Origin of the sequence: Kitasatospora sp. NPDC058046 (assembly GCF_042885595.1) — a bacterium.
Classification (GTDB): Bacteria; Actinomycetota; Actinomycetes; order Streptomycetales; family Streptomycetaceae; genus Kitasatospora.
Window position 1 is genome coordinate 112745 of sequence record NZ_JBHVRS010000016.1, and the last position, 48809, is coordinate 161553.

Genomic DNA, 48809 nt, shown 5'->3' on the forward strand with positions numbered 1-48809 from the left:
CGCGGGAGATCAGCGGGTTCCCGCCCGGCGTCGTACCGGCCGGGACGTGCGGGCTGCGGTGGACGGGGTAGCCGCCCGGCGGCGGGCCCCCGAAGGGGATCAGCGGACCGTCCACGTCGAGGAAGAGCAACGGGCGATCGGTATCGATCATGACGGCACCTTAGCGGGCGGCGCGGGCGGTGTGGCGCGCCGATCGGCCACCCGGCCTGGAACGGGCGAGCCGGGATCTCGTAGGGTGGCGCGCACGGAGTGTGGTGGCAGGCACCACGCAGTCGAGGGCATCAGACGCCGCGGGAGCGGCGGGGCGGGGCGGTGACCAGGAGATGGCGGAGACGACAGCGGTTTCCGGAGGTCCCGACCCGGCCGGGGGCTCGGGTCCCTGGGACGCCGTACCGCCGCCCCCGCGCCTCCCGGCCGAGGAGCACCCGCCCGGCCCCGCCGCGCTGTACGAGCCGCCGCCGGCGCCCCCGGCCGCACCACCGGCCGCACCACCGGTCGCGCCGCCCGTCCCGCCCACCGGATGGACCCTCACCGGGCTGCCCGCCGCCGGGGCGGCGTCCACGGCGACCCCGCCGCCGTTCCCGGTCCAGAGCGCGGCGCCGAGCGCCGCCGCCGTCGGCGCGGGCGGGCTCGGTGCCGCGCCGCGCGGACGGATCCTGGTCATCGAGGGCGGGTACGGAACGTCCGGCCGCCGCACCTGGGGCCGCGGCGGACCGACCCAGGCACCCGTGCTCTCGGCGATGCTCGCCGCCGTCTCGCCGCAGGTGCTGCTCGCCGCGGACGCGGTGGACGCCGTCCACCTCCCCGGCGCCGGGGACCCGCACACCGTCCTCGCCCACCTGCGCGCCGCCTCCCGGCACCCCGGACCGCTGCTGATCCACCTGGGCGGCCACGTCGTCGCCGACAAGCGCGGCGGGCAGCTCCAGCTGACCCTGCGCGACGCCAAGCAGGACGGCCTCCCCTGGCAGGCCGTCGCCGCCGAGCTGAGCCACCGTCCGGCCGAGTGGCAGACCCTCGTCATCGCCGACCTGAGCGCCGACCAGAACGCCTGGCCGTACCTCCAGGGCACCGTCTCGCCGCTCAGCGAGGGGATCCCGCTCTGGGCGGTGGTCAGCCCGGACCCGGAACAGATCGGCACCTTCACCCGCGCCCTGATCGAGGCGCTGCACGGCGGGCGGCCCGGCGCGGGCGAGGTGCTCGCGCCGGAGCAGCTGCGTCAGCAGGTGTACTCGGTGCTGCGGCCGGATGTGGTCATCCTGGCCACGCACGCCCCGGACCGGCCGTTCTTCCGCAACACCGCCCGTCGCGGCGAGGGCCTGCCGGCCGAGGTGGCACCGCTGCCGACCGCCGGTACGGCGCCCTCCGACGCGCCGCCGCCCCCGGTGGCGCCGACGGCGCCGCTGCCGCGTCCGGCGGAGCCCCGGGACGCCGCCCCCGAGTGGCCGGTAGCGGCCCCGGCCGGGGCGCCCGCGTCGTCGGCGTCGTCGGCGGGGGCGGTCGGGTCCGCTGCGTTCGCCGGGTCTCCGGTGGCCGCGGGCGGTCCGGTCAGCCTGGTCAAGCCGGGCGTACCGCCCACCCCGCCCCGGCCGGCCCGCCCGGTCAGCCTGCAGAAGGCGGGCGGGAGCGTCGAGGCACCGGGCGTGACCCTGCGCAAGCCCGCCCCGGCCGACACCGTGCCCGAGGACAGCGCGCACCCGGCGGGCGTCACGCTCCTGAAGTCCCGGCCGGAGCCGGTGGACGGTGCCGTCGCCGAGCCCGAACTCCCGCAGGAGGAAGCCGCGGTGGCCGCCGAAGCCGCGGCGGAGGCGGTCGGGACCGTGGTCGAGCCGGTGGCCGAGGAGGCAGCGGAGGAAACGGCGGAGGAGACGAGCGAGGAGGCAGCCGAGGGCGCTGCCGGGGAGGTCGTCGAGGAGGCACCTGAGGCCGCGGAGGAGCCCAGGGACGCCGTCCCGGTGGAGTCCGTGCCGACGGACGAGGCGCCCGGCGAGGAGGAGTCCGCCGAGCAGGCTCCCGCCGACGTCGTTCCGGTGGACGGGACACCTTCTGACGAGGTGCCGGCCGACGCCGTGCCGCAGGACGAAGCGCCGGCCGAGGACGCTCCCGCCGACGCGCCGCCCGCCCCGAGTGACGTCCCTGCCGACGCACCGGCCGACGAAGCCGATGAGGCAGCGGCGGCCGCTACGCCCCGCGCGGACTACCGCGAGGTCATCGGACGGATCGTCCGTAGCGCCGAGGCCGGGGACCACGCCGCCGCCACCGACCTGGCCTTCGCCCTCGAACTGGAGGCGATCGCCGAACACGGTGCCGTCTCCGAGCCGGTGCTGCAGGTCCGGCAGGTCCGGGCGCACGTCTGCCGGCTCGCGGGCCGGTCGGCCGAGGCCGCGGACATCTACCGTGAGGTGGCGCTGACGCTGCTCCGTTCGCAGGGCCCGGACCACGTGGAGACCCAGCGGGCGGCCACCAACGCCGAGGCCTGCTGGCGCGCGATCGCCGACCGTGCGGAGGCCATCCGGATCGCCCCGGAGATCATCGAACTGCGCGCCTACCTCCCGGGCCCCGACGGCCGCAAGCTCCGCGCCGCCGAGCGCTACCTCGCCCAGTTGGCCGCGACCGGCTGACAACCGGCGGTCGGCGGGCGACAGCTGACGGATAACAGCAGACGGAAAACAGCGAACAGCGGACAGATTTCAAAATCTGTCCGCTGTCGTCTGTTATCTGTTACTTGTCACCCGTCACCCGGTGACCCGCCGGTTCACCGACCGGCGACCGCGTGCACGAACTTCGCGCCGTCGATGGTGCCCAGGCCGCTGGCGAGGTCGTAGCCCTCGGTCGCGTTGTAGCCGGTGACGCCGTTCCAGCCGTTGTCGCCCTGCTTCACGTCCACGATGCCGCTCCACTTGCTCGGCAGCAGGTTCATGCCGTACAGGCGCCAGTTGAGCTGGCCGAGGCGGTGGCCGGCGAGCTGGTCGGCGAGCGCGACGACGCCCGAGAACAGCGGGGTGGCCTCGCTGGTGCCGCCGGTGAGGTGCCAGCCGACCGAGGTCGGGTCGTAGGACTCGTAGGTCCAGGCGGCGCCGTCCACGGCCGCGCTCATGCTGATGTCCGGGGTGCCGCGGTGGTTGCCGGTGACGTTGGCGACGCCGGCCTGGTACCACGGACGCTCGAAGATGCCCGAGACGCCACCGCCGCCGGCGCCGGACTTGTCGTGCCACACCTTGTCGGGCGCGGTGCGGTTGCCCTTGTCGTCCAGGGTGAGCTGGGTGCCGCCGATGGAGGTGACCAGCGGGTCCGAGGACGGCCAGGAGTTGACCTTGTACGGGTACAGGTCGGTGCCGTTCTCCTGGGCGTCGGTGGCGCCGTTGTCGCCGGAGGCGGCGAGCACCGTCACGTTGTGGTCGGCCGCGGCCTGGAAGGCGTAGCGCAGGTCGGTGAGCGACTTGAAGTCGCCCTTGTCGTACCCCGGGAAGGTGTTCTCGGTGGCGCCGAAGCTCTGCGAGATGACGTCGGCGCGGCCGGCCTTGATGAGGGCCTTCTCGGCGTCCATCATCTCGGGCAGGCCGGTGGTGCCCTCGGTCTCGGCGACGCCGGTCTCGACCAGGATGATGTGCGCGTCGGGGGCGATCGCGTGGGCGTACTCGACGTCCAGGGTGGTCTCGCCGGCCCAGCCGGTGTGGTCGGGGTTCTTCGGGTCCCAGGTGGGGACGTTGCCCCACTTGACCACCTCGACGTTGGTGTCCGGGATGCCCCACTGCTTGTCGAAGACCTCCAGGTCGTGCTGGATGGTCGGCGAGCCGAAGGAGTCGACGATGACGATGGTGCGGCCCTTGCCGGTGATGCCCTCCTGGTACAGCGGGTCCAGGTTGTAGGCGGTCCGGTACTGCAGCGGCGAGTAGCAGTGGATACCGACCTGGCTGACGCACTGGGTGGTGCTCAGCGGGGCGGGGCGGCCCTGGGCGTTGTGGTGCCCGAAGGAGGCGGGGCGGACGTGGACGCCCGTGAGATCGTGCGCGGGGGCGGCGATCGCGGTGCCGGCGGCCGGTACGGCGACGGTACCGGCCGTGAGGGCGGTGGCCCCCACGGCGAGCAGGGCCAGGGCGCGGCGGAGGGTGGCGGGGCTGCCCATGGGACTCCTTGGGGCGCAGGGCCCGACCTGGTTCGGTCGGGTCGGTGCGGCCATCCCATCGAGAGCTGCATGATCATGCCATAGTCATTTGGTGGGGCCATGTGATCAAGGACATGGTCATACTCGGCCACGCGAAAAGGTAAAGGCCGTCCCAGGGGAAAGTAACCTCCCACCCGGGACGGCGACATGACGACACGTCAGACGACCGCCTAGCGTGCTCCGCCGTTGACGTACAGCGTCTGCCCGCTGACGTACGAGGCCTCCTCGCTGGCCAGGAAGGCGACGACCGAGGCGACCTCCTCCGGCTGCCCGACCCGGCGCAGCGGCGTCCGGGCGGCGACCTCGGTCTGGTGCTCCTCGGCGCTGCTGCCGACCCGCTCGGCGGTGGCCGCGGTCATCGCGGTGGCGATGTACCCGGGCGCGACGGCGTTGACGTTGACGTTGAACGGCCCGAGCTCGATCGCCAGGGTCGCGGTGAGGCCCTGGATGCCGGCCTTGGCGGCCGCGTAGTTGGCCTGGCCCCGGTTGCCGAGGGCGGAGCGCGAGCTGAGCGAGACGATCTTCCCGTACTTCTGCGCCACCATGTACTTCTGCGCGACGTGGCTGCAGTTGTACGCGCTGGTCAGGTTGACCGTCAGTACCGCGTCCCAGTCGGCCTTCGGCATCTTGAAGAACAGGTTGTCCCGGGTGATCCCGGCGTTGTTGACCAGGATATGCACCCCGCCGAGGTCCGCCGCGACCTGTGCGAACACCGCCTCCACGGCGTCGTAGTCGGCCACGTCGCAGCCGTACGCCCGGGCGGTGCCGCCCTTGGCGGTGATCTCGGCGACCGTCCCGGCCGCCCGCTCGGCGGTGAGGTCGACGACGGCGACCGCCGCGCCCTCCTCCGCCAGCAGACGGGCGGTGGCCGCCCCGATGCCCTGGGCCGCGCCGGTCACCACGGCGACCTTCCCCGCGAACCGCGTCATGTGAACTCCTCGGAAGTCTGGAGGTTGAAGGTCGGTTCGGGCCCTGGAGGCTCGGACCGACGGAGGTGTGGATCAACAGAGGTGTGGACCAACAGAGTTGTGGATCGACAGAGGTGTGGATCGACGGACGGGGAGCGCCGGTCGTCAGACGTTCTCGACGAGCACGGCCGTACCCTGCCCCACGCCCACGCACATGGTGGCCAGACCGCGCCGGGCACCGGTACGGCGCATCCGGTGCAGCAGGGTGGTGAGGATGCGGGCGCCGGAGCCGCCCAGGGGGTGGCCGAGCGCGATCGCGCCGCCGCTGGGGTTGACCACCTCCTCGGCCCGCTCCGGGCTGAACCCGATGCCGTCGGCGGAGGCGAGCGCCTGGGCCGCGAAGGCCTCGTTCAGCTCGGCGGTGTCCAGGTCGGCGAGCGACCAGCCGGCCCGCGCGAGCACCTTCGCCGTGGCCGGGACCGGGCCGATGCCCATGACGTCCGGGTGCACCCCGGCCGAGGCGCCGGCCACGTACCGGCCGAGCGGCCGCAGCCCGAGGTCGTGCAGCGCCTCCTCGCCGACCAGGAGCAGCCCGGCCGCGCCGTCGTTCATCGGTGAGGCGTTCCCGGCGGTGACCGTGCCCCCGGGTCGGAACACCGGCTTGAGGCCGGCGAGCTTCGCCAGGCTGGTGTCCTCGCGGATGCCCTCGTCGCGGCCCACCGTCACCCCGTCCGGCCGTTCGACCGGGACGAGTTCCGCGTCGAAGTGCCCGTCCTCGCGGGCGGCGCCGGCCCGCTGGTGGCTGCGCAGCGCGAAGGCGTCCTGGCGCTCCCGGCCGATGCCGTACCGGGCGGCCACCTCCTCGGCGGTCTCGCCCATGCTGAGCACGCCGTGCAGTTCGGCCATCCGCGGGTTGGTGAGCCGCCAGCCGAGCCGGGTGTCGAAGGTCTCCATCCGGTGCGGCAGCGCCTCGTCGGGACGGGGGAGGACGAAGGGGGCGCGGGTCATCGACTCGCAGCCGCCGGCCAGCACCACGTCCGCCTCGCCGGAGCCGATGGCCCGGGCGGCGAGGGTGACGGCCTCCAGGCCGGAGGCGCAGAGCCGGTTGACGGTGGCTCCGGGGACGGTCTCCGGCAGGCCGGCCAGCAGCACGGCCATCCGGGCGGCGTTGCGGTTGTCCTCGCCGGCCTGGTTGGCGGCGCCCCAGTAGACGTCGTCGATCCGGGCCGGGTCGAGTGCGGGGACGTCGGCGAGCAGGGCGCGCAGCACGGTGGCCGAGAGGTCGTCCGGGCGGACCGTGGCGAGCGCGCCGCGCAGTCGGCCGATGGGTGTGCGGCGGGCGGCGGCGAAGTAGACGGGACGCACGTCGTCGGGCTCCTTCTCGGGAAACGGGTGGCGGGGCAGGCGGCGGGGCAGGGCGGCTTGGCGGGCCGGCGTCAGAAGGCGTTGACGCCGGTCAGGGCGCGTCCGATGAGCAACTGGTGGATCTGGCTGGTGCCCTCGTAGAGCGTCATCACCCGCGCGTCGCGCAGGTACTTGCCGACGGGGTACTCGTCGATGAACCCGTAGCCGCCGAAGACCTGGAGCGCGTTGTTGGCGGCCCGGACGGCGGCCTCGCTGGCGTACAGCTTGGCGACGGAGGACTCGGTGGCGAACGGCAGGCCGCGGTCGATGTGGTCGGCGACCTTCCAGGTGAGCAGCCGGGCCGCCTCGACGTCGACGGCGATGCCGGCCAGCAGCTCCTGGACGAGCTGGTGCGAGGCGATCGGCTTGCCGAACTGTTCGCGCTCGCCCGCGTAGCGGACGGCGGCCTCCAGGCAGGCCCGGGCGATGCCGACGCAGCCGGCCGCCACCGACATCCGGCCCTTGGCCAGCGCGGCCATCGCCACCGTGAACCCCTTGCCGACCTCGCCGAGCCGGGCGCTGTCCGGCACCCGGACGTCCTCGAAGGAGAGGCCGGCGGTGGCCTGGCCGCGCAGGCCGAGCTTGCCGTGGATCTCGGTGCGGGTGAAGCCGGGCAGGTCGGTGGGGACCAGGAAGGCGGTGATGCCCCGGTGGCCCCGCTGCTCGGGCGCGTCCCCGCCGGTGCGGGCGAAGACCAGGGCGACGTCGGCCCAGGTGCCGTTGGTGATGAAGGTCTTGGCGCCGCTGATCAGCCAGTCCCCGCCGTCCCGGACGGCGCGGGTGGTGAGGCTGGCGGCGTCCGATCCGGTGCCCGGCTCGGTGAGCGCGAAGCAGGCGAGCGCCTCGCCCGAGGTGAGCCGGGGCAGCCAGTGCCGCTTCTGCTCCTCGGTGCCGAAGGCGTTGACCGACTTGCCGACCAGGCCGAGCGAGACCGAGACGATCCCGCGCACGGCCGAGTCGCCGCGCCCGAGTTCCTCCAGGACGAGGCAGTACGCCAGGTGGTCGCCGCCGCTGCCGCCGTACTCCTCCGGGATGGTCAGCCCGAGGAAGCCGACCTTCGCCAGCTTGCCGATGATCGCGCGGTCGACGGACTCGGCGCGGTCCCACTCGGCGGCGTGCGGCACGACCTCGCGGTCGGTGAAGGAGGCGGCGAGGTCACGGACGGCGCTCTGCTCCTCGGACAACTCCAGGTTCACGGCGGCTCCCGAATCCGGTGTCCAGGGCCCCGACCCCAGGGCCGGACCCATTAAACTAGCGCTGCAAGTTTTATGGGGGGACTGTAGCCCCGCCCCGCCCGCGCTGGGAAGGGGCACCTGCCAGAATCGGTCCCCAGCACACCCGACCGGAGGAACCGGAGGCACCCGCCGCGATGGCCCGTCCACGCACCCCGCTGCTCAGCCGCGAGCGCATCGTCGCCGCCGCCCTGCGGCTGATCGACGAGGAGGGGCTGGACGCCCTCTCCACCCGCCGGCTCGCCAGCGAGCTGTCGGTCAGCGGGCCCTCGCTCTACAACCACTTCGCCACCAAGGACGAGCTGCTGGACGCGGTGGTGGACAGCGTCATCGGCGAGGTCGACCTGTCGATGTTCGGCACCGCCGGGGCTGCCGGGGCCGGTGGGGGTTCCTGGCCGGAGGCGCTGCGCGACTGGGCCCGCTCCTACCGTGCCGCGCTCGCCGCCCACCCCAACATCGTCCCGGTGCTCGCCCAGGGCCCCGGGCGCCGGCCGAACGCCCTGCGGCTGGCCGACGCCGTCTTCGGCCACCTGGTCGAGTCCGGGTGGCCGCGCGGTCAGGCGACCAGGATCGGCGCGTTGATGCGCTACTTCGTCACCGGCTCGGCGCTCGCCTCCTTCGCGGCCGGCTTCCCCGCCGACGCCGAGGTCTACGACGCGGCCGACTACCCGCACCTCGGCGAGGCGCACCGGCTGGCCGGGCACCGCGGGACGGTGGACGAGGGAGCCTTCGAGACCGGGCTGGAGGCGCTGCTCGACGGGCTCGCCCTGCGCTACGCCCGGCTCGCCGAGCGGCCCTGAGACGAGGCTGGAGGGGCCCGGTCGAGCGGAAACGATTCGGCCCCCGCACCCCGCGCTGATCGCGCCGGGGGTACGGGGGCCGAGAGGTCGGCGGGCCGACGGGCGGATCAGCCCATGTCCTCCAGCCGGACGCCCTTGGTCTCCTTCATGAACTTCGCCACAAAGAGGATGGAGAGCGCCGCGAAGGCGGCGTAGATCAGGTAGGTCGCCGACAGGTTCCAGCGCGACATGGACGGGAACGAGACGGTGATCACCCAGTTCGCGATCCACTGCGCGGAGGCGGCGACGGAGAGCGCGGCGGCGCGGATCCGGTTCGGGAACATCTCGCCGAGCATCACCCAGACGACGACGCCCCAGGACATCGCGAAGAACAGCACGAAGGCGTTGGCGGCGACCAGCGCGACGGTGCCCTGGAGGTCGGGCAGGGTGAGGTTGTCCCCGCTGCCGGTGGCCGAGGAGAAGGCCCAGCCGGCGGTGCCGAGCGCGACCGCCATGCCGGCCGAGCCGATCAGGGCGAGCGGCTTGCGGCCGACCCGGTCGACCAGCACGATCGCGATCACGGTGCCGAGGATGTTGATCACCGAGCCGACGAAGCTGATCAGCAGCGAGTTGCCCTGGTCGATGCCGACCGACTGCCACAGGATCGACGAGTAGTAGAAGATCACGTTGATGCCGACCAGCTGCTGGAAGACCGACAGGCCGATGCCGACCCAGACGATCGGGAGCAGGCCGAAGCGGCCGCCGAGCAGGTCGCGGAAGCGCGGGCGGTGGTCGGAGGCGATCAGCGCCTGGACCTCGGCGATCCGGGCGTCGGTGTCCACGCCCTCGCCCTCGACCTCGGCGAGCACCTTGCGGGCGTCGTCCAGGCGCTCGGCCTGGATCAGGTAGCGCGGGGACTCGGGGATCACCGAGGCGAGCACGAAGTAGACCGCGGCCGGGACGACGCAGATGCCGAGCATCCACTGCCAGGCCTCCAGGCCGAGCAGCCGGCCGCGGGTGTCGCCGCCGGCCGCCTGCGCCAGCACCCAGTTGACCAGCTGGGATATCGCGATGCCGAGCACGATCGCGGCCTGCTGGAAGGAGGCCAGCCGGCCCCGGTACTTGGTCGGCGCGACCTCGGCGATGTAGGTCGGGGCGATCACCGAGGCGATGCCGATGGCCGCGCCGCCGAGGACGCGCCAGAGGGCGAGGTCCCAGGCGGAGAACGGCAGCATCGAGCCGACCGCGCTGATCGCGAACAGCAGGGCGCCCGCCTTCATGACCTTGATGCGGCCGTACCGGTCGGCGAACCGTCCGGCGATCGCGGCGCCGACCGCCGAGCCCAGCAGGGCTGAGGAGACGATCAGACCGGTCACGCCGCTGCCGACGCCGAACTTCTCCTGGATGCCGGAGACGGCGCCGTTGATCACGGAGCTGTCGTAGCCGAACAGGAAGCCGCCGAGGGCCGCTGCCGCGGTGATGAAGACGACGAAGCCGAGGCGGCCGGGCGCGGGGGCCTCGACCGCCCCGGAGGGCTTCTGGGTGACGCTCACGATCTGACTCCTGGTACTCAACGCTGAGCTCGGTAGCCGAGATCGTAACCCCTATTCGTTTAAGTCTTGTACACCGGGAACCTCAAGTTTCGCTCTGAGAATTCGTAAGGTGAACAAGCAAATTGGGCCGTCCGGGAGTGGCGGTCAGGCCGGCGAGGCGAGCGAGAGCCCGAACCGGCCCTCCGGGTCGGTCCACCAGTGGCTCAGCCGCAGCCCGGCCGCCGCCAGTTCCCCGGCCACCCGCTCCCGGCGGAACTTCGCCGACACCTCGGTGCGCAGCTCCTCGCCCCGGGCGAAGTGCACCGGCAGGTCCAGGGCCGGGATCTTCACGGACTGCGCGCGCAGCGAGCGCAGCCGCATCTCGATCCACTCCTGCTCGGCGTCCCAGAGCGCGACGTGCTCGAAGGCGTCCGGGTCGAAGTCGGCGCCCAGCTCGCGGTTGAGCACGTTCAGCACGTTCCGGTTGAACTCGGCGGTCACCCCGGCGGAGTCGTCGTAGGCGGCGACCAGCACCGCCGGGTCCTTGACCAGGTCGGTGCCGAGCAGCAGGAAGTCGCCCGGGTCGAGGGCGGTGCGCAGGCCGTGCAGGAAGGCCGCGCGCTCAAGGGGCAGCAGGTTGCCGAGGGTGCCGCCGAGGAAGGCGACCAGGCGCGGGCCGCCCTCCGGGGGCAGGCCGAGCCCGGCGGTGAAGTCGGCGAGCACGCCGTGCACCGCGAGCCCGGGGTACTCGGCGGAGATGGCGGCGCCGGCCGCGGTCAGCGCGCTCTCGCTGACGTCCACCGGGACGTACGTCTCCAGGGTGCCGAGCGCGCGCAGGGCGTCCAGCAGCAGCCGGGTCTTCTCGGAGGAGCCGGAGCCCAGCTCCACCAGGGTGCGGGCCCCGGTGGCGGCGGCGATCTCGCCGGCCCGGGCGGTCAGGATGGCCCGCTCCGCCCGGGTCGGGTAGTACTCGGGCAGCCGGGTGATCTCCTCGAACAGCTCGCTGCCCCGCGCGTCGTAGAACCACTTCGGCGGCAGCCACTTGGGCCGCGCGGTCAGTCCGTGCTGCACGTCGTGGCGCAGCGCGGTGCTGAAGTGGTCGGCGGGCAGCAGTCGGGTGAGTTCGAAGGTGTCCATGACAGGGTGGTTCCTCTGTTCAGAAGGTGAAGGAAGAGTGGGGATCAGTCGCGGCCGGGGAGGCGGCGTACGGTGACGCCGCGCGAGTCCGCCAGCAGCAGCGAACCGTCGGGGACGGACGTCCAGCCCGGCGCGTCGTCGTACGGTTCGGAGGCCACCACCGTGCCGAGGCCCGGCAGGGTGCGGTGGTACAGGGTGTCGCCCCAGGTGGTCGCGGCGATCGAGGCGCCGTCGGTGAGCAGCAGGTTGAGCCGCCCGGTGGTGTGCGCGGTGACGTCCGCGACGGTGCCCGCCAGGGCCTCGCCCGGCCCGGCGCCATCCCGCAGCCGGTGCAGGGTGAGCGCCCACAGCAGCGCCGAGTCGGTGCGCGCCTCCAGGTCCAGGAGCTCGGCCGGGGGCAGCAGGGCGGCCAGCGCGTCCAGCTTGCCGGGCCAGCCGGCCACCGCGCCGTTGTGGCTGAACAGCCAGCGCTCGGCGGCGAACGGCGCGGCCGCGCCCTCGCCCGGCGCGCAGCCCTCGGTGGCGGACCGGACGGCGGCCAGCAGCGCCCGGGTGCGGACCACCCGGGCGAGGTCGGCGAAGGCCTCGTCCGCCCAGATCGGCCCGGTCCGGCGGTAGCGGGCGGGCACCTCGTCGCCGTCCGCGTACCAGCCGAGGCCGAAGCCGTCCGCGTTGACCGTGCCGTACTGCTGGACCCGGGGCGCCCAGGACTGCTGGTACAGCCCGTACGGCGGGTGCACCAGCAGCTCCCGGGGTGCCACCGGCTCGCCCAGGTAGGCGATGTGACGGCACATCAGTCCGCCTCCAGGTCGCGGGCGGTGCGGAACCCGGCGAAGATCTGCCGCCGGACCGGGTAGTCCCAGTTGCGGAAGGTGCCCCGGCAGGCGACCGGCGCCACCGCGAAGCAGCCACCGCGCAGCACCTTGTGCTCGGGGCCGAAGAACACCTCCGAGTACTCCCGGTACGGCCAGGCCCGGAAGCCCGGGTAGGGGCGGAAGTCGCTGGCCGTCCACTCCCACACGTCGCCGATCAACTGGCCCACCCCGTACGGGGACCGGCCCTTCGGGTAGCTGCCCGCCCCGGCCGGGCGTAGGTGGCGCTGGCCGAGGTTGGCGTGCTCGGGGCCGGGCGGGCCGTCGCCCCAGGGGTAGCGGCGGGAGCGGCCGGTGGCCGGGTCGTGCCGGGCCGCCTTCTCCCACTCGGCCTCGGTCGGCAGCCGCCGGCCGGCCCACCGGGCGTACGCGTCCGCCTCGTACCAACTGACGTGCAGGACGGGCTCGTCCGGCTCGACCGGCGCCACCGTGCCAAAGCGCCGGCGGAGCCACTGGCCGTCCTGGTGGCGCCAGAACAGCGGGGCGGTCAGGTCGGCGCGGCGGCGGTGCTCCCAGCCCTCCGGCGTCCACCAGCGCGGGTCGTCGTAGCCGCCGTCCGCGATGAACCGCTGGTAGGCGGCGTTGGTGACCGGGGTGGTGTCCAGCAGGAAGGCCGGCAGGTCGACGGTGTGCGCCGGGCGCTCGTTGTCCAGCGCCCACGGCTCGGTGTCCGTCCCCATGGTGAACGGGCCCGCGGGGATCAGGACTTCGGCGGGCAGGGCGGCCGCGTCGGCGGGCGCGGGCGGTGGCGGTGGGGCGGCCAGGGCCGGCTCGCCCTGGCGGAGCTGGTGGGTGATCAGCATCGTCTCGTCGTGCTGCTGCTCGTGCTGGGCGATCATCCCGAACGCGAACCCGGCGTCCAGCAGCGGCGCGCCCTCCAGCGGGCTCGCCGCCAGCAGGTCCAGCACCCGGCCGCGCACCTCGTGGGCGTAGGCGCGGGCCTCGGCGGGCGGCAGCAGCGGCAGGCTGGGGCGCTCGGCGCGGGGGTGCTGGAAGGCGTCGTAGAGCGGATCGATCTCGGGGTGCATCGGGTCGCGGCCGCCGACGTTGCGCAGCAGCCAGAGTTCCTCCTGGTTGCCGATGTGCGCGAGGTCCCAGACCAGCGGGGACATCAGCGGGGAGTGCTGGGCGGTGAGGTCGCCGTCCCCGACGCAGTCGGTCAGCGCGGCGGTGCGGGCGCGGGCGGCCAGCAGCTCGGTGGCGATGCTCTCGCGCAGCGCCTCGGTGCCGGTGGCGGCGGCGTCAGGGGTGGCGGTGGCGGCGGTCGGGCCGGTGCTGCGGTCCGGGCCGGCCGCCTCGGTGCCCCCGTGGGGTCGGACGTCGGTCATGGTGCGGCCTCCTCCGGGGGAGCGGGTCGGGTGCCGGAGCGCAGGGCGTCCAGCTGGTCGTCGGCCGGGCAGCGGCCGCGCGCGGGGTAGCGCTCGGCGAACTCGGCGACGACGGTGCGCAGTTGACCGGCGCCGGGCAGGCGGCCCAGTGCGGCGTCGGCGGCGGCGAAGCAGGTGAGGGTGGCCCGGCGCAGCTCCGGGTCGGCCATGGCCAGGGTGGCGGCCCGGCGCCAGACCTCGCTGCGCGGCGGGCGCGGACCGTCGGTGCGTTCCAGCGGCTCCAGCGCGGCCAGCGCGGCATCGGCGGCCACCGGGTCGTCCAGCAGGGCGGTGACCAGTGCGGCGACCACCACCCAGCCGTCCCCGGGCTGGGCGTCGATCATCCGCAGCTCCAGGTGGCCGCGCGGGCGCACCGGCGGGAAGAGGGTGGTGCGGTGGTAGTCCAAGTCGTCGAGCGTGGGCGGGCGTTCGCCCGCGCCGCGGATCCAGTCGCGGAAGGTCAGCCCGGTCGGGGCCGTCCAGGGCAGGCCCTCGGGCCTTCGTACGCACAGGACTTGGGCATCCAGCACGTACTGTGCCCAGGCCTCGCGCGGGTCGCCGTGGTCCGGCTCCGGGGCGAGCGTGCGGGTCGGGTCCATCCGGGACCACACGGCCTGCCGGGTGGACCGATGGCCGGTCGAACTACCGTCCAGTGTAGGGGAGTTGGCGAATGCGGCGACCAGCACCGGGCCCAGCCGGTGGGCCAGTCGCCAGCGGCGCTCCACCGCGTGCGGCCCGTCCGCCTCGCCGGCGTCCAGGCAGACCTGCACCGACGCGGTGCCGGTCATCATGATGCGGCCCCAGGGCCCGGCGGAGTCGAAGAAGCGCTCCATCGCGAGGTAGCGGGGGTGGTCCAGCACCATCCGTCGGGGGCGGGCGTACGGGTCCGTCCCGGTGCCGGTGAGTCGCAGGCCCTGTGCCGCGAAGGCGGCCCGCAGGGCGGTCAGATCGCGTCGGGTGTCCTCGACGCAGGCCAGGAGGCCGGTGGCGGGCGGGGAGCTGAGCTCGACCTGTCCGCCGGGTTCGAGCGTGAGGCGCGAACCGGAGGGGAGGGAGACGCCGTCCGGTCCGCCGAGTGGCAGCGACTCCAGTGCGGCGTGGAGCAGTTCCGGCCGTACGGGGCGGGACGGACATCGATCGTCATGGACGAACCATTCGACCTCCACCCCCACCAGACGGGGCGGTCCGATCTTGAAGCAGACGCCCGACACGTGGCTGCGCGCCCCCGATTCGGTCAACGGGGTCACCCCCGGCGGGGGTGTTGGCGTGCTCTGCCGGTCGGGCGGAGTGGTGCGGGATACCGGTATCACCGGACTCACCATCCTCGGGATCACGATTGCGGCCCGGTCTACCTTGCCCAGTCTGCTACGGAGCATGCGGGGATGCCCCGCAAAAATCGTGTGAACGTTCTTTTTCGCAGGTCAGGGCTGTGGCGAACGGGTGAGTTCGGGGCTGTCAGGCCGATCGGCGGGCAGGGAGCGGCCCGCACCCGGTCGGGGCACGTGCCGGGGTCACAGGCGCTCCAGCCGCTCCAGGACTGTCGCCAGCACCGGCCCCGGCAGGGCGTAGTTCAGGCGCAGCGAACCCCGGCCGCCGGGCCCGAAGTCGGCGCCGTCGGAGGCCTCCAGACCGCAGCGCTCCAGCAGCGCCCGGCGGGCGTCGGCGGGCGGCAGGCCGAGCGCGGCGGCGTCCAGCCAGAGCAGGTAGGAGGCCCGCGGGGTGGCGCGGACGGCGGGTCCGAGCCGGTCGGTCAGCCGGGTGCGGGCGGCGGCCAGGTGGGCGAGCAGCGCGTCCAGCCAGGGCCCGCCCTCGCGCAGCGCCGCCTGCTGCACGGTCTGCTCCAGCAGGCCGCCCTCCCAGAGGCCGTAGCCGGCCAGCGCCTCGGTGAACCGGGCGCGCAGCCCGGGGCCGGGGACGAGGGCGAAACTGCTGGGGATGCCGGAGCAGTTGAAGGTCTTGCCGACGGAGTTGAGGGTGACGACGAGGGGCCGGTGCGCCGGGTCGGCGGTGGTGACGGCGACGGGGTGGGCACGGCCGGGGTGGGTGAGGTCGCCGTGCACCTCGTCCGAGACCAGCAGCGCACCGCTCTCGGTCGCCCGGGCGGCGAGCGCGCGCACGGCGTCGGCCGGCCACACCGTGCCGGAGGGGTTGTGCGGGTTGCTCAGCAGTACGGCGCCGACGGGGCAGGGGAGCGGGCCCGACGGGAGCCGGTAGCCGCTCGGGCCCGGGTGCGGTACTTGCGGCGGGTGCGCCGGGTGCAGCGGCAGTTCGCGGTACGGGAGGCCGGCCGCGCGGCAGAGCTGGGCGAAGCCGCCCCACTCGGGGGTGGGGAAGAGGACGGGGGCCTGCGGCCGTACGGTCTCCAGGAGGAGGCGCAGCGCGGTGCGCGGCCCACAGGGCAGCAGCAGGACCCAGTCCGGGTCGACCGCGGCGCCGTGCCGGGTGCGGTACCAGTCGGCCACCAGCGCGCGGCCGGCCGGGTCGCAGACCGTGTAGCCGTACGCGCGGTGCCGGGCGCGTCGCTCCAGTGCCTCGGCGACGGCGGGCGGGCCGGGCAGGTCCATGTCGGCGAGGCCCATCGCGATCGTCCCCGGGGCGTCCGCGCGGGCCCACTTGCTGCTGCCGGTGCCGGTGCGGTCGAAGGGGGCGTCGAAGCCGAAGTCGGGGGCGGGGACGTCGGTGGGCGCGGGGCCGGGGGTGTCGCGAACAGATGACAGATTTCGAAAGCTGTCATCTGTTCGCTGAAAGTTGTCGTCTGTCATCTGTTCGCCGCCATCCGTCCTCCGACGCCCGTCACGCCGCTCGACGCCTGTCACCCCGCCGCCGCCCCCGCCAGGTACGCCGCGAGCCCCCGCCGCCCCCGGCGCATCATCACCGCGTGGTTGGCCCGGAACAGCGGGTGCAGCGGCAGGGCGAGCCGGCGCAGCAGGGGCTTGCCGGGCCGGGTCTCCTCCTCGAACAGCACCCGGCTGCCCGGACCGCCCGGCCCGCGGGCCTCGTGCGGTCCGCCGGCCCCGCCCGCCAGGTCCGGCGTCACCGTGAACCGCGACCACCCGGCCAGGTCGCCCCGCATGGCCACCTCCAGCACCCCGGCGGCCGGGTCGCGCCGCTTCGCCGCCAGCCCGATCACCAACCGGTACGGCAGCAGCGCTCGCACCACCACGTCCCCGGAGTCCTCGCCGGTCGGTCGGACCTCGCGGATCTCCGGCCACCACAGCGGATAGCTCCGTATGTCCTCGAGGGCCGCGTACACGGCGGTCGCCGGAGCCGCGAGCCGCCAGACGCCCCGGAATCGGTAGTGGTTGGGGTCCACGGCCCCACCCTAGTCCGGGCCGGTCGCTCCGAGGGGTGAACGCCGTTGGACCGTTGCCGAGTTGGTCCGTGGCACGGCCGGCAACCGGAGGTGAATCTTCCGGAAGTGCCCGTCCGGGAGGAAGGAAGCGCTCCGCTTGCACCCGTTCGGGGTGCGGGGGAGGATCTTCTGTGCTTGTAGTCTCATCAGTCACGGCAGCATCCCCTGGGCGCTGCGACCCCAGAAACCGGAGTGAAGGAGTCACAGGCATGCGGCGACCGAGCTGGGTACCGGAGGGCACGGACCTGGACAAACCGAACGCCGCGCGGGTCTACGACTACTACCTGGGGGGCTCGCACAACTTCGAGGTCGACCGGGAGATGGCCCGCAAGGCGATCGCCATGTGGCCGGAGCTGCCGCAGATCATGCGCTCCAACCGCGCCTTCCTGCGCCGCGCCGTGACCTTCCTCGCCGAGCAGGGCGTCACCCGCTTCCTGGACATCGGCTCCGGCATCCCGACCTTCGGCGCCGTGCACGAGATCGCCCGGGCGATCCGCCCCGAGGCCAAGGTCGTCTACGTGGACCGCGACCCGGTCGCCGTCGCGCACAGCCGCCTGCTGCTGGAGGACGACCACGACTGCGCCGTCGCCCAGGCCGACCTGCGCGACGTCGACGACCTGCTGGCCCGCCCCGAGGTCACCGAGCTGCTGGCGGCCGGCGAGCCCGTGGCCGTGCTGCTGGTCGCCGTCGCGCACTTCGTCGGCGACGAGGACGACCCGTGGCGGCTGATCGGAACGGTCCGCGACGCCCTCCCGCCCGGCAGCGCGCTGGTGCTCTCGCACGCCGCCCTGGAGAGCCGCCCCGACCAGGCCGAGGACCACCAGAAGCTCTACCAGCGGACGCCGACCCCGCTGACCATGCGCACCCACGAGCAGATCACCGCGATGTTCTCCGGCTTCGAGCTGGTCGAGCCGGGCGTGGTGCACCTGCCGCTGTGGCGTCCGGACCAGCCGGGTACGGTCGGTGAGCACCCCGAGCGGATCGCCGGGGTGGCGGGCGTGGGGATCCGCCCTTGAGCGGACGCGACGGACGAGGCACCGACGGCCGCACGCCCCGCGCGGCGGCCGTCGCGAGGCCTGCCCGGCCCGCTCGGCCCGCAAGGCCTGCCGGGCCCGCCGGAACCGGCGCGTACACCAGAGGAACCAGGTTCAGCAGATGAGTACCACCCCGGTGCGCGGCAACGCGGAGCGGTTCCACGAGGAGTGGGCCCGGCTGCTCTCCGCCGACCACGGCACCGCCGTCCACCCCGGCCTGCTCGGCCGGCTGGTCGCGCGCACCGCCGCGCTGCTGCACCGCGCCCAGGAGGACGAGCCGTTCGAGCCGCGGCTGGCCGCGCAGGCCGGCGCCGACCTGGTCGACGCGCACTTCACGGACCCGGTGCTGCTGGCCCGGGCGGTCGAGCTGCTCCAGGCGCAGCCCGTCCAGGACGACCGCGGCCCGGCCCTGACCGGCGCCTTCGCGGCCGGCTGGGCGGCCGCCCTGCGCGAGCGCACACTGACCGAGCAGGAGGCGATCCGCACCGCCGCCGACAGCGCCCGCAAGGAGGCCGAGCGGGCGCTGCGCGCCTCCGAGGCCCGGTTCCGGGCGCTGTTCGAGAGCGCCGCCATCGGCATCGGCATCGGTGACACCGACGGCAACATCATGGCGGTCAACAAGGCCCTCCAGGAGCTGTTCGGCGCGGGCCCCGAGGACATGATCGGCCGCCGGGTCGGCGACCTGGTGCACCCCGAGGACACCCCCGGCGTGTGGGAGGCGTACGAGGAGCTGATCAGCGGCAAGCGGGACTACTTCCAGTTCGACAAGCCGTACTACCGCCAGGACGGCGAGGTGATCTGGACCCACCTGACCGTCTCGCTGATCCGCGACGACGACGGCATCCCGCAGTACCAGGTCGCGATGCTGGAGGACGTCACCGACCGCTACCGGCTCCAGGAGCGGCTGCGCCACCAGGCCACCCACGACCCGCTGACCGGCCTGCCCAACCGCGCGGCCTTCTTCGAGCGGCTGGAGAAGCTGTTCGAGGAGCCCGAGCCGGGCGCCCGCTTCGGCCTCTGCTACGTCGACCTCGACGGTTTCAAGGTGGTCAACGACAGCCTCGGCCACGACATGGGCGACCAGCTGCTGGCCGCCGTCGCCGCCCGGCTGAAGGCCGCCCTCACCCCGCTCGGCCACCTGGTGGCCCGGCTCGGCGGCGACGAGTTCGTCGTCCTGCTGGAGAAGTGCCGGGGCGAGCAGGAGGCGGTGGCCGCCGCGAAGACCGTGCTCAGGGCGCTGGCCGGGCCGGTGCTGATCGGCGACCACAAGCTCGCCGTCGGCGCCAGCGTCGGCGTGCTGGAGCGGCGGGTGTCCACCACCACCCCGGGCGCCGCCGTCCGGGCCGCCGACCTCACCCTGTACCGCGCCAAGGAGGCCGGCCGCGGCCGCTGGACGCTCTTCGACCCCAAGGAGAACGCCCGCGCGGTCAGCCGCTACGCGGTGTCGGTGCGGATGCCGGCGGCCCTCGACCGCGGCGAGTTCTTCATCGACTACCAGCCGCTCTACCGCCTCGCGGACGGCCGGCTGGCCGCCGTGGAGGCGCTGGTGCGCTGGCGCCACCCGCAGCTCGGCGTGCTCGGCCCGGACGAGTTCGTCACCACCGCCGAGGAGACCGGGCTGATCATGCCGCTCGGCCGCTGGGTGCTGGAGCAGGCCTGCGGCCAGGCCGCGGACTGGATCAAGCGGTACGGCGACGCCGCCCCGCAGCTCAACGTCAACCTGGCGGTCCGGCAGGCCCGCAGCGCCGCCCTGGTCACCGACCTCGCCCGGATCCTCGACAGCACCGGCCTGGACCCGGCCCGGTTGCAGCTGGAGATCACCGAGTCGACCGTGGTCGGGCCCGAGGACGAGGCGCTGCGCACCCTGCACGGGCTGGTCGACCTCGGGGTGTCGCTGGCCGTGGACGACTTCGGCACCGGCTGGTCCAACCTCGCCTACCTGCGCGACCTGCCGGTCTCCGGGCTGAAGATCGCCGGCTCCTTCGTCGGCGACCTGCACGAACCGGGGAAGGACGAGTCCACCGGGTGGCGGATCGTCAGCGGACTGGTGTCGATGGCGCACGCGCTCGGGCTGAACGTCACCGCCGAGGGCGTGGAGACCCACCGGGACGCCGAACGGCTGCGGACCATGGGCTGCGACTGGGCGCAGGGCTGGCACTTCGGACGCCCGGTGCGGCCCGAGGAGATCGCCCGGCGGATCGTGGAGGAACCGCTGGGGCGCCCGGTCGAGGAGCGCTGAGGCGGGCCGGCTGGACGCCGACTCGAGTTCCGCTCGGGGGCCGGTCCGTTCCCGCCCGGTCCTGCTCCGCTTCGGCGGTCGCGGTCCCGGCCCGACCGCCGTACGGGCAGTGCCGGCCGAGGCGTCGACGGCGGCCGGTTCCCCGTCGGGGATCGCGCTTGCGTACCGGTCCTGCGATGGGTCGGTCCTGATCCGCGGAAGCGGCCGACACCCGCGCCCGCCATGAGGGATGATGACGCGTCACAATCCACCCCGGAACCGGTGCGCCCATGGTCACGGCCCCGCGCCGGTCCGGGCTGCGGGGGAGGGGAGCGTCGCATGGGCACGACGGAGGACGCGGACCCGGCCGAGGGCGGTCGGCGCGGGCCGAGGCCCCGGTCGGCCGCCGGAGCCGAGCCGGGGAATCCGCCGGGGAGCAGGGTGGAGCGGTGGTCGCGGGGGCGCTGGCGTGCTTCCGAGGACGCCCCGGACCGGTCGTCCCGGCTCGGCGCGACCCCGCGGGCCCGGGTGGACCCGCAGGCCGCGACCCGTCGGGTGCCCGCCGCCCCGCCGCGCTTCGATCCGGAGGCCGCGACGCGTCGGGTGTCCGGCAACGAGCCGCGGTACGACCCGGAGGCGGCCACCCGCCGCAGGCCGGACACCGGGCCGAGGTTCGACCCGCACGCCCCGACCGAGCTCCGGCCGAACCGGCCGGGGGGCTCGGGCAGTTCGGGGGGCTCGGGGCACTCGGGACGTTCGCCGGGTACCGATTCGGAGGCGGTGACCGAGGTCGTCCGGCCCCGGTCGGGCTCGGGGGCCGGCTCGTCCTCCTGGCAGGACGGCATCGGGCCCGGCGGCCCCGCCCCGGCCGGGGGAGGCGGCGGCGGGAGTGCGGGCGGGAGCCCGGCCGGCCCCGAGGACGGGTTCGGCGGGGCCCCGGACACCGGCGGTCCGTTCGAGGGCGTCTTCCCGGACGCCCTGCGGAGCCGCTTCATCCCGCTGGGTCGGGCCGGAGCCGGTTCCGAGGGCACCGTCTGGTACGTCCGGCGCACCGACAGCGGCGGTGACGCGGCCGTCAAGGTGGCCGTCGCGGGCCAGCCGATGGACCACGACCTGCTCTCCCACCTGGGCCACGACGGCTTCCGCCGGCACGTCCCGCAGCTGATCGACTTCGGCCGGGTCCGCCACCACGGCGCCCAGGTCGACTGGGTGGCCATGGAGTACCTGCCGGTCACCCTCGCCGCCCACGTCGCCGGGCTGTGGCGGTCGGGCGGGCAGGGCGACCGGCGGACCACCGAGCAGATCGTCTACGAGCTGGTCGCCCTGCTCGACTTCTGGCAGCAGCGGATCCAGCGCAACCCGCTGGACTTCAAGCCCGCCAACATCCTGGTGCGCCCCGGCAGCGGGTCCGGGGAGTTCGTGATCGCCGACTTCGGCGGCGTCGACCGGCTCACCGACAGCCGCCGGTTCACCTCCGCGATGATGGTCACCGTCGCCTACATGGCCCCCGAGCAGCTGGCCGGCAAGAACCACCAGGCCGGGCCCTGGTGGGGGCTCGGCAACGTGCTGTACGAACTGTTCGTCGGCCGCCCCCGCTTCGTCGGCGCGGACGGCGAGCGCCCGGACGACCAGGAGCTGGAGCTGGAACTGGTCATGGGCGAGGAGGTCGACCTCAGCGCCGTCCGCGACCCGCGCCAACTGCTGCTCCTCCAGGGGCTGTTCACGAAGATGCCGGAGGACCGCTGGACCGCCCCGCAGGTCCGCAGCTGGCTGGCCGGCGGCACCCCCGAGGTGATCCGCCGCCGACCGCAGGCGCAGGCCAGGGCCCACCGGCCGGTCACCTTCCTCGGCAACCCGTTCACCGACCCGGTCCGGCTCACCGAGGCGCTGCTCAAGAACTCCGGCGCGGCGGCCCGCTGGCTGGCCACCGGGGGAGCGGAACGGGTGCGCGACTGGCTGCGGGACGAGGTCGAGGACACCGTCTTCGACCTGCACTACCTCTCCGACGTGGCCAAGGCGCCCGGCTCCCGGCGCGAGTCCGTGGCCGCGGTGGCGGTGCTCGCCCTGGGTGCCGCCTTCGTCCCGGACGCCGTCCCGCACTACCGCGACCGGCCGATCGACACCACCGGGCTGGAACGCGTCGTCACCGCACCGGACGGCGCCGAGCTGATCGACGAACTCGTCCGGGGCGGGGTGCCGGCCGTGGTCGCCCGCTACGACTGCTTCCACCCCGAGTGCGCCGGCGAGCACTGCTCGCGGCTGCTAGCGCTGGCCGCACTGCCGGAGGTGCTGGCCGAGGTGGACCGGCTGGCCCGCACCGTCGGCGGCGGCCGGCGCGGCGGCGACGGGCTCAGCCCGGAGGAACGCGAGGAGGCGCACCGGCAGGCGGTCTGGCTGAGCATCCGGCCCGAGGAACGCGCGCGGCTGCTCGGCCGGCTCTCGCCGCTGCCCGCCGCACTGCACCGACTGCCGCTGCCCGGGCGGGTCTCGGAGCTCGCCGCCGCGGTGGCCGCCTCAGTGGTGGACGGCGCGCTGGCCGTGGGCGCGGGCGCCCGCACCGCCGTACGGACCGTGGCCCGCAAGCCGGCGCCCGACCCGGCGGCGGCCACTCCCCGGGACGTGGTGCGGCGCCACTGGTCCGCGCTGCGCCGTCGGGCGGTGAGCGCCGACCCGGCGCAGCCGGCCGGACGGGCGGCCCTGGTCGCGGCGGAGGCACTGCGGCGGCGCGGCCGGGGACGGCCCGAGCGGCCCGAACCGGAGGCCGGGGTGCGACAGGAGGGACGGGTGGCCCGGCTCTGGCTCAACCGGCGCCGCCGGCCGCCGACGGGCTGGGAGGAGCGGCGGGAGCAGCTGGCGGCCTGGTGGCCGCACGCCCGCACCGCGTTGCCGCGCCGGGCCGGGGCGGTCCTGCTGCTGCTCCTCGCCTTCGGGCTGCTGCTGTGGGCGGGGGCGGTGCTCCGCTACCCGGTCGAGGCGGGGGAGAAGCTCGACCTCTCGCCCGCCGGCGTGTTCGGCGGCCCCCTGCGGAACGCCGGCGAACACGCGGCCCGGCAGGTGGCCGGACAGCTCGGCGCGGGGCTCGTCGCAGCCGCCGTGATCGCCTTCTTCCCCGCCCGGGTGGGCATCGGCACGGCGCTGCTGACCGGCGCCGGAGCCCTCGCCATCGGCTACCTGCGGCTCGGACCGCCGATGACGGTGCTGGAGACGCCGCCGTCGGTGGCCGACCGGGTCGTGGTGTTCGAGGGCGGGATGGGGAGTTGGGCCGGCATCGCGGCGGTGGTGGCGACCGTCGTCTCGCTCGTCCTGATCGAGCGGGCCGCCAACCGGCTGCTGAAGCCGGCTCAGGAGGCCCGAAGGCAGGCCCGGGAGGCCTGGCGGGAGCGGGGCGTGCGGGGTGTGCGGGGCGCGGGGCCGTCCGGGGCCGGCACCGCCGAGAGGGCGGGGAGCGCGCCGTCCGGGCGGTGGCGGACGGGCGGCGCCGGTGCGCGCGACCGGCTGCGGTTCGCGCTCGGGACGACGGCGGTGCTGGTGCTGCTGCTGTGGGCGGCGGTCGAGGTCCGGCTGGCGGCCACCGGGGCGCACCCGACGCCCGACTCCTGGGGGACGGGGCAGGGCGGTGCGGACTACCAGGCCGGGTTCGTCCTGCTGCTGGCGGTGGTGTCGCTGGTCAGCACCCTCGGGACGCCGGCCACCGCCAAGGGGCTGTTCGTGCTCTGGGTCCCGGCCACGCTGTTCCTGGGCGCCTGGCCGGGGCCGCTGGGCCCGGTCGAGGCGCTGCGGATCCCGGTGTTCGAGGGGCTGTTCCGGGCGATCGCCGGGCTGTGGGGGCACGGGGCCTTCTGGGCCGCGCTGCTGGTGGCGCTGCCGCTGGCGGCGTACGGGGTGCTGCGGACGGTTCGGGGGCGCGCGGGGCGCGGGTGACAGCGAACGGCTGACAGCTGACAGATCACCGCGAACAGATGACAGCAAACAGATAACAGATGACGGCTGACAGATTTTGAAATCTGTCAGCTGTCATCTGTCACCAGCCGCCCGTGCGGCAGTTCAGCCGACCAGCCGGGACAGCTCGATCGAGTGCCCCGTCCGCTCCACCTTCGCCCGCAGGTAGCGGACGTTGCTGGCCGACAGGTGCACCCCCGTCGGCACCCGGTGCCGCACGACGATCCCCAGGTCGGCCAGCTGCGCCGCCTTGTCCGGGTTGTTGCTCAGCAGGTCGATGCCCGTGGCGTCGAGCGCGGCGAGCATCTGGGCGGCCGCGGTGTAGTCGCGGCCGTCCTCGGGCAGGCCGAGCGCGGTGTTGGCGTCGTACGTGTCCAGGCCGGAGTCCTGGAGGGCGTAGGCGTCCAGCTTGTTGTAGAGCCCGATGCCGCGGCCCTCCTGCCGCAGGTAGAGCAGGTACCCGCCGGCCTCGCTGATCCGCTCCACCGACTCGCGCAGCTGCGGCCCGCAGTCGCAGCGGTCCGAGCCGAAGACGTCGCCGGTCAGGCACTCGGAGTGCAGTCGCACCAGGGGCGTGCCGCCTTCGGGGACCGTGCCGAGCGCGAGCGCCAGGTGCTCGGCGCCGTCGGTGAGGCCGTGGAAGGTGGAGACCTCCGCGTCGGCGCGGTAGCCGTCGGGGAAGGTCAGCGGGATGCGCACACGCGAGCGCACCGTGGCGGCGCCGGGCTGCGGCATGGGTGGGCCTCCGTGGATCGGGGGTGGGCCGGGCCGGTTCGGCGCGGACCGGGGTGGACGCGGTCGGACCCGGACGGGTCGTGGTGCGTCGGAGGTCGACCGTACTAGGTAGTTCCAATTTGAACAACTAGCGGCCGCCGGGGCCCGGCTCGACCACCGGGGCGCACAACACCCCATCAGCCCCGGCTGTTCCCACCAGGGCTTCCAGCATGTGGATGGTGCGGGACCCGCGGTGTGGACACTGCGAGACTGGCGCCGTTTCCTGGGCACGTCCCTCAGGCCCGTCGGGACACTGCGCACGCCCATCGACGACCACGGAAGGGTCCTGAAGATGTCGACGACCCCTGCCACCCCCCACGCCTCCGCTCCCGGCTCCTTCGAAGCCGAGCAGCGCGCGATAGAGGCGCTCTACGCGGACGTGGTCCGCCGCAACCGGGGCGAGGACGAGTTCCACCAGGCCGTCCACGAGGTGCTGGAGACCCTGGCGCCGGTGCTCGCCCACCGCCCCGAACTCCTCGACGCCCGGATCATCGAGCGGATCTGCGAGCCCGAGCGGCAGCTCATGTTCCGGGTGCCGTGGACGGACGACTCCGGTGACATCCACGTCAACCGCGGTTTCCGGGTGGAGTTCAGCAGCGCCCTCGGCCCGTACAAGGGCGGGCTGCGCTTCCACCCCTCGGTGAACCTCGGGATCGTCAAGTTCCTCGGTTTCGAGCAGATCTTCAAGAACGCGCTCACCGGCCTGCCCATCGGCGGCGGCAAGGGCGGCTCCGACTTCGACCCCAAGGGCCGTTCGGACGCCGAGATCATGCGGTTCTGTCAGTCCTTCATGACCGAGCTGTACCGCCACCTCGGCGAGTACACGGACGTGCCGGCCGGGGACATCGGCGTCGGCGGCCGGGAGATCGGCTACCTCTTCGGCCAGTACAAGCGGATCACCAACCGGTACGAGAGCGGCGTGCTCACCGGGAAGGGCCTCGGCTGGGGCGGCGCGCAGGTCCGCACCGAGGCCACCGGCTACGGCTGCGTCATGTTCACCTCCGAGATGCTGCACAGCCGCGGCGAGAGCCTGGACGGGCGCCGGGTGGTCGTCTCCGGGTCCGGCAACGTCGCCGTCTACGCCATCGAGAAGGCGCAGCAGCTCGGCGCGACCGTGCTCACCTGCTCCGACTCCTCCGGCTACGTGGTGGACGAGAAGGGCATCGACCTCGACCTGCTCAAGGAGGTCAAGGAGGTCCGGCGCGGCCGGGTCTCCGACTACGCCCGACTGCGCGGCGGCCACGTCCGGTTCGTCGAGGGCCCGGGCGTGTGGGGCGTGCCCTGTGACGTCGCGCTGCCCTGCGCCACCCAGAACGAGCTGGCCGAGGCCGACGCGCTGGCGCTGGTGCGCAACGGGGTGCTGGCCGTCGCCGAGGGCGCGAACATGCCCACCACCCCGGAGGCGGTGCGGGTGTTCCAGGAGGCCGGGGTGGCCTTCGGTCCGGGCAAGGCGGCGAACGCGGGCGGCGTCGCGACCAGCGCCCTGGAGATGCAGCAGAACGCCTCGCGCGACTCCTGGACCTTCGAGCACACCGAGGAGCGGCTGGCCGGGATCATGAAGCACGTCCACGACTCCTGCTTCACCACCGCCGAGCGCTACGGCCACCCGGGCAACTACGTGGTCGGCGCGAACATCGCCGGCTTCGAGCTGGTCGCGGACGCGATGCTGGCCCAGGGCCTGATCTGAGCCGCTGACGGCCGTCACCCGGCGATCGGTCAGGCACCAGGCACCCGGCGATCGGAGCCCGGCACCCGACCGGAGCGGGCACCGATTGTCGGGTGCGGCAGGGTGGGTCCTTCCTACGGTGAAGGTCAGCAAGGGAAGGACGGGGTTGGCGTGCTGGAGCACCTGAACCGGGCGATGGACCGGATCGAACACGACCTGGACCGCGAGGTCGACGTGGCCGCGCTGGCGCGGATCGCGATGACGTCGGAGTACCACTTCCGGCGGTTGTTCTCGATGCTCGCCGGGATGCCGCTGTCGGAGTACGTCCGGCGTCGGCGGCTCACCGTCGCCGGGGCCGAAGTCCTGGACGGCGAGCGGACGTTGCTCGACATCGCGGTCCGGTACGGGTACTCCTCGGGGGAGGCGTTCGCCCGGGCGTTCCGGGCCATGCACGGAGTCGGGCCGGGCGAGGCCCGGCGCGACGGCGCGGTGCTCGTCTCCCAGCCCCGGATGTCCTTCCGACTCATCGTGGAGGGAAGCAGCAGTATGGAATACCGGATCGTCGAGAAGCCGGACTTCCGGATCGTCGGCAGGAAGGCCCGGGTCACCCTGATCTACCTGGGGATCAACCCGGGGATCGCCGAGTTCATCAAGGGCCTCGGCAAGGAGACGGTCGAACGGATCGCGGAGCTGTCCGGGGACGACCCGGCCGGGATCCTGTCGGTGAGCGACGACTTCTCGCCGAACCGCGAGGAGGGCTCCGAACTCGACTACTGGCACGCGGTGGTGGCGCGCGAGGGGGCCGCCGTCCCGGCGGACCTGGATGTGCTCGACGTCCCGGCCGGCACCTGGGCGGTGTTCACCAATGCAGGGCCGTTCCCGCAGGCCCTGCAGGAGATGTGGGCGGACGTGGCCGGCCAGTGGTTCCCGTCCAACCCGTACGAGGCCCGGCCGGGTCCGGAGATCCTGCGGGTCAGCCCGGTTCCGGGCACGGCCGACGCCGAGGCGGAGCTGTGGATCCCGGTGGCGAGGGCCGTGCGCGGCTGACGGGCGGAGGTTGACAGCCGACAGCTAACGGATAACAGCGAACAGATAACAGATGACAGCTGACAGATTTCGAAATCTGTCAGCTGTCATCTGTCATGTGTTCGTCCGCCCGCCTCGCCGCCCGTTCGGCCCACCCCGCCCGCCAAGCTCCGCCCCGCCCCGCATGCTGGGCCTGGAGGTGCGGGGGCCGAGGCGCCGAAAACCCGGGAGTTCCCGAGCAAGCTGCGAGGACAGACGCCATGAAGCAGACCTCCGTGACCACCAACGCCCCCTGCTGGACCGAGTTGGGCACCTCCGATCCGGCCGCCGCCCGGGCCTTCTACACCGAGCTCTTCGGCTGGCAGGCGGACGACACGGCCCGCCCCGGGGAGGGCGACTACACCCAGATGCTGGTCCGGGGCGTCCCGGCCGCCGCCATCACTCCGCGCTACGCCCCGCAGCAGCCGATCGCCTGGACGGTCTGCATCGCGGTCGCCGACGCCGACGCCACCGCCGCGAGGATCAAGGAGTGCGGCGGTCTGATCCGGAAGGACCCCGGCGACGTCTTCGACTTCGGCCGGTTCTCGGTGGCCGCCGACCCGTCCGGCGCGGTGTTCATCCTCTGGCAGGCCCGCGCCTTCCGGGGCGCCGGGGTGTTCAACGAGCCCGGCGCGCTCGGCTGGGTGGAACTGCTCACCCGCGACCCGTCCGGCGCGCTCGCCTTCTACCCGGAGGTCTTCGGCTGGTCCGTCGCCCCGTCCGAGCACTACCCCCAGTGGGGCCTGGACGGACGGGACTTCGGCGGCATGCTGACGATGGACGACCGCTTCCCGCCCGAGGCGCCGCCACACTGGCTGCCGTACTTCGCGGCCGCCGACGTGGACGGCACCGTCGGCCGGGCGGTGGCGCTCGGCGGGGACGTGCTGACGCCCGCCACCGGCATGCCGGGCGGCCGGCGGATCGCCGTGCTGCGCGACCCCCAGGGCGCCGCGTTCGGCGTCTACACCGCCGGCACCGAGGGCTGACCGGCACGCCGCAGGGCGCGCGAGCGCCGCCACCCGGCGACGCCCGCGCCCGCCGCCCCCGCCGTGACCAGCAGCGCCCCCAGCGGCACCACGTCGCCGATCCGGTCGTACCAGGTCAGCGTCCCGGGCGCGGTGAGCGGCAGTCGGACGGTCAGCACGCCGGTGCCGTCGGTGCCGAGCCGGGCGAGCTCCCGGCCCTGGGCGTCGAAGGCGGCCGAGACCCCGGTCAGCGAGGCCTGGACGGCCGGCCGGCCGGTCTCGGCGGCCCGGATCGCGGCCAGCGAGACGTGCTGCTCGGGCGCCCAGGTGCGCTGGAAGGTCGAGGTCGAGGACTGGTAGACCAGCACCCGGGCGCCGTCCCGGGCGGCGGTGCGGGCCATGTCGGGGAAGGCCGACTCGAAGCAGATCAGCGCCCCGACCGGCAGCGGCGCGCCCGCCCGGTCGGTGGCGGGCAGGACGTGGAAGGACGTTCCGGGCGCCCGATTCTCGCCCGCGGCCCGGCTGACCCCGGCGATCCAGCCGAGCACCGGCCGCAGCGGGATGTACTCGCCGAACGGCACCAGCCGGATCTTGCGGTAGCGGTCCACCACGCCGGCGGGGGAGACCAGCACCGCGTCCTTGGAGATCCGCCCGTCCGCCTTGCGCGCGTCCTCCCCGGCGACGACCTCGGCGCCGCTGGTCGCGGCGAGCCGGCGCAGGGTGTCCAGCGCGGCCGGGTCGCGGTCCAGGTCGGCGGTGGTACTGCTCTCGCCCCACACGACCAGGTCCACCGGCTGTCCGACCAGTCCGGCCGTGATCCGCGCGCTCGCCTCGAAGCGGGCCTGGGGGTCCTCCACGATGCCGGGCTGGACCAGTGCCACGGTCACGGCCCCGTCCGCGGCGGGTGCCTCGCGCAGCGCGAACAGCAGCGGACCGGAGGCCAGGACCAGCACGACGGTCCCGGCCGCGACGGCCCGCGGCCGCCGGTGTACCGCGGTCAGCGCGATCAGCGCCCCGGTGTTCACCGCCGCCACCGCCGCGCTGACCAGCCAGATCCCGCCGGCCGAGGCCAGCCCGAGGACCGCCGGGTGCTGCCACTGGGTGGCGCCGAGCAGCGCCCACGGCCCGCCGAGCGCGGGCCAGGACCGCGCGTACTCGGTCGTCACCCAGACGGCCGGTACGACCAGCAGTGCGAGCAGGGCCCGACGGGCGGTCAGCCGGGGGTGCAGCAGCCGGTGCACGGTGTACCCGACGGCGCTCTGGAGCGCCCCGAACAGCACCGCGATCACCGGCAGCCCCGGCCCGACGGACGGGACCAGCCAGTACATCGCGGTCAGGATGAACCCCGCGCCGAACCACCAGCCGCGCACCGCCGCCTCCCGGCCCGACGGCGCCCGCTGCATCAGCAGCAGTCCGGGGACGAGCGCGACCCAGGCCAGCCAGGCCTGCCCGGGCGCGGGGAAGGCGAGCACCGGAACCGCTCCGGCCGCCAGCGCACCGGTCCGCGCGCGGTACCGGTGCGGCGCGTGCGGCTCCCGTTCCTCGGCGGCGGTCGTGCGCAGGGTCGGGCTGGCGGGAGCGGGGCGACGCGACATGACCCGTATTGTCCGCTTGACGGGCGTACACCACCAGTACGCCGTTCAGCCGAACGGGTGACAAGAGCCCCATGTTCGGAACCAGTGGTCCCGGCCGTACCGGTGGCCTTGCCAGAACGGGCGATCGGAGGGGTGGCCCCAAGGAAGTGCGGCCCCGAGGAGGGCTGCCCCGAGGAAGTGCGGCCCCGAGGGGGCCCGCCCCTCCGATCACCGTGCGCGGTCCTACTCCTCGCCGCCCTCCAGGTCCCCCTCGGTCTCCAGGAACGCGGCCTGCAGCTGCTCGATCAGCTCCGGGTCCGGCTGCTCCCACAGCCCGCGGCTCGCCGCCTCCAGCAGCCGCTCGCTGATCCCGTGCAGCGCCCACGGGTTGGCGCCCGCGAGGAACTCCCGGTTGACCGGGTCGAGGACGTACTCCTGGGTCAGCTTCTCGTACATCCAGTCCGCGACCACGCCCGTGGTGGCGTCGTAGCCGAACAGGTAGTCCACCGTCGCGGCCATCTCGAAGGCGCCCTTGTAGCCGTGGCGGCGCATCGCCTCGATCCAGCGCGGGTTGACCACCCGGGCGCGGAAGACCCGGGCGGCCTCCTCGGTCAGGGTGCGGGTGCGGACCGTCTCCGGTCGGGTCGAGTCGCCGATGTAGGCGGTCGGCGCCTTGCCGGTGAGGGCCCGTACGGTGGCCACCATGCCGCCGTGGTACTGGAAGTAGTCGTCCGAGTCGGCGATGTCGTGCTCGCGGGTGTCGGTGTTCTTCGCGGCGACGGTGATCCGCTTGTACGCGGTCTCCATCTCCTCGCGGGCCGGGCGGCCGTCCAGCCCGCGGCCGTACGCGTAGCCGCCCCAGACCGTGTACACCTCGGCCAGGTCGGCGTCGGTGCGCCAGTCCCGGCTGTCGATCAGCTGGAGCAGGCCCGCGCCGTAGGTGCCCGGGCGGGAGCCGAAGACGCGGACGGTGGCCTTGCGCTCGTCGCCGTGCACGGCGAGGTCGGCCTGGACGTGGGCGCGCACGTAGTTCGACTCCGGGGCCTCCTCCTGGGCGGCGGCCAGGCGCACCGCGTCGTCCAGCAGGGCGACCACGTGCGGGAAGGCGTCCCGGAAGAAGCCGGAGATGCGCAGCGTGACGTCGATGCGCGGGCGGCCCAGCTCGTCCAGCGGGATCGGCTCCAGGCCGGTGACCCGGCGCGAGGCGTCGTCCCAGACCGGGCGGACGCCGAGCAGGGCGAAGGCCTCGGCGATGTCGTCGCCGGCGGTGCGCATCGCGCTGGTACCCCAGAGCGAGAGCCCGACCGAGGGCGGGTACGCGCCGTCGTTGTCCGAGCGGTAGCGCTCGACCAGGGAGGAGGCGAGTGCCTGGCCGGTCTCCCAGGCGAGCTTGCTGGGGACGGCCTTCGGGTCGACGGAGTAGAAGTTGCGGCCGGTGGGCAGCACGTTGACCAGGCCGCGCAGCGGCGAGCCGGACGGGCCGGCCGGGACGAAGCCGCCCTGGAGCGCGTGCAGCACGGCGTCCAGCTCGTCGGTGGTGGCCGCGAGCCGCGGCACCACCTGGGCGGCGGCGAAGTCCAGCACCGCGCGGACGGCCTCCTGGACGGCCTCCGGCAGTTCGGCGGTCACCTTCTCGACCGCCTCGGGCGCCCAGTCCTCCGCCTCCATCGCCTCGACCAGGGCGCGGGCCCGGGCCTCGGCCGCGTCGGTGGCGCCCAGGGTCAGCGCCGCCTCGTCCAGGCCGAGCGCCTCGCGCAGGCCGGGCAGGGCGCTGACGCCGCCCCAGATCTGCCGGGCGCGCAGGATGGCGAGCACGATGTTGACCCGGTCGGTGCCGGTCGGCGCCTGGCCGAGGACGTGCAGACCGTCGCGGATCTGGGCGTCCTTGACCTCGCAGAGCCAGCCGTCGACGTGCAGCAGGAAGTCGTCGAAGCCGTCGTCCTCGGGGCGCTCGTCCAGGCCGAGGTCGTGGTCGAGCCGGGCGGCCTGGATCAGGGTCCAGATCTGGGCGCGGATCGCCGGCAGCTTGGCCGGGTCCATCGCGGCGATGTTGGAGTGCTCGTCCAGCAGCTGCTCCAGGCGCGCGATGTCGCCGTAGGAGTCGGCGCGGGCCATCGGCGGGACGAGGTGGTCGACGAGCGTGGCGTGGGCGCGGCGCTTGGCCTGGGTGCCCTCGCCCGGGTCGTTGACCAGGAAGGGGTAGACCAGCGGCAGGTCGCCGAGGACGGCGTCCGGGCCGCACTCCGCGGACAGCGCGGCGGTCTTGCCCGGCAGCCACTCCAGGTTGCCGTGCTTGCCGAGGTGGATCACCGCGTGGGCGCCGAAGCCGCCGTCCTCCTGGGCGGCCTGGATCCAGCGGTAGGCGGCCAGGTAGTGGTGGCTCGGCGGCAGGTCGGGGTCGTGGTAGATGGCGACCGGGTTCTCGCCGAAGCCGCGCGGCGGCTGGATCAGCACGAGCAGGTTCCCGGAGCGGATCGCGGCCAGCACGATGTCGCCGTCCGGGTTCTGCGAGCGGTCGACGTACAGCTCGCCGGGGGCCGGGCCCCAGTGCTCCTCGACCTGCTCGCGCAGGCCCTGCGGGAGGGTGGCGTACCAGCGGCGGTAGTCGGCGGCGGGGATGCGGACCGGGTTGCGGGCCAGCTGCTCCTCGGTGAGCCAGTCCTGGTCGTAGCCGCCGGCCGCGATCAGGGCGTGGATCAGCGGGTCGCCCTCGTGGCCGCCCTCGCCGTCGTCGAACGCGGGGAGGTCGTCCCCGAGGTCCATGCCCTCCGCGCGCAGCCGCTCCAGCAGCCGCACCGCGCTGGCCGGGGTGTCCAGGCCGACGGCGTTGCCGACCCGGGCGTGCTTGGTCGGGTACGCGGACAGCACCAGGGCGAGGCGGCGCTCGGCGGCCGGGACGTGCCGCAGCCGGGCGTGCTTGACGGCGGTGCCGGCGACGCGGGCGGCGCGCTCCGGGTCGGCGGCGTAGACGGTCAGGCCGTCCTCGTCCAGCTCCTTGAAGGAGAACGGGACGGTGATCAGGCGGCCGTCGAACTCCGGGACGGCGATCTGGGTGGCGGTGTCCAGCGGGGACAGGCCGTCGTCGCTGGCCTCCCACTGGGCGCGCGACCAGGTGAGGCAGAGCGCCTGGAGGATCGGGCGGTCGAGCGCGGCCAGCGCGCCCGCGTCCCAGGCCTCCTCGTCCCCGCCGGCCTGGGCGTCGGCCGGGCGGGTGCCGCCGGCGGCGAGCACGGTGGTGACGATCGCGTCCGCCTCGCCGAGCGCGGCCAGCAGTTCGGGCTCGGCGCCGCGCAGCGAGGCGCAGTAGTAGGCCCTGGCCCGGGCGCCCTGGTCCTCGACGGCCCGGCAGAGCGTCTCCACGAAGGCGGTGTTGCCGCTCATGTGGTGGGCGCGGTAGTAGAGCACCGCCACCGTCGGGCCCTCGGACGTACGGGCCTCGCGCTCCAGCGGGCCCCAGGCCGGGGCGGAGGCGGGCGGGGCGAAGCCGTGGCCGGTCAGCAGCACGGTGTCGGAGAGGAAGGCGCCCAGCTCGGCCAGGTTGGCGGCGCCGCCGTGGGCCAGGTAGGCGTGCGCTTCGGCGGCGATGCCGGCCGGGACGGTGGACAGCTCCATCAGCTGGGCGTCGGGGGCCTGCTCGCCCGTCAGCACCACCACCGGGCGGGGGCCGGCCAGCAGCGCGTCCAGGCCCTCCTGCCAGGCGCGGCGCCCGCCGAGCAGGCGGACCACGACGAGCTCGGTGCCCTCCAGCAGCGCGGGCAGGTCCTCGGGGGTGAGCCGGGCCGGGTTGCCGAGGCGGTAGCGCACCGGCCCCTCGGAGGCGCGGGCGCTGAGCAGGTCGGTGTCGGACGTCGACAGCAGCAGGATCATGTGAAGGCCCTCCCGGCCTCGTCGGTGGCCGGGGTGGCCGGGATCTGGGCCGGGGCGGCCGCTGGGGTGGCACGGACGGCCGCGCGGTCGACCGGGGTGGTCGCGGCGCGGGCCGGGGCGGTCGCACGGTCGACCGGGGTGGTCGTCGCGGCGCCCGGAACGGGCATGACGGCGGTCGGGACAGCCGCGATGGCGGTCGGGACGGCCGTGGTGGCGGCCGGGGACGCGGGCGCGGGCATGCGACAGCGCTGGAACATTTCTGCCTTCCTCGGGGTCCGCGCCCCGGGCCGGTGGAGGACGGCAGGAGTTCCTGGCTCCCGCGGCCGACCGGTCTACCGGTGAACCGCGGTCACAGTGGCGGGACCGCACCGGGTTCGCACCGGTTTCCTCCCCTGCGCCGTCGCTGGCGTGCGGACGGTCCGTGAGGGACCGCCCGCCAGCATCGTACGGGGTGCGGCTGACCTGGGGGAGGGTGAGCTTTCGGACGTCCGGCCGACGGGGCTCGGATGTCCGGCGGACGGGGGCTCGGGGTGTCCGGCAGGTGCGGCGGGGGCGGGGCCGGGGTGTGATGCAGCGGACGGAGGCAAGCGATCGGATCATCTGTATGCTCGCCGCCATGCCACCGACACCCGACGCCACCGCGCCGGGCGCCGCAGGACCCGACCGGGAGGTGCCCGACCGGGGGCGTGCGGACGCCTGTCCCGGAGCACTTCGTCTGCATACGGCCGACGACGGCGCCCTCGCCCGGATCCGCCTGCCCGGCGGCCTGCTGACGGACTGTCAGGCCCTCGCGCTGGCCGAGGCCGCCGAGGCCCTCGGCGACGGCGAATTGGAGACCACCTCGCGCGGCAACGTCCAGCTGCGAGGCCTGGCCCCGCACTGCGCGGCCGAGCTCGCCGACCGGCTGCGCGCCGTCGGGCTGCTGCCCTCGGACACCCACGAGCGGGTCCGCAACATCGTCGCCTCGCCGACGGCCGGACTGGACACCGCCGCCGAGGGAGCCGTCGGCAACGCCGATGTGCAGTCCTGGGTACGGGAGTTGGACGCGCGGCTGTGCGCCGCCGACTGGGCCGCCGGGCTGTCCGGCAAGTTCCTGTTCGCGCTGGACGACGGGCGGGGCGACGTCGCCGCGCTCGACGCCGATGTGACATTGGTCGCAGGCCCGGACGGCACCCGGCTGCTGCGCCTCGGACGCGACGGACGCGGACACCCGGTCGAGGCCGGGCGGGAGGTCACGGCCGTGCTGGACGCGGCCCGCTCCTTCCTGGCGGCGCTGCGGACGCACGGGCGCAAGGCCTGGCACCTGCGCGAGGCCCCCGAACTGCTGCCGGCCGGCACGGTGCCGCTGCCCGCCTTCGCCGGCACCGCGCCCGCCGTCGGCGCGCTGCGCGGCGGGCTCTCGGTGGGGCTGCGGTTCGGCCGGGCGAGCGCCGGGCAGTGGCGGACGCTGGTCGCCGCCTCGGCCGGTGAGCTGCGGCTGACCCCCTGGCGCGGGGCGGTGCTGCCCGGCGCCCCGGCCGACCGGCTGCCCGGGCTCGCCGCGGCCGGCTTCCGCACCGAGCCCGGCTCGGCCTGGGAGCGGGCCACCGCCTGCACCGGGCTGCCGGGCTGCGCCAAGTCGCTGGCCGACGTCCGTACGGACGCGGCCCGGGCGCTGGACTCCGGTGCCGCCGTGAGGGCTGGTGCCACGGTGAGGGCCGGTGTCGTCGTGAGGACCGGTGCCGGCCCCGATGGTCTGCTGCCCGTCCACTGGTCGGGCTGTGAACGGCGCTGCGGCCATCCGGCCGGGCGGTGGGTGGACGTGCTCGCCACGGGGCGCGGCTACCGGGTGACGGTGAACGGGGCGAACGCCGACGTGCCGGAGCCCGATGCGGCGAAGGCCCATGAGATGAACGCCGTTGTGACGAACGCCGTTGTGACGAACGAGGAGATGGCCGAGGCGGTCGCCGAGGCCAGGAGGACCACGAAGTGATCGAGTACGAGAAGGACGGCGCGTCCATCTACCGCCAGTCCTTTGCCACCATCCGCGCGGAGGCCGATCTGGCCGCCCTCCCGGCGGACGTCTCCCAGGTCGCGGTGCGGATGATCCACGCCTGCGGGATGGTCGACCTGGTCGAGGACCTGGTGTACTCGCCCGGTGTGGTCGCCTCCGCGCGCGCCGCGCTGCACGCGGGTGCGCCCATCCTCTGCGACGTCAACATGGTCGCGAGCGGCGTCACCCGTCGGCGGCTGCCGGCCGACAACGAGGTGATCTGCACCCTCACCGACCCCTCGGTGCCCGAACTCGCCCGCACGATGGGCAACACCCGCAGCGCCGCGGCCATGGAGCTGTGGCTGCCCCGGCTGGAGGGCGCGGTGGTCGCCGTCGGCAACGCCCCGACCTCGCTGTTCCGGCTGCTGGAGATGATCGAGGCGGGCGCACCGCGACCGGCCGCGGTGATCGGCGTCCCGGTCGGCTTCATCGGCGCCGCCGAGTCCAAGCAGGCCCTGGCCGAGCACCCGTCCGGCCTGGAGCACCTGGTGGTGCGCGGTCGGCGCGGCGGCAGTGCGATGGCCGCCGCCGCCATCAACGCGATTGCGAGCGAAGAAGAGTGACGGACCGTCAGAGCACCACGGGTCGGCTGTACGGCGTCGGGCTCGGCCCGGGCGACCCGTCGCTGGTGACCGTCCGCGCCGCCGAACTCATCGGCAAGGCCGACGTGGTGGCCTACCACAGCGCCCGGCATGGCCGGTCCATCGCACGGTCGATCGCCGAACGGTATCTGACGGACGGTCAGATCGAGGAGAAGCTGGTCTACCCGCTCACCGTCGAGACCACCGACCACCCGGGCGGCTACCGCGGCGCGTTGGACGACTTCTACGAGGAGGCCGCGGCCCGGCTGGCCGCCCACCTGGACGCCGGGCGCGACGTGGTCGTCCTCGCCGAGGGCGACCCGCTCTTCTACGGCTCCTACCAGCACATGCACAAGCGGCTCGCGCACCGCTACCCGACCGAGGTGGTGCCGGGCGTGACCTCGCTCAGCGCGGCCGCGGCCCGGCTCGGGCAGCCGCTGACCGAGGCCGAGGAGACGCTCACCGTCATCCCCGGCACGCTGCCCGAGGAGGAGCTGACGGCGCGGATCGCGGCCGCCGACTCGGCCGTGATCATGAAGCTGGGGCGCACCTTCCCGACCGTCCGCCGGGCCCTGGCGCGGGCCGGGCGGCTGGCGGACGCGCAGTACGTGGAGCGGGCCTTCATGGCGGGGGAGCGGATCGCGCCGCTCGCCGAGGTCGACGGCGACACGGTGCCGTACTTCTCGGTCGCGGTGCTGCCGAGCAAGGTCGCGCCGCTGGAGCCGGAGGTCCGGCTGTCGGACGGCGTCGGCAGCGTGACCGTGGTCGGCACCGGGCCGGCCGGGCCGCTCTGGCTGACCGCCGAGGCGCGCGGCGCGCTCTCCGAGGCCACCGACCTGGTCGGCTACACCACCTACCTGGACCGGGTGCCGGAGCGGCCGGGGCAGCGGCGGCACGGCTCGGACAACAAGGTGGAGTCGGAGCGGGCCGAGTTCGCCCTGGAGCTCGCCCGGCGCGGGCACCGCGTCGCGGTGGTGTCCTCGGGTGACCCGGGGGTGTTCGCGATGGCCACCGCCGTGCTGGAGGTCGCCTGCGAGGAGGCCTACCGGGACGTCCCGGTGCGGGTGCTCCCCGGGATGACCGCCGCCCACGCGGCCGCCTCCCGGGCCGGCGCCCCGCTCGGGCACGACTACGCGACGGTGTCGCTCTCGGACCGGCTCAAGCCGTGGGACGTGGTGGCGAAGCGGCTGCGGGCCGCGGCCGAGGCGGACCTGGTGCTCGCGCTGTACAACCCGGGCTCGAAGTCCCGGACCACCCAGGTCGGGCTCGCCCGGGACCTGCTGCTGGAGTACCGGGCGCCGGAGACTCCGGTGGTGATGGCCCGCGACGTCGGCGGCCCGACCGAGCGGGTGCGGATCGTCCGACTGGGCGAGCTGGACCCGGGGCTGGTCGACATGCGGACCATCCTGCTGATCGGCTCCTCGCAGACCCGGGCGGTCGAGCGGGGTGGCGGCGTGGAGGTCGTCTGGACGCCGCGGCGGTACCCGGAGGAGTGACGGGTGACAGATGACAGCGAACAGATTTCATCATCTGTTCGCTGTCATCTGTTCTCTGTTCGCTGGTATCCGTTCCCTGTTCTCCGGCTGCCGGACCGCTACCGGGTCGGCTTGGTGAGCAGCAGCTCCGTGTTGTGGTCCCCGCCCGCGCCCAGCAGCGCCGCCGGGCGGCCGTTCGGGTCGTTGTACGACAGCTCGCGGTAGAGCGCCGCGAGGTTGGCGTCCGAGGTGCCGCCGAAGTCCGTCCCGTACGGCGCGGAGGACTCGATCAGCGTGGTGAACAGCGAGAGCGTGCCGTCCCCGTTGTCCGCGATCTCGATGATCCGCCCGTGCTGCGGGTAGTCGATGTGCGAGGCGGTGTTGATCTCCCAGAACGCCCGCTCCGGCACCGCGTGGCCATGCGGCGTGATCTTGTTCATGTGGGTGTGCCCGTTCACCCACGCGACCACGTTCGGGTAGCGCTGGAGCAGTGCCACCAGCTCGTTGCCGTCGTGCCGCCCCTCGAAGATGTTGCGCGGGTCCGGCAGCAGGTTGCCCATCGTGCCGCTGGTGTGGTGGCTGAAGAGCAGGATCAGCTCGTCCGTGCTCCCGCCGGTCACCTTGCGCCCGTCGGCGTCGTACCAGTGCCCGCTGTGCGCCTGCAACTGCTGCTCCAGCCAGCGCAGTTGCGCGGTTCCCAGCGAACCGTCGGCGAACCCGGCCTGGTTGGTGGTGTCCAGGCTGATGCCGACCACCTTCTCCGAGATGCGGAAGGTGTAGTAGAGCTTGCCGCTGTTCGCCATGTCCGAGGTGAAGCCGTGCCCGTACGGGCCGGCGCCGGTGACCGCCGGGTTCAGGTGGGCCTTGGCGAACTCCTTGAGCGTGAACGGCCGGCGGCGCTCGTCCGGGGTGACCTTGCGGACCAGGTCGCCACTGGCGATCAGCTTCGCCAGCAGCAGCACGGCGCCCGCCGGGTCGCGGCGCAGCGAGTCCGCCAGCTGGGCGGCCGTGGCGTCGTCGCAGCCCTCCAGCTTGTACTGGCCGGTGTACAGGTCGTTCAGCAGCCCGAGGTCCGGCAGCGAGCCCTCGATGCTGTCGTCGTGGTTGCCGACCGTGGTGTACCAGGGCGTGCGCAGGCCCGGCGCGTCGAAGGGGCGGCCGGCGGCGGACAGGAAGCCGGCTATCTGCGGGAAGCCCTTCGCCTTGTAGCCGTCGTTGTAGGAGAGTTCGGGGTTCCAGTAGGCGGCGTTGCCGGAGTTCTGCACACCCTCGTAGCGGCTGAGGTCACCGGTGTTCTGGGCCAGCCGTCCACCGCCCATGACCTTGAGGTACCAGTCGAGTTCGGCGAGCTCGTGGTTGTCGGTGTTGTCGCCGGTGGCCATCACCATGCTGAACGGCATCCCGGTGTAGGGGCCGCCGGCGAGCGAGTTGACCCGCTCGACGAGGGCCGAGACACCGCGGGCGTTCAGGGCCTCCTGCGGCCGGTACGCGCTGCCGTTGAGCTTGGCCAGGTACTCGAAGCGCACCGGGGACTCGGTGTCCACCAGGTGCAGGTCGCTGAACTGGACGAAGCTGGCCAGCCCGGTCCGGCGGTCGTCCCGCCCGGTGGTCGCCGACGCCAGGTCGCCGCGCACCACCAGCGGCCAGCCCGGCCCGGCCGTCAGCCGCTTGTAGCCGCCGGTGCCGACCGGCGTGGCCACCTGCTCCAGCGTGGTCCCGGTGACCCTGACCGCCCGCGCGGCCGTCGTCGCCAGGGCCTGGTCGCGCGCCGCGGCCGAGGCGAACTGCGCGCCGCCCAACGACAAGGCCGACCAGGCGGCGGCCACCGACGTACCGGTGAGGAACGTACGCCGACTCATCCCTGCCACAAAAACCCCCACATGCTGGTGGCCCGGCGGGGCAGTCGACCCCGGCCGGGCCCACGTCTGTCATGAACCCGCTTCTGGCGGACCGCCAGATTACTCACTGGTAGCCGCGGCGGGCGAGGCCCGTGCGGAGAACTCTTCGGGAACGCGGGACGGCGCGACCCTCCGCAACTCGTGCACGAGGGGTTCCACCGAGCGGGGCGAGGCGCGGCCGCCGCCACCCCGGTCGGGCCCCACCAGGGCCGGTGGGGGAAAATCGGCGACGGCGTCCGGTGCGGCCGCCGGAGCGGAGCAAGGACGGCGCGGGCGCCGTCGGAAACGGGGCGCAGGTGGCCGCAGCGGGATCCGAGGCGGGAGCCGGGGTCGGCGCCGGAGCGGGCGGCCGGGCCGGCCAGCTGAAGAGCAGCGGCCTGCGGCCCGGCTGGACGACGGGCGCCTGCGCCACCGCCGCCACCAGGGCCGCGTACACCGCGCTGCTCACCGGCGAGTTCCCGGACCCGGTGGTCATCACCCTCCCCAAGGGGCAGCAGCCCGCCTTCGCCCTCGCGGCCGAGCAGCTGACCGTCGCCGAGCAGCCGACCGGTACTGAGGAGCTGGCCGCAGCCGAGCAGCCGACCGGCCCCGGCGGGCGGATCACCGCCATGGCCGGGGTGGTCAAGGACGCGGGCGACGACCCCGACGTCACCCACGGCGCGCTGATCCGCTCGACCGTACGGTCCGGCGAGCCCGGCACCGGGGTGGTGTTCCGGGCCGGCCCCGGGGTGGGGACGGTCACCAAGGCCGGCCTGCCGTTGCCCGTCGGCGAACCCGCGATCAACCCGGTGCCCCGGCAGATGATCCGGGACGCCGTCGCCGAGGTGGCCGCCGCGCACGGCGGCAGCGGGGACGTGGTGGTCGAGATCGCGGTCGACCACGGCGAGGAGATCGCCCGCTCCACCTGGAACCCCCGGCTCGGCATCCTCGGCGGCCTGTCCATCCTCGGTACGACCGGGGTGGTCGTCCCCTACTCCTGCTCGGCCTGGATCGACTCGATCCGCCGCGGCGTGGACGTGGCCCGCGCGGCGGGGCGCACCCACGTGGCCGGCTGCACCGGCTCGACCTCGGAGAAGGTCGCGGTCGCGGAGCACGGGCTGCCCGAGGACGCGCTGCTGGACATGGGCGACTTCGCCGGTGCGGTGCTCAAGTACCTCAAGCGCCACCCGGTGCCCCGGCTGACCATCGCGGGCGGCTTCGCCAAGCTGTCCAAGCTCGCGGTCGGCCACCTCGACCTGCACTCGGCGCGCTCCCAGGTGGACAAGGGCTACCTGGCCGGACTGGCCCGCCGGGGCGGCGCGGACGAGGCGCTGGCCGAGGCGGTCGCGGGCGCCAACACCGCGCTGGAGGCCGTGCAGTTGTGCCGTGCGGCCGGGGTGCCGCTCGGGGACCTGGTCGCCGAGGCGGCCCGGGCGACGGCGCTCGGCGTGCTGGTGGGCTCGCCGGTCGCGGTGGACGTCATCTGCATCGACCGCGCGGGCACCGTCGTCGGCCGGGCGGAGCCGCTCGGGCCGTGACAATGTCACGGGTGTCACGACGGCGCGACAACATCGCCCGGTGACGTGAAGAACTGACGCCCAAACAGGGCAAGAATCGGACAAATGGAGCAGTAGGGCGGCCCCCCGGTTCTGTCACCATCTCAACCATGAGATATCGTCTGGCGAGTGACAGGCGACTACCTCACCCGCATCGGCACCCTCATCCGTACCGCGCGCCAGCACCGCGGCTGGTCCCAGGCGCAGCTCGGCGAAGCCCTCGGAACCAGCCAGAGCGCGGTCAACCGCATCGAACAGGGCAAGCAGAACGTCAGCCTTGAGATGATCGCCCGCATCGGCGAAGCCCTCGACAGCGAGATCGTCTCCCTCGGCTACTCCGGCCCGATGCACCTGCGCGTCGCCGGCGGCACCCGGCTCTCCGGCGCGATCGACGTCCGCAGCAGCAAGAACGCCTGCGTGGCGATCCTCTGCGCCTCGCTGCTGACCACCGGCCGCACCACGATCCGCAGCGTCGCCCGGATCGAAGAGGTCTACCGCATCCTCGAGGTGCTCACCAGCATCGGCGTCAAGAGCCGCTGGATCAACGAGGGCCGCGACCTCGAACTCACCCCGCCCGCCGAGCTCGACCTCGCGGCGATGGACGTCGAGGCGGCCCGCCGCACCCGCAGCGTGCTGATGTTCCTCGGCCCGCTGATGCACCGCGCCCAGCGCTTCGCCATCCCGTACGCCGGCGGCTGTGACCTCGGCACCCGCACCGTGCAGCCGCACCTGACCGCGCTGCGCCGCTTCGGCCTGGAGGTCGCCACCACCGGCGGCGCCTACCACGCCTCGGTCGAGCCGGGCGCCCCGCAGGACCGCCCGATCGTCCTGACCGAGCGCGGGGACACCGTCACCGAGAACGCCCTGCTGGCCGCCGCCCGGCACGACGGCGTCAGCGTCATCCGCAACGCCTCGCCCAACTACATGGTCCAGGACCTCTGCTTCTTCCTGGAGAAGCTGGGCGTGCGGATCGAGGGCATCGGCACCACCACCCTCACCGTGCACGGCGTCCCGGAGATCACCTGCGACGTCGACTACACCCCGGCCGAGGACCCGGTGGAGGCGATGAGCCTGCTGGCCGCCGCCGTCGTCACCTCCTCCGAGCTGACCATCCGCCGGGTGCCGATCGAGTTCCTGGAGATCGAGCTCGCGGTGCTGGAGGGCATGGGCCTCGACTACGACCGCACCCCCGAGTACCGGGCCCACAACGGTCAGACCCGACTGGTCGACCTCACCGTGCGCCCCTCCAAGCTGACCGCGCCGATCGACACCATCCACCCGATGCCGTTCCCCGGCATCAACATCGACAACGTGCCGTTCTTCGCCGCCATCGCCGCGGCCGCGCACGGCACCACGATGATCCACGACTGGGTGTACGACAACCGCGCGATCTACCTGACCGAGCTGACCCGCCTCGGCGCCGACGTCAAGCTCCTCGACCCGCACCGCGTGCTGGTCCAGGGCCCCACCCGCTGGCGCGCCGCCGAGATGATGTGCCCGCCGGCCCTGCGCCCCGCCGTGGTCATCCTGCTCGCCATGCTCGCCGCCCAGGGCACCTCCGTCCTGCGCAACGTCTACGTCATCAACCGCGGCTACGAGGACCTCGCCGAGCGCCTCAACTCCATCGGCGCCCGGATCGAGACCTTCCGCGACATCTGACCGACCGTCACGCCGCTGGCCGGCCTCACCCGTTGAGCCCGGCCAGCAGCACGGAAACCTCCAACCCGGTGTTCAGGTACTCCACGAACACCGGGTTGTCCAGTGCCCAGGGCGAGCGCCGTTCCCGGATCAGTCGGACCGCCTCGCCGCACTCGTGGCCGAGGCCGATCAGGGCCTGTGCCACCACCAGGCCCGAGCGGTTGTACCCGGAGTGGCAGCGCACCAGCGTCCGACGGCCCCGGCGGACGGCGGCCGCGGTGAGCTCGGCCGCCTCCTCGACGGCGAGCAGCTGACCGGGGGCGAGCGGGGCGTCGGGCATCTCCCGGACGACGTGCTCCACCCCCGGTGCCGGGCCGTGCCCGGGGCGCGTGAACAGGCTGACCACCAGGTCGAACTCGGTCCGTACGATGGCGGGTTCCAGCTCGCCGCCGGGCGGGGTGAAGTAGTGCCCGCCCATCCAGAGCCCGGGAACGATCTCGTTCCAGGGCTCGGACGGCCCGGGCGTCCCACGTTCCTTCTGGCGGGTCCGCACTGCCTGCTCCCTCTCGGCCGGTCCGGCTGGTGAATCCGCTCGTGCTACTCGCCGGTGGTGCCGTCGAGGTGTTCGCGGAGGAGGTCGGCGTGGCCGTTGTGGCGGGCGTACTCCTCGATCATGTGGGTGAGGATCCAGCGCAGCGAGAAGACCTCCTCGCCGTAGTGGCCCAGGACGTCCAACGACTCCGCGGCGGCCACGAGTTCCCTGGCGTGCTCGCACTCGCGGCGCCAGGTCGCGAAGGCCTCGTCGGGGTCGGCGGTCTCGGCGTCGAACTCGGCGAAGGAGCCGTCGGGGTGCGCCCAGAAGCCGCGCGCGTCCTCCTTGTTGAGGACGTTGCGGAACCAGCTGCGCTCCACCTCGGCGAGGTGGCGGACCAGCCCGAGCAGGGAGAGCCCGGACGGCTCCAGCACGCGGGCGCGGAGCTGCTCCGTGGTGAGGCCCTCGCACTTCATTGCGAGGGTGTCGCGCTGGTAGTCCAGGAAGCCTGCCAGTGTGGCGCGTTCGTCGGCGGTGCGGGGGGTCTGCCTACGCTGATCATCGGTCATCGGGCCATCCTGCCCGCCATCCGACGGGCCCGCCGCCCAATTTCCCCGCTCCTAGCCCAGGTGCTCCAGCCAGCGCAGTGCGCCCGGGACGTCGGGTGCGACGGGGACGCCTTCGGGTACGGGCGGGCGTTCCACGATGATGACGGGCAGGCCCAGTCCGCGGGCGGCGGTCAGTTTGGGGGCGGTCGCGGCGCCGCCGCTGTCCTTGGTGACCAGGACGTCGATGTCGTGCCTGCGCAGCAGCGCCTCCTCGCCCTCGATCGTGAACGGGCCGCGGTCCAGCAGGACTTCGAACGAAGGCGGCAGCGGGGGCTCGGGCGGGTCCACCGAGCGGGCGAGGAAGTGGACGCCGTCGAGGTGGGCGAAGGCGGCGACGCCCTGCCGGCCGATGGTGAGGAAGACCCGTTCCCCGCGCCGGGGCAGCAGTTCGGCGGCCGCGGCGAGCGAGGGGGCGGGGAGCCAGTGGTCCCCGTCGACGCGGGTGAAGCCGGGGCGGCGCAGCACCAGCAGGGGGACGCCGGTGGCGGCGGCCGCGAGGGCGGCGTTGTGCGAGATGCCGGCGGCGAACGGGTGGGTGGCGTCCACCACCGCGTCCACGCGTTCCGTGCGCAGCCAGTCGGCCAGGCCCTCCGGTCCGCCGAAGCCGCCGATCCGCACCTCCCCGGCGGGCAGCCGGGGTCGGGCGACCCGGCCGGCCAGCGAGCTGGTGACCCGGAGGGCGGTGGGGGCGAGTTCGGCGGCCAGCGTCCGTCCCTCGGTGGTCCCGCCGAGGACCAGGACGTGTCGCATCACGCCCCGCAGGGCTCGTGCGGGCGCTCGCGGTCCGCCGAGTAGAGGTGGCTGTCGCGGAACTGCTCGGCGGCCAGCGTGCGGCCGACGATGATGACGGCGGTGCGGACCACGCCCGCGGCCTTGACCTGCTCGGCGATGTCGCCGACAGTGCCGCGCAGCACCAGCTCGTCGGGGCGGCTGGCCATCGCGACGACGGCGACCGGGCAGTCGGCGCCGTAGTGCGGGAGCAGCTGCTCGACCACGTCGTCCACGTACCCGGCGGCCAGGTGCAGCACCAGCAGGGCGCCGCTGCGGCCGAGGGTGGCGAGGTCCTCGCCCTCGGGCATCGGGGTGGCGCGCTTGGCGATCCGGGTGAGGATGACGGTCTGGCCGACGGTCGGGACGGTCAGCTCCCGCTTCAGCGCGGCCGCGGCGGCGGCGAAGGCGGGCACGCCGGGGACCACCTCGTAGGGCACGCCGGCCGCGTCCAGGCGGCGCATCTGCTCGGCGACGGCGGAGAAGACGGACGGGTCGCCGGAGTGCAGCCGGGCCACGTCCTGGCCGGCCTCGTGCGCGGCGACCAGCTCGGCGGTGATCTGGTCCAGGTTGAGCTGCGCGGTGTCGATCAGCCGGGCGCCGGGCGGGCACTCGTCCAGCAGTTCGCGCGGGACGAGGCTGCCCGCGTACAGGCAGACCTCGGCGCGGGCCAGGATGCGCTGGCCGCGCAGGGTGATCAGGTCGGCGGCGCCCGGGCCGGCTCCGATGAAGTGGACGGTCACGAGGCGTTCTCCTGAAGGGGGTTGTCGGACGTGCGGGCTTCGGCGGCGCGGGCTTCAGCGGTGCGGGCCTCGGCGGCACGGGCGTCGGGCTTGACGGCGGACCACTGGGTGACCGGCATGGCCTGCCGCCAGCCGGTGAAGCCGCCCACGGGGACGGCGTGGGCGACGGCGAGTTTGACGAGCTCCCCGCCGTGGCGCCGGTACCACTCGGTGAGCAGCGCCTCGGACTCCAGCGTCACGGTGTTGGCGACGATCCGGCCGCCGGGGCGCAGCGCGGCCCAGCAACTCTCCAGCAGGCCGGGCGCGGTGAGGCCGCCGCCGATGAACACGGCGTCGGGGGCGGGGAGTCCGGCGAGCGCGGCGGGGGCGGGTCCGGTCGCCACCCGGAGCCGGGGCACGCCGAGCGCGGCGGCGTTGCGGGCGATCCGCTCGGCCCGCACCGGGTCGCGTTCGACGCTGACGGCCCGGCAGTCGCGGTGGGCGCGCAGCCACTCGATGGCGATCGAGCCGGAGCCGCCGCCGACGTCCCAGAGCAGTTCGCCGGGGGAGGGGGCGAGCGTGGCGAGGGTCGCGGCGCGGACGTGGCGCTTGGTGAGCTGGCCGTCGCTCTCGTACGCGGTGTCGGGCAGGCCGGGGACGAGTGAGGTGCGGGGGCCGTCGCCGAGGTCGACGGCGATGACGTTCAGCGGGTCGCCGGGCGGGTGCGGCCAGCCGTCGGCGGGGCCGTCCAGGTGGCGTTCGGCCAGGGCGCCGAGCTGTTCGAGGACCCGCAGGCGGGCGGTGCCGTAGCCGCGGGCGGTGAGCAGTCCGGCGACGGCGGCCGGGGTGGCGGAGTCGGCGCTGAGCACCAGCAGGCGGCGGCCGGGGTGGAGGGCGAGGGAGAGGGTGTCCAGCGGTCGGCCGACCAGGCTGACGACCTCGGTGGCCTCCAGCGGCCAGCCGAGCCGGGCGCAGGCGTAGGAGACGGAGGAGGGGTGCGGCAGGACGCGCAGGCGCTCGGCGCCGACGGTCTCGGCGAGGGTGCGGCCGATGCCGTAGAACATCGGGTCGCCGCTGGCCAGGACGGCGGTGCGGCGGCCGGCGTGGGCGGCGAGCAGCCCGGGGACGGCGGGGCGCAGCGGGGACGGCCAGGGGACGCGCTCGGCGGCGACCTCGTCGCGGGGGAGCAGGTCCAGCTGGCGGGGGCCGCCGACGACGACCTCGGCCTCCCGCAGCACGGCCCGGGAGCCGACGGCGAGGCCGGGCCAGCCGTCGGCCCCGATCCCGACGACGGTGATCGGGGGTGGCAGCTCGGGCACCGGGTGGCTCCTCGTCGTTCGAATGGGCCAATGAGTGGGAAATCTGACTGGCCGGGGCAGCCTACCTGGCGGTCTGTCCCCCACCGGCTCCCCAGTCCCCCGACTCGATCAGCGCCGGCCGCTCCCGCAAGCGCGTCTCGGCCCTCGGCCCGGCGAGGTAGACCCAGGCCGCCCGCGGCTCGCCCGTCGCGGTCCGCACCGTCATCCGCCGCCGGACGTACAGCCCGGTCCCGTCGGCCCGGCACTCCTCCAGCCGGTCCAGGGCCTCCAGGGCTCCGGCGTACGCGCCAGGGCGTACGGTGACGAGCTCACCCACGATCCGACGCCCGGGCGCCGGGTCCGGCACCGCGTACGGGAAGCCGGGGCCCTCGTGCAGTGCGGCGCCCTCCAGCACGGCTGGCCGGACGTCGGCGCAGCGCCCGGCCAGGTGGACGGCATGATTGCGGCCGCCGCTGCGCAGGGTGCCGTACACGAAGAACGGCAGGGCCTCCTCGGATGCGGACACGGGTTCGACCTCCTCGCTGGGGAGCGTTCACGGTACGTCCCGCGGTCCGATTCCTGATACCGACTGGCGCACCGGGCCGTCCATGCGCTGTCATGTCGGATGTTCGGCCAGTACCGTCCAAGGGGGACACACATGACACCGCCCGCTTCACCCTCCCAACCGGCCGCGACCCCCGGCTCAGCCCCCGACACCCCCAGGGCCGGAGCCGAAGCCACCACCAAGGCCGGAGCCAAGGTCGGGGCGAGCCCCGTCCCCCGCCTCGGCGGCGCGGTCTGGCTGGCCCTCCTCGTGGTCTACATCGTCTGGGGATCGACCTACCTGGCGATCCGGGTCGCGGTCGAGACGATGCCCTCCTTCCTCTCCGCCAGCGCCCGCTTCCTCACCGCCGGCCTGCTGCTGGCCGGCTACCTCCTGGTGCGCCAGGGCCCGGCCGGTCTGAAGGTGACCCGGCGCCAGCTGGCCTCCTCCGTCCTGGTCGGGCTGCTGCTGCTGACCGGCGGCAACGGGCTGGTGGTCCTGGGCGAGACCTCCGTCCCCTCCGGCCTGGCGGCCCTGCTGGTGGCCGCGGTCCCGCTGTGGATGGTGGTGCTGACGGCGTTCGGCGGCGATCGCCCGAAGCCCGCCGAGCTGGCCGGGGTGCTGCTCGGACTGGTCGGCCTCGGAGTCCTGTCTGCCCCCGCGATCGGCGGGTCGATCGAGCCGGGCGGCGTGATCCTGATCATCGGCGCCACCCTGCTCTGGGCGACCGGCTCCTTCGTGAGCAAGAAGATCCCGATGCCGGGCAACGTGCTCGCCGCGAGCGCCTACCAGATGCTGGCCGGCGGCCTCGGCGACCTGCTGGTCGGAGTGGGCCGCGGCGAGCAGCACGGGGTGGACCTCGGGGCGGTCTCCGGCCGGTCCTGGCTGGCCCTCGCCTACCTGGTGGTGTTCGGCTCGCTGCTCGCCTTCACCGCGTACGCCTGGCTGCTGCGCTCCGCCCCGCTGACCCTGGTGGCCACGTACGCGTACGTGAACCCGGTGGTCGCGGTGCTGCTGGGCTGGCTGATCCTGGCCGAGCCGCTGACCGGCCCGACCCTCGCGGGCGGCGCGATCGTGGTGGCGGGCGTCTGCCTGGTGGTGAGCGTCAGCCGGCGTCCGGGCCGCTCATCGAGCGCCGGGAGCCGAGCCCGTCCGGCGGAAACGGCGGATCCGGTCGATCCGTCCCGGTCGGTGAAGGGGCCGTCCGCCCGTAGCTGAGCACGACGTCCGCACGCCCGAAGACGTCCTCGGTGGTCCGCCCCCGCGTTTACAGCGAGCGGGGGCGGGCCCCCCGGGGCGTACCGCGGCGAAGGGGGGCGGCGGGTTTCCCC

37 protein-coding genes and 1 riboswitch (1 of these 38 cut by a window edge) are annotated in these 48809 nt (G+C 74.3%); of the genes, 14 read left to right on the plus strand and 23 right to left on the minus strand.

The genetic code is table 11. From position 1 onward, the window contains the following. On the minus strand, window positions 1-151 hold the 5' end (the start) of the coding sequence (locus ACFVU7_RS28660) for an HAD domain-containing protein (RefSeq protein WP_388047912.1). It extends 398 nt beyond the left edge of the window; the window shows 151 of its 549 coding nt (coding positions 1-151); its start codon is at window positions 149-151; its stop codon lies beyond the left edge, outside the window. 172 nt (window positions 152-323) lie between these two features. Here ACFVU7_RS28660 and ACFVU7_RS28665 point away from each other — a divergent pair, with 172 nt between their 5' ends. After that, window positions 324-2618 (plus strand): hypothetical protein, encoded by a 2295-nt coding sequence (locus ACFVU7_RS28665; RefSeq protein WP_388047914.1) that lies wholly within the window; start codon window positions 324-326, stop codon window positions 2616-2618. 134 nt (window positions 2619-2752) lie between these two features. On the opposite strand, the gene ACFVU7_RS28670 is transcribed toward ACFVU7_RS28665, so the two are convergent. The 4 genes from ACFVU7_RS28670 to ACFVU7_RS28685 form a co-directional block, all read right to left on the minus strand. Further along, complete coding sequence (locus ACFVU7_RS28670; protein WP_049655521.1) at window positions 2753-4123, minus strand: S8 family serine peptidase; 1371 nt, start codon at window positions 4121-4123, stop codon at window positions 2753-2755. Window positions 4124-4332: 209 nt separating this feature from the next. Further along, complete coding sequence (gene fabG, locus ACFVU7_RS28675) at window positions 4333-5091, minus strand: 3-oxoacyl-ACP reductase FabG (protein ID WP_049655523.1); 759 nt, start codon at window positions 5089-5091, stop codon at window positions 4333-4335. 144 nt (window positions 5092-5235) lie between these two features. Beyond that, the gene (locus tag ACFVU7_RS28680; RefSeq protein ID WP_387820002.1) at window positions 5236-6435 is read right to left on the minus strand and encodes a thiolase family protein; all 1200 of its coding nucleotides are present in this window, start codon (window positions 6433-6435) and stop codon (window positions 5236-5238) included. 71 nt (window positions 6436-6506) lie between these two features. Beyond that, entirely contained in the window at window positions 6507-7670 is a 1164-nt protein-coding gene (locus ACFVU7_RS28685) for an acyl-CoA dehydrogenase family protein (RefSeq protein ID WP_074004336.1), read from the minus strand. A 173-nt stretch (window positions 7671-7843) separates the two neighbouring features. On the opposite strand from ACFVU7_RS28685, the gene ACFVU7_RS28690 reads away from it, so the two are divergent. Beyond that, the gene (locus tag ACFVU7_RS28690) at window positions 7844-8506 is read left to right on the plus strand and encodes a TetR/AcrR family transcriptional regulator (protein ID WP_074004337.1); all 663 of its coding nucleotides are present in this window, start codon (window positions 7844-7846) and stop codon (window positions 8504-8506) included. A gap of 107 nt (window positions 8507-8613) precedes the next feature. Here the strand turns inward: ACFVU7_RS28690 and ACFVU7_RS28695 are convergent, their stop codons facing one another. The 7 genes from ACFVU7_RS28695 to ACFVU7_RS28725 form a co-directional block, all read right to left on the minus strand. Next, a complete protein-coding gene (locus ACFVU7_RS28695; protein WP_074004449.1) occupies window positions 8614-10041 on the minus strand; it encodes a sugar porter family MFS transporter in 1428 nt (475 codons plus the stop codon). Between the two features lie 141 nt (window positions 10042-10182). Beyond that, the gene (gene egtD / locus ACFVU7_RS28700; RefSeq protein ID WP_074004338.1) at window positions 10183-11154 is read right to left on the minus strand and encodes an L-histidine N(alpha)-methyltransferase; all 972 of its coding nucleotides are present in this window, start codon (window positions 11152-11154) and stop codon (window positions 10183-10185) included. 44 nt (window positions 11155-11198) lie between these two features. Further along, on the minus strand, window positions 11199-11948 hold the full coding sequence (gene egtC / locus ACFVU7_RS28705; protein ID WP_388047916.1) for an ergothioneine biosynthesis protein EgtC: 750 nt from the start codon (window positions 11946-11948) through the stop codon (window positions 11199-11201). Beyond that, complete coding sequence (gene egtB / locus ACFVU7_RS28710; RefSeq protein ID WP_387819996.1) at window positions 11948-13354, minus strand: ergothioneine biosynthesis protein EgtB; 1407 nt, start codon at window positions 13352-13354, stop codon at window positions 11948-11950. Before egtB ends, egtC begins: the two co-directional genes overlap by 1 nt. Then, the gene (egtA, locus tag ACFVU7_RS28715; RefSeq protein ID WP_241853032.1) at window positions 13351-14631 is read right to left on the minus strand and encodes an ergothioneine biosynthesis glutamate--cysteine ligase EgtA; all 1281 of its coding nucleotides are present in this window, start codon (window positions 14629-14631) and stop codon (window positions 13351-13353) included. The genes egtB and egtA overlap by 4 nt, the downstream gene beginning before the upstream one ends. Window positions 14632-14904: 273 nt before the next feature. After that, window positions 14905-16155 carry an aminotransferase class I/II-fold pyridoxal phosphate-dependent enzyme gene (locus ACFVU7_RS28720; protein WP_388047917.1) on the minus strand — a complete coding sequence of 417 codons (1251 nt, stop codon included), beginning with the start codon at window positions 16153-16155 and terminating at the stop codon, window positions 14905-14907. 50 nt (window positions 16156-16205) lie between these two features. Continuing rightward, window positions 16206-16706 carry an SRPBCC family protein gene (locus tag ACFVU7_RS28725; protein ID WP_388047919.1) on the minus strand — a complete coding sequence of 167 codons (501 nt, stop codon included), beginning with the start codon at window positions 16704-16706 and terminating at the stop codon, window positions 16206-16208. A 248-nt stretch (window positions 16707-16954) separates the two neighbouring features. Here ACFVU7_RS28725 and ACFVU7_RS28730 point away from each other — a divergent pair, with 248 nt between their 5' ends. The 3 genes from ACFVU7_RS28730 (at window position 16955) to ACFVU7_RS28740 (ending at window position 23918) form a co-directional block, all read left to right on the plus strand. Continuing rightward, window positions 16955-17761: an SAM-dependent methyltransferase gene (locus tag ACFVU7_RS28730; protein ID WP_049659216.1), complete on the plus strand. Its 807-nt coding sequence runs from the start codon at window positions 16955-16957 to the stop codon at window positions 17759-17761. A 139-nt stretch (window positions 17762-17900) separates the two neighbouring features. Continuing rightward, on the plus strand, window positions 17901-20018 hold the full coding sequence (locus tag ACFVU7_RS28735; protein ID WP_388047920.1) for a putative bifunctional diguanylate cyclase/phosphodiesterase: 2118 nt from the start codon (window positions 17901-17903) through the stop codon (window positions 20016-20018). Between the two features lie 759 nt (window positions 20019-20777). Continuing rightward, window positions 20778-23918 (plus strand): hypothetical protein, encoded by a 3141-nt coding sequence (locus ACFVU7_RS28740; RefSeq protein WP_388047922.1) that lies wholly within the window; start codon window positions 20778-20780, stop codon window positions 23916-23918. Between the two features lie 123 nt (window positions 23919-24041). Here ACFVU7_RS28740 and ribA read toward each other — a convergent pair whose 3' ends face one another. Continuing rightward, the gene (gene ribA / locus ACFVU7_RS28745) at window positions 24042-24671 is read right to left on the minus strand and encodes a GTP cyclohydrolase II (protein WP_049659023.1); all 630 of its coding nucleotides are present in this window, start codon (window positions 24669-24671) and stop codon (window positions 24042-24044) included. A 331-nt stretch (window positions 24672-25002) separates the two neighbouring features. Between ribA and gdhA the strand changes: the two genes are divergently transcribed. From gdhA to ACFVU7_RS28760, 3 genes are all read left to right on the plus strand, one after another. Then, window positions 25003-26397, plus strand: coding sequence for an NADP-specific glutamate dehydrogenase (gene gdhA, locus ACFVU7_RS28750; protein ID WP_388047924.1), 1395 nt, complete (start codon window positions 25003-25005; stop codon window positions 26395-26397). Window positions 26398-26547: 150 nt separating this feature from the next. Then, on the plus strand, window positions 26548-27423 hold the full coding sequence (locus tag ACFVU7_RS28755; protein WP_388047926.1) for a GyrI-like domain-containing protein: 876 nt from the start codon (window positions 26548-26550) through the stop codon (window positions 27421-27423). Window positions 27424-27662: 239 nt separating this feature from the next. Next, complete coding sequence (locus ACFVU7_RS28760; RefSeq protein WP_049659020.1) at window positions 27663-28427, plus strand: VOC family protein; 765 nt, start codon at window positions 27663-27665, stop codon at window positions 28425-28427. Here the strand turns inward: ACFVU7_RS28760 and lnt are convergent. The 3 genes from lnt to ACFVU7_RS28775 form a co-directional block, all read right to left on the minus strand. Continuing rightward, window positions 28403-30001, minus strand: coding sequence for an apolipoprotein N-acyltransferase (gene lnt / locus ACFVU7_RS28765; protein WP_388047928.1), 1599 nt, complete (start codon window positions 29999-30001; stop codon window positions 28403-28405). The two genes, ACFVU7_RS28760 and lnt, sit on opposite strands and share 25 nt — an antisense overlap. A 222-nt stretch (window positions 30002-30223) precedes the next feature. After that, window positions 30224-33847, minus strand: a complete 3624-nt coding sequence (cobN, locus tag ACFVU7_RS28770; RefSeq protein WP_049657984.1) for a cobaltochelatase subunit CobN — start codon at window positions 33845-33847, stop codon at window positions 30224-30226. Beyond that, complete coding sequence (locus ACFVU7_RS28775; protein ID WP_388047930.1) at window positions 33844-34104, minus strand: hypothetical protein; 261 nt, start codon at window positions 34102-34104, stop codon at window positions 33844-33846. Before ACFVU7_RS28775 ends, cobN begins: the two co-directional genes overlap by 4 nt. A gap of 47 nt (window positions 34105-34151) precedes the next feature. Next, window positions 34152-34237, minus strand: a riboswitch (cobalamin riboswitch). 214 nt (window positions 34238-34451) lie between these two features. On the opposite strand from ACFVU7_RS28775, the gene ACFVU7_RS28780 reads away from it, so the two are divergent. From ACFVU7_RS28780 to ACFVU7_RS28790, 3 genes are read left to right on the plus strand one after another with little or no spacing between them, the layout of a single operon-like run. Next, window positions 34452-35819 carry a hypothetical protein gene (locus tag ACFVU7_RS28780; protein WP_388047932.1) on the plus strand — a complete coding sequence of 456 codons (1368 nt, stop codon included), beginning with the start codon at window positions 34452-34454 and terminating at the stop codon, window positions 35817-35819. Continuing rightward, window positions 35816-36442 carry a precorrin-8X methylmutase gene (locus ACFVU7_RS28785; protein ID WP_049649824.1) on the plus strand — a complete coding sequence of 209 codons (627 nt, stop codon included), beginning with the start codon at window positions 35816-35818 and terminating at the stop codon, window positions 36440-36442. Before ACFVU7_RS28780 ends, ACFVU7_RS28785 begins: the two co-directional genes overlap by 4 nt. Next, window positions 36439-37956 (plus strand): precorrin-2 C(20)-methyltransferase, encoded by a 1518-nt coding sequence (locus ACFVU7_RS28790; RefSeq protein ID WP_388047934.1) that lies wholly within the window; start codon window positions 36439-36441, stop codon window positions 37954-37956. Before ACFVU7_RS28785 ends, ACFVU7_RS28790 begins: the two co-directional genes overlap by 4 nt. 98 nt (window positions 37957-38054) lie before the next feature. Here ACFVU7_RS28790 and ACFVU7_RS28795 read toward each other — a convergent pair whose 3' ends face one another. Further along, window positions 38055-39794: a TIGR03767 family metallophosphoesterase gene (locus tag ACFVU7_RS28795; RefSeq protein ID WP_388047935.1), complete on the minus strand. Its 1740-nt coding sequence runs from the start codon at window positions 39792-39794 to the stop codon at window positions 38055-38057. Between the two features lie 335 nt (window positions 39795-40129). Here ACFVU7_RS28795 and ACFVU7_RS28800 point away from each other — a divergent pair, with 335 nt between their 5' ends. Both ACFVU7_RS28800 and ACFVU7_RS28805 read left to right on the plus strand, forming a co-directional pair. Next, window positions 40130-41350 (plus strand): cobalt-precorrin-5B (C(1))-methyltransferase, encoded by a 1221-nt coding sequence (locus tag ACFVU7_RS28800; protein ID WP_388047937.1) that lies wholly within the window; start codon window positions 40130-40132, stop codon window positions 41348-41350. Between the two features lie 147 nt (window positions 41351-41497). Further along, window positions 41498-43027 carry a UDP-N-acetylglucosamine 1-carboxyvinyltransferase gene (locus ACFVU7_RS28805; RefSeq protein ID WP_388047939.1) on the plus strand — a complete coding sequence of 510 codons (1530 nt, stop codon included), beginning with the start codon at window positions 41498-41500 and terminating at the stop codon, window positions 43025-43027. Between the two features lie 25 nt (window positions 43028-43052). Here ACFVU7_RS28805 and ACFVU7_RS28810 read toward each other — a convergent pair whose 3' ends face one another. The 6 genes from ACFVU7_RS28810 to ACFVU7_RS28835 form a co-directional block, all read right to left on the minus strand. Then, window positions 43053-43559, minus strand: a complete 507-nt coding sequence (locus ACFVU7_RS28810; protein WP_387819971.1) for a protein phosphatase — start codon at window positions 43557-43559, stop codon at window positions 43053-43055. Window positions 43560-43603: 44 nt separating this feature from the next. Then, window positions 43604-44107 carry a DinB family protein gene (locus ACFVU7_RS28815; RefSeq protein ID WP_388047941.1) on the minus strand — a complete coding sequence of 168 codons (504 nt, stop codon included), beginning with the start codon at window positions 44105-44107 and terminating at the stop codon, window positions 43604-43606. A 51-nt stretch (window positions 44108-44158) separates the two neighbouring features. Further along, on the minus strand, window positions 44159-44896 hold the full coding sequence (locus tag ACFVU7_RS28820) for a cobalt-precorrin-6A reductase (RefSeq protein ID WP_074004353.1): 738 nt from the start codon (window positions 44894-44896) through the stop codon (window positions 44159-44161). Further along, window positions 44896-45657 (minus strand): precorrin-4 C(11)-methyltransferase, encoded by a 762-nt coding sequence (gene cobM, locus ACFVU7_RS28825; RefSeq protein ID WP_074004354.1) that lies wholly within the window; start codon window positions 45655-45657, stop codon window positions 44896-44898. The genes ACFVU7_RS28820 and cobM overlap by 1 nt, the downstream gene beginning before the upstream one ends. Beyond that, window positions 45654-46955: a precorrin-6y C5,15-methyltransferase (decarboxylating) subunit CbiE gene (cbiE, locus tag ACFVU7_RS28830; protein WP_388047943.1), complete on the minus strand. Its 1302-nt coding sequence runs from the start codon at window positions 46953-46955 to the stop codon at window positions 45654-45656. The genes cobM and cbiE overlap by 4 nt, the downstream gene beginning before the upstream one ends. A gap of 61 nt (window positions 46956-47016) precedes the next feature. Beyond that, window positions 47017-47460 carry a gamma-glutamylcyclotransferase family protein gene (locus ACFVU7_RS28835; RefSeq protein WP_388047945.1) on the minus strand — a complete coding sequence of 148 codons (444 nt, stop codon included), beginning with the start codon at window positions 47458-47460 and terminating at the stop codon, window positions 47017-47019. Window positions 47461-47592: 132 nt separating this feature from the next. On the opposite strand from ACFVU7_RS28835, the gene ACFVU7_RS28840 reads away from it, so the two are divergent. After that, window positions 47593-48696 carry an EamA family transporter gene (locus ACFVU7_RS28840; protein ID WP_388047947.1) on the plus strand — a complete coding sequence of 368 codons (1104 nt, stop codon included), beginning with the start codon at window positions 47593-47595 and terminating at the stop codon, window positions 48694-48696. Window positions 48697-48809: the final 113 nt, after the last annotated feature.

Coding starts and splice junctions, on each gene's coding strand:
- ACFVU7_RS28665 (WP_388047914.1), top strand. CDS start 324: ATGGCGGAGACGACAGCGGTTTCCGGAGGTCCCGACCCGGCCGGGGGC.
- ACFVU7_RS28670 (WP_049655521.1), bottom strand. CDS start 4,123: ATGGGCAGCCCCGCCACCCTCCGCCGCGCCCTGGCCCTGCTCGCCGTG.
- fabG (WP_049655523.1), bottom strand. CDS start 5,091: ATGACGCGGTTCGCGGGGAAGGTCGCCGTGGTGACCGGCGCGGCCCAG.
- ACFVU7_RS28690 (WP_074004337.1), top strand. CDS start 7,844: ATGGCCCGTCCACGCACCCCGCTGCTCAGCCGCGAGCGCATCGTCGCC.
- egtD (WP_074004338.1), bottom strand. CDS start 11,154: ATGGACACCTTCGAACTCACCCGACTGCTGCCCGCCGACCACTTCAGC.
- egtC (WP_388047916.1), bottom strand. CDS start 11,948: ATGTGCCGTCACATCGCCTACCTGGGCGAGCCGGTGGCACCCCGGGAG.
- egtB (WP_387819996.1), bottom strand. CDS start 13,354: ATGACCGACGTCCGACCCCACGGGGGCACCGAGGCGGCCGGCCCGGAC.
- ACFVU7_RS28720 (WP_388047917.1), bottom strand. CDS start 16,155: ATGACAGACGACAACTTTCAGCGAACAGATGACAGCTTTCGAAATCTG.
- ACFVU7_RS28730 (WP_049659216.1), top strand. CDS start 16,955: ATGCGGCGACCGAGCTGGGTACCGGAGGGCACGGACCTGGACAAACCG.
- ACFVU7_RS28735 (WP_388047920.1), top strand. CDS start 17,901: ATGAGTACCACCCCGGTGCGCGGCAACGCGGAGCGGTTCCACGAGGAG.
- ribA (WP_049659023.1), bottom strand. CDS start 24,671: ATGCCGCAGCCCGGCGCCGCCACGGTGCGCTCGCGTGTGCGCATCCCG.
- gdhA (WP_388047924.1), top strand. CDS start 25,003: ATGTCGACGACCCCTGCCACCCCCCACGCCTCCGCTCCCGGCTCCTTC.
- ACFVU7_RS28760 (WP_049659020.1), top strand. CDS start 27,663: ATGAAGCAGACCTCCGTGACCACCAACGCCCCCTGCTGGACCGAGTTG.
- lnt (WP_388047928.1), bottom strand. CDS start 30,001: ATGTCGCGTCGCCCCGCTCCCGCCAGCCCGACCCTGCGCACGACCGCC.
- cobN (WP_049657984.1), bottom strand. CDS start 33,847: ATGATCCTGCTGCTGTCGACGTCCGACACCGACCTGCTCAGCGCCCGC.
- ACFVU7_RS28775 (WP_388047930.1), bottom strand. CDS start 34,104: ATGTTCCAGCGCTGTCGCATGCCCGCGCCCGCGTCCCCGGCCGCCACC.
- ACFVU7_RS28780 (WP_388047932.1), top strand. CDS start 34,452: ATGCTCGCCGCCATGCCACCGACACCCGACGCCACCGCGCCGGGCGCC.
- ACFVU7_RS28795 (WP_388047935.1), bottom strand. CDS start 39,794: ATGAGTCGGCGTACGTTCCTCACCGGTACGTCGGTGGCCGCCGCCTGG.
- ACFVU7_RS28815 (WP_388047941.1), bottom strand. CDS start 44,107: ATGACCGATGATCAGCGTAGGCAGACCCCCCGCACCGCCGACGAACGC.
- ACFVU7_RS28820 (WP_074004353.1), bottom strand. CDS start 44,896: ATGCGACACGTCCTGGTCCTCGGCGGGACCACCGAGGGACGGACGCTG.
- ACFVU7_RS28840 (WP_388047947.1), top strand. CDS start 47,593: ATGACACCGCCCGCTTCACCCTCCCAACCGGCCGCGACCCCCGGCTCA.